55 protein-coding genes (2 of these 55 running past the window's edge) are annotated in these 57,393 nt (G+C 62.2%); 32 read left to right on the top strand and 23 right to left on the bottom strand.

Annotation, left to right across the window (positions count from 1 at the left end; translation table 11 throughout):
* The 8 genes from JQ628_RS25495 to JQ628_RS25460 form a co-directional block, all read left to right on the top strand.
* Positions 1–565: the 3' portion of a branched-chain amino acid ABC transporter permease gene (locus JQ628_RS25495; RefSeq protein WP_212226636.1), read on the top strand. Its footprint begins 410 nt before the window's first position; only the last 565 of its 975 coding nucleotides appear in the window; its start codon lies beyond the left edge, outside the window; its stop codon occupies positions 563–565.
* Positions 553–1,284 (top strand): ABC transporter ATP-binding protein, encoded by a 732-nt coding sequence (locus JQ628_RS25490; protein ID WP_212226634.1) that lies wholly within the window; start codon positions 553–555, stop codon positions 1,282–1,284. The genes JQ628_RS25495 and JQ628_RS25490 overlap by 13 nt, the downstream gene beginning before the upstream one ends.
* Positions 1,285–1,287: 3 nt before the next feature.
* Positions 1,288–1,992 (top strand): ABC transporter ATP-binding protein, encoded by a 705-nt coding sequence (locus JQ628_RS25485; protein WP_212226633.1) that lies wholly within the window; start codon positions 1,288–1,290, stop codon positions 1,990–1,992.
* Positions 1,982–2,647 (top strand): TetR/AcrR family transcriptional regulator, encoded by a 666-nt coding sequence (locus tag JQ628_RS25480; protein ID WP_212226632.1) that lies wholly within the window; start codon positions 1,982–1,984, stop codon positions 2,645–2,647. Before JQ628_RS25485 ends, JQ628_RS25480 begins: the two co-directional genes overlap by 11 nt.
* A gap of 80 nt (positions 2,648–2,727) precedes the next feature.
* Entirely contained in the window at positions 2,728–3,246 is a 519-nt protein-coding gene (locus tag JQ628_RS25475) for a cupin domain-containing protein (RefSeq protein WP_212226631.1), read from the top strand.
* On the top strand, positions 3,246–4,397 hold the full coding sequence (locus tag JQ628_RS25470; RefSeq protein ID WP_212226630.1) for an FAD-dependent oxidoreductase: 1,152 nt from the start codon (positions 3,246–3,248) through the stop codon (positions 4,395–4,397). The genes JQ628_RS25475 and JQ628_RS25470 overlap by 1 nt, the downstream gene beginning before the upstream one ends.
* Before the next feature lie 27 nt (positions 4,398–4,424).
* Positions 4,425–4,709: a hypothetical protein gene (locus JQ628_RS25465; protein ID WP_212226629.1), complete on the top strand. Its 285-nt coding sequence runs from the start codon at positions 4,425–4,427 to the stop codon at positions 4,707–4,709.
* 441 nt (positions 4,710–5,150) lie between these two features.
* Complete coding sequence (locus JQ628_RS25460) at positions 5,151–5,627, top strand: hypothetical protein (protein WP_212226628.1); 477 nt, start codon at positions 5,151–5,153, stop codon at positions 5,625–5,627.
* Between the two features lie 92 nt (positions 5,628–5,719).
* Here the strand turns inward: JQ628_RS25460 and JQ628_RS25455 are convergent, their stop codons facing one another.
* From JQ628_RS25455 to JQ628_RS25430, 6 genes are all read right to left on the bottom strand, one after another.
* Positions 5,720–6,622: a DMT family transporter gene (locus JQ628_RS25455; protein ID WP_212226627.1), complete on the bottom strand. Its 903-nt coding sequence runs from the start codon at positions 6,620–6,622 to the stop codon at positions 5,720–5,722.
* 72 nt (positions 6,623–6,694) lie between these two features.
* A complete protein-coding gene (locus JQ628_RS25450) occupies positions 6,695–7,606 on the bottom strand; it encodes an alpha/beta hydrolase (protein WP_212226625.1) in 912 nt (303 codons plus the stop codon).
* A gap of 30 nt (positions 7,607–7,636) precedes the next feature.
* Positions 7,637–9,061 (bottom strand): aldehyde dehydrogenase family protein, encoded by a 1,425-nt coding sequence (locus JQ628_RS25445; protein WP_212226624.1) that lies wholly within the window; start codon positions 9,059–9,061, stop codon positions 7,637–7,639.
* A gap of 3 nt (positions 9,062–9,064) precedes the next feature.
* Positions 9,065–9,874: an aspartate dehydrogenase gene (locus JQ628_RS25440; protein WP_212226622.1), complete on the bottom strand. Its 810-nt coding sequence runs from the start codon at positions 9,872–9,874 to the stop codon at positions 9,065–9,067.
* A gap of 19 nt (positions 9,875–9,893) precedes the next feature.
* Positions 9,894–10,364, bottom strand: coding sequence for a cupin domain-containing protein (locus tag JQ628_RS25435; protein WP_249128385.1), 471 nt, complete (start codon positions 10,362–10,364; stop codon positions 9,894–9,896).
* A 286-nt stretch (positions 10,365–10,650) separates the two neighbouring features.
* Positions 10,651–11,307, bottom strand: coding sequence for a TetR family transcriptional regulator (locus JQ628_RS25430; protein ID WP_212226618.1), 657 nt, complete (start codon positions 11,305–11,307; stop codon positions 10,651–10,653).
* 174 nt (positions 11,308–11,481) lie between these two features.
* Here JQ628_RS25430 and JQ628_RS25425 point away from each other — a divergent pair, with 174 nt between their 5' ends.
* The 7 genes from JQ628_RS25425 (at position 11,482) to JQ628_RS25395 (ending at position 19,847) form a co-directional block, all read left to right on the top strand.
* Positions 11,482–13,212 carry an FAD-dependent oxidoreductase gene (locus tag JQ628_RS25425; RefSeq protein WP_212226616.1) on the top strand — a complete coding sequence of 577 codons (1,731 nt, stop codon included), beginning with the start codon at positions 11,482–11,484 and terminating at the stop codon, positions 13,210–13,212.
* 132 nt (positions 13,213–13,344) lie between these two features.
* Positions 13,345–14,430, top strand: a complete 1,086-nt coding sequence (locus JQ628_RS25420) for an ABC transporter substrate-binding protein (RefSeq protein ID WP_212226614.1) — start codon at positions 13,345–13,347, stop codon at positions 14,428–14,430.
* A gap of 26 nt (positions 14,431–14,456) precedes the next feature.
* Positions 14,457–15,263, top strand: coding sequence for an ABC transporter ATP-binding protein (locus JQ628_RS25415; protein WP_212226612.1), 807 nt, complete (start codon positions 14,457–14,459; stop codon positions 15,261–15,263).
* 4 nt (positions 15,264–15,267) lie between these two features.
* Complete coding sequence (locus JQ628_RS25410) at positions 15,268–16,047, top strand: ABC transporter permease (protein ID WP_212226611.1); 780 nt, start codon at positions 15,268–15,270, stop codon at positions 16,045–16,047.
* A 41-nt stretch (positions 16,048–16,088) separates the two neighbouring features.
* Positions 16,089–16,958, top strand: a complete 870-nt coding sequence (locus JQ628_RS25405) for an FAD binding domain-containing protein (RefSeq protein ID WP_212226610.1) — start codon at positions 16,089–16,091, stop codon at positions 16,956–16,958.
* Positions 16,959–16,966: 8 nt separating this feature from the next.
* Positions 16,967–17,503: a (2Fe-2S)-binding protein gene (locus tag JQ628_RS25400; RefSeq protein WP_433996164.1), complete on the top strand. Its 537-nt coding sequence runs from the start codon at positions 16,967–16,969 to the stop codon at positions 17,501–17,503.
* Complete coding sequence (locus tag JQ628_RS25395) at positions 17,496–19,847, top strand: xanthine dehydrogenase family protein molybdopterin-binding subunit (RefSeq protein ID WP_212226609.1); 2,352 nt, start codon at positions 17,496–17,498, stop codon at positions 19,845–19,847. The genes JQ628_RS25400 and JQ628_RS25395 overlap by 8 nt, the downstream gene beginning before the upstream one ends.
* 100 nt (positions 19,848–19,947) lie before the next feature.
* Here JQ628_RS25395 and JQ628_RS25390 read toward each other — a convergent pair whose 3' ends face one another.
* The 5 genes from JQ628_RS25390 to JQ628_RS25370 form a co-directional block, all read right to left on the bottom strand.
* On the bottom strand, positions 19,948–20,763 hold the full coding sequence (locus JQ628_RS25390; protein WP_249128380.1) for a haloacid dehalogenase type II: 816 nt from the start codon (positions 20,761–20,763) through the stop codon (positions 19,948–19,950).
* 57 nt (positions 20,764–20,820) lie between these two features.
* Positions 20,821–21,534: an alpha/beta hydrolase gene (locus JQ628_RS25385; protein WP_249128378.1), complete on the bottom strand. Its 714-nt coding sequence runs from the start codon at positions 21,532–21,534 to the stop codon at positions 20,821–20,823.
* A 12-nt stretch (positions 21,535–21,546) separates the two neighbouring features.
* A complete protein-coding gene (locus JQ628_RS25380; RefSeq protein ID WP_212226608.1) occupies positions 21,547–22,116 on the bottom strand; it encodes a sigma-70 family RNA polymerase sigma factor in 570 nt (189 codons plus the stop codon).
* A gap of 161 nt (positions 22,117–22,277) precedes the next feature.
* The gene (locus JQ628_RS25375) at positions 22,278–22,691 is read right to left on the bottom strand and encodes a response regulator transcription factor (RefSeq protein WP_249128375.1); all 414 of its coding nucleotides are present in this window, start codon (positions 22,689–22,691) and stop codon (positions 22,278–22,280) included.
* Positions 22,692–22,949: 258 nt separating this feature from the next.
* A complete protein-coding gene (locus JQ628_RS25370) occupies positions 22,950–23,564 on the bottom strand; it encodes a response regulator transcription factor (RefSeq protein WP_212226607.1) in 615 nt (204 codons plus the stop codon).
* A 411-nt stretch (positions 23,565–23,975) separates the two neighbouring features.
* On the opposite strand from JQ628_RS25370, the gene JQ628_RS25365 reads away from it, so the two are divergent.
* From JQ628_RS25365 to JQ628_RS25345, 4 genes are all read left to right on the top strand, one after another.
* A complete protein-coding gene (locus JQ628_RS25365) occupies positions 23,976–24,887 on the top strand; it encodes an alpha/beta fold hydrolase (protein WP_349628125.1) in 912 nt (303 codons plus the stop codon).
* A gap of 272 nt (positions 24,888–25,159) precedes the next feature.
* Positions 25,160–26,020: an alpha/beta fold hydrolase gene (locus JQ628_RS25360; RefSeq protein WP_212226606.1), complete on the top strand. Its 861-nt coding sequence runs from the start codon at positions 25,160–25,162 to the stop codon at positions 26,018–26,020.
* 40 nt (positions 26,021–26,060) lie between these two features.
* Entirely contained in the window at positions 26,061–27,101 is a 1,041-nt protein-coding gene (locus JQ628_RS34890) for a YkgB family protein (RefSeq protein WP_349628124.1), read from the top strand.
* A 44-nt stretch (positions 27,102–27,145) separates the two neighbouring features.
* Positions 27,146–27,406 (top strand): hypothetical protein, encoded by a 261-nt coding sequence (locus JQ628_RS25345; protein WP_212226601.1) that lies wholly within the window; start codon positions 27,146–27,148, stop codon positions 27,404–27,406.
* Positions 27,407–27,467: 61 nt separating this feature from the next.
* Here the strand turns inward: JQ628_RS25345 and JQ628_RS25340 are convergent, their stop codons facing one another.
* The 4 genes from JQ628_RS25340 to JQ628_RS25325 all read right to left on the bottom strand — a co-directional run bounded on the left by JQ628_RS25340 (position 27,468) and on the right by JQ628_RS25325 (position 33,105).
* A complete protein-coding gene (locus tag JQ628_RS25340; protein ID WP_212226600.1) occupies positions 27,468–29,066 on the bottom strand; it encodes an MASE4 domain-containing protein in 1,599 nt (532 codons plus the stop codon).
* 261 nt (positions 29,067–29,327) lie between these two features.
* Positions 29,328–30,569: a c-type cytochrome gene (locus tag JQ628_RS25335; RefSeq protein WP_212226599.1), complete on the bottom strand. Its 1,242-nt coding sequence runs from the start codon at positions 30,567–30,569 to the stop codon at positions 29,328–29,330.
* Positions 30,562–32,340: a GMC family oxidoreductase gene (locus JQ628_RS25330; RefSeq protein ID WP_212226598.1), complete on the bottom strand. Its 1,779-nt coding sequence runs from the start codon at positions 32,338–32,340 to the stop codon at positions 30,562–30,564. Before JQ628_RS25330 ends, JQ628_RS25335 begins: the two co-directional genes overlap by 8 nt.
* 9 nt (positions 32,341–32,349) lie before the next feature.
* Positions 32,350–33,105 (bottom strand): gluconate 2-dehydrogenase subunit 3 family protein, encoded by a 756-nt coding sequence (locus JQ628_RS25325; RefSeq protein ID WP_249128374.1) that lies wholly within the window; start codon positions 33,103–33,105, stop codon positions 32,350–32,352.
* A gap of 413 nt (positions 33,106–33,518) precedes the next feature.
* On the opposite strand from JQ628_RS25325, the gene JQ628_RS25320 reads away from it, so the two are divergent.
* Positions 33,519–34,928: a mercuric reductase gene (locus JQ628_RS25320; protein ID WP_212226597.1), complete on the top strand. Its 1,410-nt coding sequence runs from the start codon at positions 33,519–33,521 to the stop codon at positions 34,926–34,928.
* Between the two features lie 18 nt (positions 34,929–34,946).
* Here the strand turns inward: JQ628_RS25320 and JQ628_RS25315 are convergent, their stop codons facing one another.
* From JQ628_RS25315 to JQ628_RS25285, 7 genes are all read right to left on the bottom strand, one after another.
* Entirely contained in the window at positions 34,947–35,297 is a 351-nt protein-coding gene (locus JQ628_RS25315) for an antibiotic biosynthesis monooxygenase family protein (RefSeq protein WP_212226595.1), read from the bottom strand.
* A gap of 105 nt (positions 35,298–35,402) precedes the next feature.
* Complete coding sequence (locus tag JQ628_RS25310) at positions 35,403–36,005, bottom strand: NADPH-dependent FMN reductase (RefSeq protein WP_212226593.1); 603 nt, start codon at positions 36,003–36,005, stop codon at positions 35,403–35,405.
* A gap of 54 nt (positions 36,006–36,059) precedes the next feature.
* Positions 36,060–37,229: a thiolase family protein gene (locus JQ628_RS25305; protein ID WP_212226591.1), complete on the bottom strand. Its 1,170-nt coding sequence runs from the start codon at positions 37,227–37,229 to the stop codon at positions 36,060–36,062.
* A gap of 10 nt (positions 37,230–37,239) precedes the next feature.
* Complete coding sequence (locus JQ628_RS25300; RefSeq protein ID WP_212226589.1) at positions 37,240–38,589, bottom strand: acetyl-CoA carboxylase biotin carboxylase subunit; 1,350 nt, start codon at positions 38,587–38,589, stop codon at positions 37,240–37,242.
* Positions 38,586–39,311 carry an enoyl-CoA hydratase/isomerase family protein gene (locus JQ628_RS25295; protein WP_212226586.1) on the bottom strand — a complete coding sequence of 242 codons (726 nt, stop codon included), beginning with the start codon at positions 39,309–39,311 and terminating at the stop codon, positions 38,586–38,588. Before JQ628_RS25295 ends, JQ628_RS25300 begins: the two co-directional genes overlap by 4 nt.
* Positions 39,304–40,878 (bottom strand): FAD-dependent oxidoreductase, encoded by a 1,575-nt coding sequence (locus JQ628_RS25290; protein WP_212226741.1) that lies wholly within the window; start codon positions 40,876–40,878, stop codon positions 39,304–39,306. The genes JQ628_RS25295 and JQ628_RS25290 overlap by 8 nt, the downstream gene beginning before the upstream one ends.
* Complete coding sequence (locus JQ628_RS25285) at positions 40,878–42,413, bottom strand: acyl-CoA carboxylase subunit beta (protein ID WP_212226584.1); 1,536 nt, start codon at positions 42,411–42,413, stop codon at positions 40,878–40,880. Before JQ628_RS25285 ends, JQ628_RS25290 begins: the two co-directional genes overlap by 1 nt.
* 133 nt (positions 42,414–42,546) lie before the next feature.
* Between JQ628_RS25285 and JQ628_RS25280 the strand changes: the two genes are divergently transcribed.
* Genes JQ628_RS25280 through JQ628_RS34885 form a run of 3 tightly spaced genes read left to right on the top strand, consistent with a single transcriptional unit; the run spans position 42,547 to position 45,469 of the window.
* On the top strand, positions 42,547–42,765 hold the full coding sequence (locus JQ628_RS25280) for an acetyl-CoA carboxylase biotin carboxyl carrier protein subunit (protein ID WP_212226581.1): 219 nt from the start codon (positions 42,547–42,549) through the stop codon (positions 42,763–42,765).
* Positions 42,766–42,768: 3 nt separating this feature from the next.
* On the top strand, positions 42,769–43,935 hold the full coding sequence (locus tag JQ628_RS25275; protein WP_212226579.1) for an acyl-CoA dehydrogenase family protein: 1,167 nt from the start codon (positions 42,769–42,771) through the stop codon (positions 43,933–43,935).
* Between the two features lie 4 nt (positions 43,936–43,939).
* Complete coding sequence (locus JQ628_RS34885) at positions 43,940–45,469, top strand: rhodanese-like domain-containing protein (RefSeq protein ID WP_212226578.1); 1,530 nt, start codon at positions 43,940–43,942, stop codon at positions 45,467–45,469.
* A 75-nt stretch (positions 45,470–45,544) separates the two neighbouring features.
* Here the strand turns inward: JQ628_RS34885 and JQ628_RS25265 are convergent, their stop codons facing one another.
* Positions 45,545–46,927: a PLP-dependent aminotransferase family protein gene (locus JQ628_RS25265; RefSeq protein WP_212226577.1), complete on the bottom strand. Its 1,383-nt coding sequence runs from the start codon at positions 46,925–46,927 to the stop codon at positions 45,545–45,547.
* 159 nt (positions 46,928–47,086) lie between these two features.
* On the opposite strand from JQ628_RS25265, the gene JQ628_RS25260 reads away from it, so the two are divergent.
* The 9 genes from JQ628_RS25260 to JQ628_RS25220 all read left to right on the top strand — a co-directional run.
* Entirely contained in the window at positions 47,087–48,733 is a 1,647-nt protein-coding gene (locus JQ628_RS25260; protein WP_212226571.1) for a class I adenylate-forming enzyme family protein, read from the top strand.
* A gap of 83 nt (positions 48,734–48,816) precedes the next feature.
* Positions 48,817–50,358, top strand: coding sequence for an ABC transporter substrate-binding protein (locus JQ628_RS25255; protein WP_212226569.1), 1,542 nt, complete (start codon positions 48,817–48,819; stop codon positions 50,356–50,358).
* Between the two features lie 97 nt (positions 50,359–50,455).
* Positions 50,456–51,235: a 3-oxoacyl-ACP reductase FabG gene (fabG, locus tag JQ628_RS25250; RefSeq protein WP_212226567.1), complete on the top strand. Its 780-nt coding sequence runs from the start codon at positions 50,456–50,458 to the stop codon at positions 51,233–51,235.
* A gap of 11 nt (positions 51,236–51,246) precedes the next feature.
* Positions 51,247–52,788, top strand: a complete 1,542-nt coding sequence (locus tag JQ628_RS25245) for an ABC transporter substrate-binding protein (protein ID WP_212226565.1) — start codon at positions 51,247–51,249, stop codon at positions 52,786–52,788.
* A 23-nt stretch (positions 52,789–52,811) separates the two neighbouring features.
* The gene (locus tag JQ628_RS25240; RefSeq protein WP_212226562.1) at positions 52,812–53,729 is read left to right on the top strand and encodes an ABC transporter permease; all 918 of its coding nucleotides are present in this window, start codon (positions 52,812–52,814) and stop codon (positions 53,727–53,729) included.
* Between the two features lie 22 nt (positions 53,730–53,751).
* Entirely contained in the window at positions 53,752–54,633 is an 882-nt protein-coding gene (locus JQ628_RS25235; RefSeq protein WP_349628123.1) for an ABC transporter permease, read from the top strand.
* A gap of 2 nt (positions 54,634–54,635) precedes the next feature.
* Positions 54,636–55,616 (top strand): ABC transporter ATP-binding protein, encoded by a 981-nt coding sequence (locus tag JQ628_RS25230; RefSeq protein WP_249128371.1) that lies wholly within the window; start codon positions 54,636–54,638, stop codon positions 55,614–55,616.
* Entirely contained in the window at positions 55,613–56,590 is a 978-nt protein-coding gene (locus JQ628_RS25225) for an ABC transporter ATP-binding protein (RefSeq protein ID WP_212226556.1), read from the top strand. Before JQ628_RS25230 ends, JQ628_RS25225 begins: the two co-directional genes overlap by 4 nt.
* Before the next feature lie 13 nt (positions 56,591–56,603).
* Positions 56,604–57,393, top strand: the 5' portion of a protein-coding gene (locus JQ628_RS25220) for an acyl-CoA dehydrogenase family protein (protein WP_249128369.1). Its footprint extends 383 nt past the window's final position; the window shows 790 of its 1,173 coding nt (coding positions 1–790); its start codon is at positions 56,604–56,606; its stop codon lies off the right edge, out of view.

Below are 57,393 nucleotides of genomic sequence, written 5' to 3'. Positions count from 1 at the left end.
CGGGGCGTCGGGCCTGGCGATACCGCTTCGGCCGAACCCGGCGAACCTGATCTTCGCCGACAAGATGGTCTACACCTACATCGCGCTGGCACTCGTGATCGTGTTCTACGTCATTACGCGCCTGATCGCCGCCAGCAAGGTCGGCTATGGGCTGGTCGCGTTCCGGGAAAACCATGACGCTGCCCGCGCGCTCGGCATTCGTACCTTGCCGCTCCGCATCGGGGTATTCGCGCTCTCCGCCGGGCTGATCAGCATCTGCGGGACGGTGCATGCGCAGTATTACCTGTATGTCGATCCCGATAGCGTGATGGGCCTGAACCTCTCGCTCAACTTTGCGCTGATGGCGATCGTCGGAGGGCTGGGCACGGCATACGGCCCGATCGTCGGCGCGCTTCTGGTGTCGATCGTGTCGGTCGTCATGCAGGTCTATCTTGGCGATCAAATCTCCGGCCTGACGCAACTTGCCTATGCCGCGATCGTCATCCTGGTGTTGATGGCCGCCCCGAACGGGCTTGGACCCTTGACGCACGCGTTCCTGAAAAGGAGAGCAGCGTGGCGGTCCTGAAGGCAAAGGATTTGACGAAGCGCTTCGGCGGCTTGACGGCGGTCAAGGATGTCAGCTTCGAGGCGCGTCCCGGCGAGATTCTCTCCATTATCGGGCCGAACGGCGCGGGCAAGACCACGGTATTCAATCTGCTGACCGGCTTTATCAAGCCGGACATCGGCTCGGTGTCGCTCGACGACCACGATTTGGGAAGCATGTCGCCGGAGAGCCGATGCCGGACCGGCCTCGCACGGACATTCCAGATCGTGCAACCGTTTCGCGGCCTGAGCGTGCTCGACAATGTCGTGATGGGAGCGATGCTTCGTGCCCGGTCGATCGACGCCGCGCGTGAGATTGCCCGGCAGGTGCTGGATGAACTCGACATGTCCGCGCTTTGCGACGTGTATGCCGGGCAATTGCCGATCGGCGACCGCAAGCGGCTGGAGATGGCCAAGGTTCTCGCGACGTCGCCTCGCGCGCTCTTGCTCGACGAGGTCATGGGCGGCCTGATCCCGATCGAAGTCAAGAAGATGATCGGCTTCATCCGGCGGCTGCGGGAACGAGGGATCGCGCTCGTGGTCATCGAGCATCACATGAGCGCGGTGATGCAGCTTTCGGATCACATTCTGGTGCTGCAAAACGGCCGGCCGATCGCGACGGGAACGCCTGCCGAGGTCACGCGCGATCCCGTCGTGCTGTCGGCGTATCTTGGTCCCAACTTCGCGGCGATCGGGAGCTAGGCGATGCTGCGCGTTCGCGACCTCAATGTGAATTTTGGTGACGTCCGGGCCGTCGAGCAGCTCTCGCTCGATGTCGGGGCGGGGCAGATCGTCGGCCTGGTCGGCGGCAACGGGGCAGGGAAGACGACCACTCTTTCCGCGATCTCGGCGCTGGTCAAAAACCGGGACGGCAGCATCGAGTTCGACGGCAAGGACATTTCGCGGCTGGCGCCGCACCAGATCGTCGAGCAGGGCCTGATCCACGTCCCGGAGGGACGCCGGCTGTTTCCATTCATGAGCGTGCTGGAAAACCTGGAAATCGGCGCGTACGGCAAGGCCGCGCGCGGCCGGCGCAAGCAGCAGCTCGAGTTCATCTTCGACCTGTTGCCGCGCCTGGCGGAACGGCGCGACCAACTGGCCGGCACCTTGTCCGGAGGCGAGCAGCAGATGTGCGCCATCGGGCGCGGGCTGATGTCGTGTCCGCGCCTGTTGATGCTGGATGAGCCGACGCTCGGGCTGGCGCCGATGCTGGTCGAAGAAGTATTCAAGCTGGTGAAGACGATTCGGGACCAGGGCGTGCCGATCCTGCTCGTCGAGCAGCAGGTCGTGCACGCGCTCGAAACGGCCGATTACGCGTATGTGCTGGAAAGCGGACGGAGCGCCATGCAGGGTCTCGGCGCTACTCTTCTTCAGGACGATGGATTGAGGCGTGCCTATCTTGGAATCTGATCGCAAGCGAAATCCGGAGGCGACGAGAGAACGCCGCCGCTCGAAGCGGATCGTGCGCCGGCGCGCGGAGATACTGGATGCTGCGAAGCAGATCTTTCTCGCGGGCGAATATGCTTCGGTCACGATGGACGACATCGCGGATACCGCCGGCATCTCGCGGGCGACGATCTATCTGTATTTCAAGAGCAAGCAGGAGGTGTACACGGAGCTGCTGCTGCGCGACCTCGATGCGATGATCACGATGCTGACGACATCGTTCGACCGCAACGACTCGGTGCGCAACAACCTGTTCCGGATGTCGACGTCCTACATGAATTTCTTCCGCGTCCATCCCGAGTACTTCACGACGCTGTCGTTCTTCTTCATGCCCGGCCGCAAGGAGACCTTGCCGCCCGATGCCGCCGCCAAGATCAGCGAGCGGCTCAACGACGGCATCCTGACGATCGAGGAGGCGATCAAGCTGGGAATTGCGCGGGGGGAGGCCCGGCCGATCGACGCGCGCGCCGCCACGCTCTCCCTGTGGGGGCAATGGATGGGCAACGCGTACCTCGCGGTGGCGGGCCGGACGACGATCTACGAGCGGACGATCGAGCAGGTTTATGCAGACGGCATCGACATCTTTCTCGACGGTCTCACGATGCGCAGTTCCGGCTGAGCTGATAGGGCCGGCCACCGCGCGGTAACGCCGTCGCGCTTCCGCTCCGGCGGAGGCAGATGCTTTGGGAGGAGCTTTTGATGGACATCGAAACCTACGTGCTGAAAGGCAATGGACGGATTCCGAATTCGCGTCTGCCGGTCCTGATCTACCGGCAGGCCTTCGAGATGCGGCCGCTCGAGCTGGAAGACCATTTTCGGCAGAACGAGTGGCCGACGGACTGGCACAGCTCCTTTGGAATGTATCCGCGCCACCATTTCCACAGCGATACGCACGAATTGATCGCGGTCACGCGCGGCACGCTGGTAGGGCGGTTCGGCGGTCCCGAGGGCGTGCAGATCACCATGACAATGGGGGACTTCGTGGTGATCCCCGCCGGCGTCGGACATTTCGGCGAATCCATCACCGAAGATTTGCGCCTGACCGGCGCATTCCCGCTTGGCCACGCCATCCACGACTTCCGGCTGGGCTATGTCGAGGAGTACGGCCGGATGGTCGAACGCTCCCGGCGCGTGCCCATTCCGGTGTTCGATCCCGTCGAAGGCGCGGCCGGATCTCTTCCGCAAATATGGCACGATGCGCTCGGAGGCGTGCAATAATGCCTGCTGCGGAAATCGTCGGCGGCGGCGTTGCGGGCCTTGTCGCAAGCATTCAACTCGCCAAACGTGGATGGTCGGTCAGGCTGCACGAGCGAAGCGACGCGCTGCGGGCGGGTGGCAACGGACTGCCGATATTCGAGAATGGACTGCGCATCCTTGAAGCGCTCGGGCTCGGGGACGCCATCCAGAAGCGCGGACACCAGCTCAACAAATGGATCATTAGGCTGAGCTCCGGCCAGCAGACGCACGAATACGAGCCCTTTACGGCAACCGGTGGCCGCATCGTGATGTTCCAGCGTCAGGCGCTGGTCGATCCGCTGGCGGAGGCGGCGGCCAAGGCCGGCGTGAAAATCGAAACCGGCTCCAGGGCTGTCGGCGCCGAGCGTGAAGGCGTTCTGCATCTCGAGGGCGGGCGCCGGCTTGAAGCCGACCTCATCGTTGCCGCCGACGGCATCCATTCGGTCGTCAGGAAGTCGGTCGCGGGCTCGCTTCCACTGGGCAAGCATCGCAAGGGTGCGATCAGGTTGCTCATTCCAATCCATCCCGGCGACTTCCCCGATGGAAATGACCGCGTCGCGACGGAGTACAACGATCCAAGCGGACGCCGTATCGGGCTTCTGCCCTGCTCGTCGCATACGATGTACATGATCCTGGTAGCGTTGTTGTCGGATCCGGAAGCGCTGCAAATGCCGATCGATCCGGCGCTGTGGAAAGCTACGTTTCCGACACTCGGGCGGTATATCGACCGGGTCGGTTCGAGCGGGCATTATGACGAGTATCACTCGATCTTTCCGCCTGCCTGGCATTACGGAAAATGCGTCCTGATCGGCGATGCCGCGCATGGCATGACCCCGGCGCTGGGCCAGGGGGCGAACTCGGCGATGATGACGGCCTATTCGCTGGGCGCCACCGATCTGTTGAGCGGTCCGCTATCGGACGCGCTCACGGCCTGGGAAACCAAAATCCGGCCGCTGGTTCATTTCACCCAGAAGTTCGCCGAAGGGATCACCGAGGGGCGGCTGGATCCCAAGAACGATATCTTCTTCAGCGATCCGGCGCTGCGCCCCCTGCTGAGCGCCGACATTCCCAACATGCACTTCGACATGCCCGATTTCAGGGCGCTGAAGCTTCCACTTTCCAATGCCGTGTGACGGCATCCACCTGAGAAAGGTCAAATCATGTTCCAGAAGCCACCGGCGCCCGAGCAATATGACACATTGGCGGATACATCCGGTTACGCGCGGCCGACCGACGATTTCGGCGAGGCGACGTTCGGCGATCCGATCGAGAACCTCGAGAAGCTGCGCCAGATGTTAATCGACAAGCGTCGATACCTGGCGCAGGACGTGATGACCTATCCCGTGGTGTTTCTCGGGCGCGCGCAGGACATTGCGGACGTTCAAAGCCTGCTGAATTCCCTGGAGCAGGCGATCGCGCATGAGAAGGCATTGCGAGGTTTTTGAGCGACGGTAATTTTTCGAGACGCATACGAATCAAGCACCGGATCGCTATCTTTGGACCTGCTGAATCTTGATCAGCGGGTCCCGGGTTCGAAGCCTGGTGCGCTGACCGGGCCATTCATGCGTTCAAGCAGCTAAGGGTGAGAGGCCCTCGCAGCAATCACAGAAGGGGCATGTCGGTACGGCCAGTCGCGGTGCGAGGCCTTAAGCGCCGCCCCTGAAACTCTGCGCCACAATCTTTTCCAGCGCCAGCATCATCCCCGTACATCGTCCACGGCCGGTGCAGCTCCTTCGCATCCAGACATCGCGCTTCGCCGGTGGTCGGACGACCGGCATGGTCGTGAGATGGATCGCTGCCCCGTGGCTTTATTTCGCATCCGCTCAGATTGACGCGATCTGGCATTCCGATTGGAATGTACCTCTACTTTAACAATGGAGCCCGAAATGAACTTTACACGTTTTCTTCCATTCGCTGCCGTTGCAATCGGCCTTGTCGCCGGAAGCCAGGCGCACTCGGTGGCGCTCCAGTATGGCAAGTACTACGACGAAACGGTTGTGCAGGATGCCCTCGCATGCAACCCAACCTTCTGCCGAATGTATTTCTCCCAGTTGCCGGCAAACAAGCTCGTTATGATCCGCAAGGTGCATTGCACATTTATCAGTGCAAAGCCGATGCTAAGAGCGGCCCTCAATATTGCAGCGACATCCGGTGGTGGTTCCGCGATCAGCCGCCATCTTCCATTGACCATGATCAAAGATCCGGCCGTCTCCCCGAATACATTTTTTCACGCGACCGTGGATGTCGAGACCCAATGGCTGGTGGGTCAGGGAAGGTTTCCATTCGTCGAACTTGAAAAATCCGACACGGGTGCTTCCTTCAGTGATTGCACCTTGATCGGAGAGATGGTCGATCCGATTTAGGAAATTTCAAAAGCCGTCGCTTCGGGTAGCTGGCTGAGTGAAAACGCCATACTGGCCGCTACCTGCTGCGATGGCCGCTCCGCTCAAAATGGTCATGATGAACTGGATCGTGCCGCACTGAACACACCGGTAGCTATTCCGCCCAGGATCATCGTCATGGCCACTATGAGCGATGGTGTAACGGCTTCGTCAAAGAGCACGTTTGAACAAACGACGCCCACGACGGGTGTCGCCAGCAAGACCAGCGAGGTGGTCACCGCCGGCAGGCTGCGATTTGCTACAGCCATTGCCCAGTAGGCGAAAGCCGTTCCGAAAATCCCCGCGAAGGCGAATGCGCCGATCAATAGCGGTGTCCACTCTATTGTGGGCACGCCCTCGACGCCCAAAGCGATGATCGACGAGATGATGGCGGCCAGCAGCGTCTGCCAGAACGTGAGCTGGAACGGTGTCGAAATCCATCGGTGTGCCCGGACATAGATGATATTTGCGGCCCAGGAGATAGCGGCCAGCAACAGGCACCCGTTGCCGAGAAGCGCGTTCTTGTCGTGCCAATCGAACGATGACGGATTGAACATCACGCCAAGGCCCGCAAGACCCAGCGCGACACCGATGCTCTGTCCCCTGGACATGCGCTCGCCGAGAAAAAGTGCGGCGCCAGGCGCCACCCATAGCGGAACGGTATAGCCCAGCACGATGGACCGGCCGAGCGGCACGAGCTGTAGTCCAAAGTTGACGAGTGTCGAAAATCCGACGAGGTGCAGCAGCGTGATACTAAGGATGACGGAAATGTCGCCCCGTCGCGGCAGGACAAGTTGCCGGCTAAAGACGAGCATTCCGAGAAGCACGACGCTCGCAAGGGCGCAGCGGATTCCCGTGACCCAGAACGGCGCGACGTGTTGCACGATGAGCTTGGTCGCAACCCAGGTCAGCCCCCACATGAGAACGACGGAGACAAGCACCAGGACCGCAGCGCGATGTGATACGGGGCGGTTCATGCATTATCCGGTTCTGACCATTCGATCCTCAGACACGGGCCTTGCCACAAGATATCGGCGGTCAGCGCGGCATCACCGGGGATGGTCGATAAAATCCAGCATCGCAAGCCCCAGCAATTCGTCGGCCGTGCCGATATGCGCCATTGTCGAGGTGTGGTTGTGGCCGCGTAGCCAGACCGTTGGAGGGCTGCGCCGCTTGGCCTGCGAGAGGCGAAAGACAAGTTCTGCGCAGTGCAGGTCGAGGAGCGGGTTTTCATATTCGCCCCATGCCACGAGCGTGGGAACGCTGTCGGCATCGACATGCGTAACGGGTGAGAAATCATCCAACTGCCGTGCATCACTCGTCCCGTAGTACCGCACGACTTTTTCGCCGTTCGGATTTTCGGGCAGGTTTTCCGCGCGCACCCGGCCGCTCAGCACGATATGGCCGGCGAGGCCAGGGCCGTTTGCGGGCTGCCGCCTCTTGTCGTAAGCGTAGCTCCCCGTGTGGGCGGCGCCGGCGGAATGGCCCATCAGAAAGATGCGGTTGAGATCTATGCTCAGCTCGTCGGCATGTGCTTGCGTCCAGCGAAGCGCGCTTGCAACGTCCTCCGTTGCGCCGGGATATCCGACCTCATCACCCAGCCGGTAGCCGACATTGATGCCGACGAGACCGTGACGCGCGAAAAATACCGGCACGTTCGAATAGACCATGTCGGTCCGGTTGCGGTGTCCATCCATGAACGCTCCACCATGGACGAACAGGACGGCGGCATGCTTCCCGGTTGTTCGGCCGGATCGATAGACGTCGAGCTCCTGCCGCGGATGAGGTCCATAGGGCAAGTTGCGCTTCGCTTCGATATCGTCGCGCGGGGACAGCTTCAACACGTCGCTGAACCGCTCGATCATGGTCTCGATGTTCTGCGGGCGATTGACGCTCCAGCGCGGACCGATCTCCGACATGAGGCTGCGCAGTTCGGGCGGGATCTCCGGAGGTCGGACCATGTTCGCGCACTCGCTTTTGGGCCGCTGTCTTCACGGCCTCACGCCGATGAATTTGATCTGGGACAGCTCGTCAATAGCATAGCGGATTCCTTCCCGGCCGACTCCGCTTTGCTTCACGCCGCCAAAGGGATAGAGATCGAGGCGGAAGCGGCTGGCTTCATTGATCCACAGCGCGCCGACGTCGAAGTCATCCGCGAAACGGAAAGCCGCGCCGAGATCGCGGGTGAAGACCGATCCTTGCAGGCCAAAGGGGGAATCGTTGGCGAGGCGAAGGGCTTCGTCGATCGTATCGAATGGCGCGACCAGCGCGATCGGGCCAAAGACCTCTTCCTTCCAGAGACGCGCGGTCGTCGCCACGTGGCAAACGATGCCAGGGGTGACAAGCGCGTTGTCCTGGGTGGGCGGCAGCGCATAGCGGGCGCCGTGTTCGATTGCGTCTGCGCACATGGCCATCACTCGGTCCGCCGAGGATTTACTCACCATGGGTCCGACATCGGTTGCGGGATCATCGGGCTGGCCGCACTTCATGTTTTTGGCCGCCGCCACGAATTGTTCGAGGAACTGTTCAAGGACCGAGCTCTGGACCAGGATACGCTGGGCGGAGATGCATTGTTGCCCGCTGGCTTCGAATGCCGCCGCTGCAATCCGCTTCGCGGCATCGACTATATCGGCGTCGGCCATAACGATATTGGCGGCGTTCGATCCGAGTTCGGCCACGAATTTCTTGGCGCCCGCAGCACGGGCGAGCGCGTCGCCGCCGGCCGTGCCGCCGGTGAACGACACCGCGCTAACGAGCGGATGAGCGACCAGTGCGCCCGCGGTCGCGCGATCTCCAGTCAGGACTGTGAAGAGGCCCGCGGGCCAACCGGCTTCCTCAAAGAGCTGGGCGAGCTTGAGCGCGGTGCGCGTTCCGGCGGGAGCGGGCTTGACGATGACGGCATTTCCGGCCGCGATTGCCGGGCCGACCTTCTGCACCAGAAGATTGACCGGCGCATTGAACGGCGTGATGCCGGCGACCACGCCGTAGGGAATGCGCCGTGTAAAGCCGAAACGTCCTTCGCCCGTCGCAGTGCTGTCGAGCGGCAGGACATCGCCGTTCAACTGAGGCAGCGCGGATGCGCATCCCTGAAGAAATTCCGCGCCGCGCCGGACCTCGAACCGGCAATTGCGGATCGGCTTGCCGACGTCCTCAGAGATCAGTCCGGCAATTTCCTCGGCGTTCGCGGCAAGCGCGGTTGCGGCGGCCTGTAGCCAGGCGACACGTTGATGGACCGGCGTCTTGCGATTGGCCTGAAACACCGAGAAAGCAAGCTTCGCCGCGGCCTCGACGCCCTCCACGCCGGCTTCGAAGATGTGTCCGATCACCTTGCCGTCGACGGGGCGGACATGGTCGAACATGACGGACCCGATCCGGGAACGTCCCCCGATGTAGGAACGAATTTCGGCAATCGACATCGGTTACTCCATGCCCTTTCGTGGACGAATGACGTCGAGCCGTTCCTTGACGGCTTGAACGATACTGAGTGCAGTTACCGCGGAGGTCTTCGGGTTCGCGGCGGAAGGCGTATTCTCGAAGACAAAGCTGGCGCGCCCGGCGGAGCTTTCGATCTCGATTTCGTGGGAATTGCGTTTGACGCGTGGATCCGCAACGACCCGGACTTGCAACGCGTTCATGCCGCCGACCGCCAGCGCAATCGTCAGGGCTACGTTCAAATTTTGGGGAAAGAGAAGGGCAGCCTTGCGCGCGCTTCCCTCGAACAACACGATCTCCGAGGTTGCGGCATCGGGGTCGAGGCCAAGCGCGGCAATCTCCTGTCGCCACGCTGCTACAGGCTTTCGCGAACAGTATCGCGCGGCAACATCAGGCAGTTGCGCAACAGAACGGAGATAATCAATTCCGCCGATCGCGCCGCCGGGCAGAATAAGACCGGACTGTCCGCGTTTCTCTGCGTGCCTTACGCTTGCTTCCAGGGCGTCGTCGGCGAGAGCGCCGACCGAGGTCAGCACGACCGGTATCCCGTCCTCGAGCAGGGGAGGCACGCACTCCCTGACGGCGGCGTGGCCGGCCGCTTCAATCACGATGTCCGGCGCCTTGTCGATCAGGTCGAACACGCTGCCGACCCAGTCGATACCGGCTGTTGCCGGTATCGGCTTGCGCGTCAGGATGGTCAGGTGCGGCGGGTCGGACGCCGACAGCAGCCTCGTCGCAACGTCCTTTCCGATTGCTCCAAAGCCGACAAGCCCTATTCGGCGCGCGCCCGTGGACATCCTTCGCGCCGCAAGCCGGTCAAACGGCTTTTAGATGCGCGTCGCGACGCTTGTAGAGCTCGTCGTCCGCATATCCCATGGTCTCGGGCTGGCCGCGACCCAGCATGACCTGGAAATACACCGGCTCAAGACTGTCATTTTGGTAGCCATGGATGACGCCGGCGGGACAGGAAATGCATTCCCAGGGGCCGAGGCGCTTGGTGACGCGGTTGCCCTTCTCGTCTTCGACGAACACGTCGAGGTGTCCCTGGAGGACGAAGAAAACTTCTTCGACCTCGTGAGTATGGGCGGCGTTGCCCTGGCCCGGGGGCACGAACATGATGGAGAGCGTGAAGTTCTTTGCCGGAATCACGCTGGTGTCGCCGTGCTTGCCGGAACCGCCCGCGCCGATGAAGCGATGTTGCGCCCGCTTGAAGCCTTCGATCTTGGCATCTTCGAACGCGGCCCAGTCGGCCTTCCGGTCCGCGAAGCGCGCGGTGTAGCGCTTCATGATGTCTTCCAGGGAAACTCCGACAAGTTCAGCCGGTAGCGGATGTCTGGCGACGCCCATCGCATTGCTCCTTCACGTCTCGATGGCCACGATCATATCTATCTTGACCATCTAGTCAAGAGGACGGCATGGCGTCGTCTCGGGGACGCGACATAGCGGAAGCAAGAGCAGGGCAGCTCATTTGCGCGTTATGTCGAACATCCACAGCGCATGCTGATTGATTGCATAATCAAGGTTCGTGCAGGTCTCGCCGGCAAAGAAGTCGGTCGGGCCTGCGGGCAGGGAATTATGCACTCTTGCGCAGCGAAGTGCGCTCGGTATCCGAGCAGCATTCGCGCATGATGGTCTCGACGGCGTGCGCCAGCCATTCACTGTGCGCAGCTTCAGACGACATGTCGCGACCGAGCGCAATCTCCAGCGTGAACTGGTTCGACAGATAATGGTAGCAGAGCGAGCAAAAGGTCAGGTAGATCAGCGCGGCATCAAGACCCTTGCGGAAAACGCCATCCTTGCTGCCGCGCTCCAGGATGAAGGCAATCGTCTCGAGCAGGGGATCGTAGAGTTCGCGAACACGCTGCGACTTCTTCAAATACCTTCCTTTGTGCTTGTTTTCCTCGTTCATCAACCTGATGATCGTCGGGTCCCCGCGCAGCGCCGCAAAGGTATGCCGGACCAGTTGTTCCAGCGCGACGACGGGATCGCTCGTCCTGAGGGCAAGGTCCTTCTGCTGGTCGCGCATGCGTTCGTACATCCGCTCGAGCACCGCGACGAACAGCCGTTCCTTGGATTGGAAATAATAATACAGCATGTTCTTGCTGAGATTGCATCGCGCCGCAATCCGGTCGACCCGACCGCCCTCGAAGCCCAAGCGGGCAAATTCTTCGGTTGCCCTGATAAGTATTTGCTCGCGGGTTCGGGCAGGATCGTTGTGGCGGCGTGCCAAGGATATCTCCAGGAAAATCTGACGAACCGATTCTGGGCTCATCATATCAATCTTGCTGCGCGACTTACAATTTTACCGTGCTGCCGCCGCCAAAGTCGAGATTGTATTCGATAATAAACTGATGTTGAATGAACGTTCAACTGGATTAATTCGAGATTGGTAGGTCGGAAACTCATGATACCCGTCAGGCTGACCGATATCCCCGACGGTCAATCCTTCGACGTCATCGTCGTCGGAGCCGGCGCCGCCGGCATGTCGGCCGCGTTGTTCGCAGCGATATCAGGCCTGAAGCCGCTGCTCGTCGAGCACACAGATCGCGTCGGCGGCACCAGCGCCTATTCAGCCGGAAGCGCCTGGATTCCCAACACCCGCCACGCGGCGCTCGTCGATGCGGACGACAGCCTCGAAAAGGCGGCGCTCTATTTGCGGCATTCGGTCGGCAACGAGTCGCCGGAAACGATGCGAATGGCGTTCCTGTCCAGCGGCCCGGACGCAGTCGCCGAACTCGAGCAGAAATCCCAGGTTCAGTTCAGGGCCCGTCGGCTGCACCCTGACTACAACAGCAGCCTGCCGGGTTCGACGCTCAAGGGACGAGTCCTGGAGGCTGCGCCGTTCGATGGGCGGGCATTGGGATCGATGTTCGGGCTGGTGCGCGAGCCGATCCCGGAATTCACCGTCCTCGGCGGCATGATGGTCAATCAGGAGGATGTGCTGAACTTCCTCTCGGCTGGCCGCTCATGGCGGGCGTTTCGCCACTCGGCGGGATTGCTGGCGCGGCATGCGGCCGACCGGTTGTCGCACCCTCGCGGCACCCGCTTGATGATGGGGAATGCGCTGGCCGCGCGGCTGTTGATCTCGCTGCGCGATCGAAACGTGCCGGTCCTGCTGAAGGCGACGGTTACGGCGATAGAAGCCGACAACGGCAGTCCTTCATCGGTTTCGATTGTGCAGGATGGCGTCACCCGCCGGTTTTCCTGCCGTGGCGGCTTCGTTTCAGCGACCGGCGGCTTCAACCGGCATCCGCAATTGCGGTCCAGGATGTTGCGCCAGCCGGTGGCCGAATATTGCCCCGGCGCGCCGGGCCACACCGGCGGGCTTCACGAACTGCTGTCCGGATTGGGCGCGCGTTATGGCGATGACGGCCGCGACAGCGCGTTTTGGGCTCCGGTCTCGGTGCGCAAGCGGTCCAATGGAGAGACCGCTGTATTTCCGCATTTCATTTTCGATCGCGGCCGTCCGGGAACGATCACGGTCAACCAGCGCGGGCAGCGCTTCGTCAACGAAGCGCTTTCATATCATCCCTTTACGCAGGCCATGTTCGAAGCCGATGCGAAATCACCGTCGATCCCGGCTTACTTGATCGCGGACGAAACGGCGCTCCGGAAATACGGGCTCGGAATGGTGAGGCCGGGCCGGTGGGGACGCACGCCATTTCTCAAGGACGGCTATCTGACGCAGGCTGAAAGCCTTGCCGGGCTTGCGACCAAGCTCGGCATCGATCAGTCCAATCTTGCGGCGACGGTGACGCGCTTCAATCAGTTCGCGAAAACAGGAATCGATGAGGACTTCGCCCGCGGCTCGACCGACTACCAGCGTATTACGGCGGGCGACATGAATCATGCGCCAAACCCGTGTCTTGGCCCGCTCGAGACGCCGCCGTTCTACGCCGTCCGGCTTTTTCCCGGCGATATCGGCGCTGCCACGGGATTTGTCACGGATGAATCCGCCTGCGCGCTGCGTCGGGACGGCAGCCGGATCGAGAAGCTCTATGCCTGCGGCAACGACATGCATTCGATCATGGGAGGGAACTATCCCGGACCGGGCATCACCCTGGGGCCTGCGATTGTTTTTGCGTATATCGCAGTCCGTGACATCGCGAGCCGCATCACATCGGGGCGAGTGTGATGAGCGCCGAGGCGGCTTCAATTGGACCGGACATGCCGGCGCCCATGGCATGGTTGTTGCTTGAAAACGCCGCGGGTCGGTCAGTTGACTGACTAGACAGTTAACGCATAGGATAGATGCAAGGGTGATCTGATGTCGAGATCGACAAATTCGCCGACAAGAAATTTCCTTGAGGAGGGAGCCGTGCCTGTCATTTCCGGTAAGAACGCATCAGGCCTGACACGCCGCACGATTCTCGGAGGCGCTATAGCTGCTCCGTTCGTGCTCCGCAGCGGACGCGCCCTCGCGGATGAAGCGCTTTCGGTTCGTGTCGACTTTGCGCCTTGGGGCGTTCAATCGGCCCTGCATTTGTCCATGGCAAAAGGGTGGTTCAAGGAAGACGGGTTGAGAATAGACCTGCAAGATGGCACCGGAACTCTCAATACGATCAATCTGGTCGCTGCCGGCAACGTCGATGTCGGGCTCGTCCAGCTCGGCATGCTGGCGATCGCCCGGTCGCAGGGGCTTCCGGTTACCTCGTTCGCCGGCTTCCTGCGCAAGGGCGATCTGGCGACATTGGTCGACGCCAAGACCGGTCCGAAGACGCCGAAGGAACTTGCCGGCAAGAAGATCGTCTGCTTCGCCAACAGTCCCTGGGCGCCGTTCGTCGACGTGTATCTGAAACGCATCGGTTTTTCGCGCGGCGAAGGACCCGACAAGGTCAACGTGGTGATGGTCTCGCCGGCGGCAATGGTGCCGACCTATGCTTCCGGCGGCGCGGATGGCTTCATGTCGCTGAAGGAATTCGGCGAGCCTTATGTGGCGAAGGAGCGGCCGGCTCGTTCGATCCTGGCCGCCGATGTCGGGATTGCCTTCCCAAGCTATGGACTGATCGCGACGGACGAGACGTTGAAGAAGCGCAAGGATCTGCTGGCGAAGCTGGTCGCCAATCAAAGCCGCGCCTGGCAATACATCTTCGCCGATCCGGCTCACATCGACGAGGGCGCGAAAGCCATCATGGCGAACCGCCCGGACAAGCAGCTCAATTTCGACATCCTCAGGGGGCAGACTGCGCTCTGCAAGGAGTTCTTCGATACGGAAAACACCAAGGGCAAGCCGCTGGGCTGGCAGTCCCCGGATGACTGGAAGAAAACGCTCGCCATGATGGTGGAGGCGGGCCAAGCCAAGGCCGATGCCAACATCAATGACTTCTTCACCAACGACCTCGTTAAATCATGACGTTGCAGCTCGTCAGGAGCCGGCCAATGGAGTCTGAGTCGGTCGTCCGATCCAGCGATCCTGCCTATATTTCGATCAACGATGTCGAAAAAACGTACGCGGCCGATGAGAGTCCGATTCCTGCGCTGAAGGGCATCAACCTGGACATCGCGGCCGGAGAATTCGTCAGCATCGTCGGACCGTCCGGTTGCGGCAAAAGCACGCTGCTCAAGTGTGTGGCGGGCCTTCAGGGCGTCAGCTCCGGATCGATTTCGATCCGGCAGCAGCAAGTCAAGGCGCCGCCGGACAACATGGCGATCGTTTTTCAGCGCGATGTCCTGTTTGACTGGAGAACGGTCCTCGACAATGTGCTGATCCTGGTCGAGTTCAGGGGACTGCGTCGCCAGGACTATGAACAGCGCGCGCTCGAGCTGCTCAAGGATTACGGGCTGGACGGTTACGCGCACCGCTTCCCGTGGGAATTGTCAGGCGGCATGCGCCAGCGTGTCGCAATCTGCCGCGCGTTGATCGTCGACCCCGATCTTCTCCTGATGGACGAGCCGTTCGGTGCGCTCGATGCCATGACCCGTGACGACCTCAACGCGGAGCTGGAGCGGCTGTGGTACGAGACGCGCAAGACGGTCATCTTCATCACCCACGGCATCGATGAGGCCGTCTATCTGGCCGACCGGGTCGTGGTGATGGCGCGCAATCCCGGCCGGATTGCCGAGATCGTTCCGATCGACATTCCAAGGCCTCGTCCGCTCAGCATTCGTCAAACTGAGGAATTCGGAAAATATGTCCAGCACATCCGTCATCTCTTCGCGTCGATGGGGCTTCTCAAAGCAGAATGACCTCATGAGCTACTGGCGCAAGACGGAGCAGGCCCGCACAATCCTCGTTGTCCTGGCGGTTCTCGTCGTCGTCTGGGAAATGTCCGTTCGCATCTTCGGCATCCGGAGCTTCCTGCTGCCGGCGCCGACGATCGTGATCTCGGACATCATCGATCATCCGGCGTTCTTCGCCAGGCAATCGCTCTATACGGTGTACGTCACGAGCGTCGGCTTTTTTATCGCACTGGTCGGCGGCGTGCTTGCGGCCATCGCCATCGTGTCCTCGAGCTTCATCGATCGGACCTTCTACACCCTGTTGGTGGCGACCAACTCCATACCGAAGGTTGCTCTGGCGCCGCTGTTCGTGATCTGGCTCGGAACCGGCGGCGCGCCGAAGATTGCGATTGCCGCCATCATCGCCATTTTCCCGATCGTGATCAACACGACGGTCGGCCTGCGGGCGATCGACAACGACATGATCGACCTCGCGCGTTCGGCGCGGGCGCCGCGCTGGGACGTCATGATGAAGGTTCGCTTCCCGAACGCCTTGCCGAGTGTGTTCGCGGGTGCAAAGATCGGCATCTCGTTTGCCCTGATCGGCGCGATCGTCGGAGAGTTCGTCGCCGGCGAGCAGGGGCTTGGTTATGTCATCCTGACCAGCCAGGCGACCTTCAACAGCACGCGCGCGTTTGCGGCGATCCTGGTGCTCGGCGTTCTCGGCACCATCATGTTCTTCATGATCGAGGCGGTTGAACGCTGGATGCTGCCCTGGCATGTCTCGCAGCGCTCTCAGAAGGGGCGGTGATTGATGTTGAGCAGCCGATGCCCGCTGCTGCGGGAGCCGACATGAAGCCCGCCGCATTCGATTACTACGCGCCAGCCACGATCGAAGACGTAATGGCGCTCCTGAAGCGTTACGGGAGCGACGCCCGGCTGTTGGCGGGTGGTCAGACTTTGGTTCCCATGATGAACTTCCGCCTCGCAGCGCCCGACGTCATCATCGATCTGAACCAAATTCCGGAACTGGCGTACATCAAGCGCGTCCATAGTAAAGTGCATATCGGCGCAATGACGAGACAACGTGCGCTTGAATTTTCGCCTGTCGTCGCCAAAGACCTGCCTCTCCTGCATGAAGCCATCAAGATGGTGGGACATCTGCCGACGCGCTCCCGCGGAACGATCGGCGGCTCGCTCGCGAACGCCGATTCCGCCGCCGAAATCCCGATGATCCTCCAGGTGCTGGAGGGCGAGGTGCTGGTGCGGAGCCCGAATGGCGAGCGCACCATCCCCGCGGCGGAGCTTGTTCTCGACGCGATGACGACCAGCCTGGCGGAAGATGAAGTGCTCACGGAGGTACGCTTTCCCGTGATGCCTCAAGGAGCGTTGTTCGCCATCGAGGAATTTTCCCGCCGGCACGGGGACTTTGCCATCGCGGCGGTCGCGGCGATGCTGGTGATGAAAGATGGCGTTTGCGAAACGGCGAGGATTGCGACAGCCGGCGTTTCGCCGTTCTCGAGCCGCTTGATGGCGGCGGAGGAGGCGCTTGCAGGTCGTCCCGTCGATGCTGACGCAATCAAGGAAGCCGCCGAGGCGGCGGCCGCTGCCGTCGAACCGCTATCCGACCGCAATGCGAGCGAGGAGTATCGGCGTCACCTGACGAGGGTACTTACCACGCGTGTTCTGAAACGAGCCGCAGAATCCGCAAAGCCGCGCTGAGCGGCTGCGTGAGAAAAAGCAAGCCGAAAAAGCAAGCGATGGCAAAATCAGTCGAGATTCATCTCAAAGTGAATGGCAAGGACCATGTGGGGCATTGCGAGGCCCGCACCTTGCTGGCCGACTTCCTGCGCGATCATCTGAATTTGACGGGGACGCACACCGGATGTGAGCACGGTGTGTGTGGCGTCTGCACCATCTTCGTCAACGGTGAAGCGGTAAGGTCGTGCATCATGCTGGCCGTGCAGGCGAACGGCGCCGAGATCGTGACAATCGAAGGGTTGTCGGCGGCAGGACAATATCATCCCGTCCAGAAAGCATTTCACGAAAATCATGCGCTGCAGTGCGGATTCTGTACGCCTGGAATGCTGGCGACCGTCATCGACTTCCTGAAGACCAACTCGTCGCCGACCGAGCCCGAGGTGAAGGAAGCGCTTTCGGCGGTGTTATGCCGCTGCACCGGTTATCAGAATATCGTCAAGGCGGTCATGGAAGCGGCGGCGGATATGCGCGGCGAGAGGAAGGTCGGAGCGCTGGCGAATGTCTGAAGCGAACGGATACATCGGCAAGTCGGTTCCGAGGAAAGAAGATCGACGTCTGCTGACCGGGAAGGGCGAGTTCATCGCCGATCTCAAGCTGCCGGGCATGTTGCACGCGGCGTTCGTACGCAGCCAGGTTGCTCATGGGCGGATCAAATCCGTCGACCTTTCGCGGTCTCTGGCGAGTCCGGGTGTGGTCTATGCGATTGCCGGGCCGGACCTTGCAAAATTGCTTCCGCCCGTTCCGGACACGCAATTGTCGCTGCCCCGGAAATGGACAACGCGCGTTCAGCACAAGTTTCTCAATCCGCAGCAGCCGCTGCTGGCCCACGACAAGGTCCGGCATGTCGGCGAGGCCGTCGCCGTCGTTCTCGCGGAGAGCCGGTACCTGGCGGAAGATGCGGCCGAACTGGTGACGGTGGATATCGAGCCGTTACCCGCCGTGGTCGATCCGGAGTTGGGATTGAGCCGTGACTCCGGCATTTTGCATGAACAATACGACACGAACGTGATCGGCGATTTTGAGGTGGCGAAGGGCGACGTGGAGGCGTCGCTTGCGAAAGCGCCGCACCGCCTGAAGCGCCGGTTCTACCATCACCGCTATGCAGCGATTCCAATGGAGTGTCGTGGCGTTGCGGCCGCGCATGACGAGAGAACGGATACGGTCACCGTCTGGTCAGCCTGCCAGGTCATTCATTGGCTTCGTCGCGAAGCATCGACCGTCCTCAAGATGCCGGAGGCCCGCATTCGCTGCGTTGCGCTCGACGTCGGCGGCGGCTTCGGGGTCAAGGGACATGTTTATCCCGAGGATCTCTTGATCCCGTTCCTGGCGCGGGAGATTGGACGTCCGGTCAAATGGGTCGAAGACAGGCACGAGCATTTCATGAGCGCCTGTCATTCGCGCGACCAGACCCATGACGTCGAGTTCGGATTCGACGATGAGGGCCATCTGCTGGCCTTCCGGGACGAGTTCATCGTGGACTGCGGCGCATGGAATCCGATCGGCTCCGGCATCGCCTACAATACCGCGGTGCATCTGCCCGGGCCCTACAAGTTCGATCACTTCGCGGTACGATCGCGGATCGTGGTGACGAACAAGGTGCCGAATGCGCCCTATCGCGGCGCCGGACGCCCGGAAGCCACGTTCGCGATGGAGCGCGTGATGGATCTGATCGCCGGCGAGTTAGGCCTCGATCCGGCGGTCGTCCGGATGAGAAACATGATCCCGCACTCGGAAATGCCCTATCATCTGGGCATTCCTTATCGCGACGGCGAGCCGATCGTCTATGACAGCGGCGATTATCCGGAATCGCTGCGGCAAGCCCTGGCGGCGCTCGGCGGACTTGAAGCGTTCCGTGAAAGGCAACGCGCCGCCCGCGCGCAAGGCCGCTTTCTCGGTCTTGGGCTCGGCTGCTACGTGGAAGGCACGGGCGTCGGGCCGTTCGAAAGCGCGACGGTCCGCATCGATCCAAGCGGAAAGATCTATCTCGCCGGCGGGGCATGTCCGCAGGGGCAAGGCATGGAAACGATCTTCTCGCAGATCGTAGCGGATGCCTGGAAAGTCGATCCGAAAGACGTCGTCGTTGCGCTCGCGGACACGAGCGCGATCTCGATCGGCTTCGGCACGATCGCGAGCCGCAGCACCGTCAACCTTTCGGGCGCGATCTACAATGCAAGCCAGACATTGCAAAAGAAGGTGTTTGCGATTGCCGCGAACTTGTTCGAGTGCTCACCGGGCGATCTTGAGCTGCGCAACGGCACGGTCGGACTGATCGGCGTGCCCGGAAAGGAGTTGCCTCTGGCCCGGATCGCCAAGGCGGCGATGCCTGGCTGGGAAAACATGCGACCCGAGGGGGTCTCTGCCGGTCTCGAAGAGACGGCCTATTTCCAGCCGCCGACGGTGACCTGGGCTTATGCGACCCATGCAGCAATCCTCGAAGTCGATGTCGAGCTGGGACGTATCGAGATCGAGAGATACGTGATCGTGCACGATTGCGGCGTGGTCGTTAATCCGATGCTGGTTGACGGGCAAATTCACGGCGGCGCCGTGCAGGGGCTGGGCGGTGCTTTGCTCGAGGAACTGAGCTACGATTCGGAGGGACAACTGCTCGTTGGATCTTTCATGGACTATTTGGTGCCCGGTGCGAGCGACGTTCCGCATCTGGAGCTGAAGCATATGCATTATCCATCTCCTTTGAACCCGTTCGGCGTAAAAGGTGTCGGAGAAGGAAGCGCGATTGCTCCGCCGGTTGTTATTGCCAATGCCGTGTGCGACGCGCTGTCCCACCTCAAGGTCGAGTTCAACTCGACGCCAATCAAGCCTGAACAGATTGCGCGAACAATTTGGGCCTGAAGGCACCGCGGGTACGCGGCGGTAAAGACGGCAAACCTTTATAGCGGCAGTAACGCAACCTGCCCGGCGACGGCTCCCGCGGGAGCGCGGCCGTAGCCGGTCAGCGCCAAAGCCGTGTCATCTGGCTGGCGACTCCCGGTAGATCCGCAGCGACGACCTGAGGCTGGGGCAGCCCATGCACAGGCAGGGGAGCATTGCCGGGTCTTGCAATCAACGCGCCCGAGCAGCCGGCGCTTTGCGCACCGATCGTGTCCCACACGTGCGCCGCTACCATGCAGATCGCGGACGGCGGTACATCCAGCTCCTCGGCGACCATATGATACACTTGCAGGGCAGGTTTGAAGCGACGAACGCGATCGACGCTGAACGATCGTTCGAACCAGCCATCAATGCCGGCGTGCTTGAGCGGGCTGGCGTGCGGATCGGGCGGCGAATTGGTGCATGTCACGAGACGGAACCTCGCGTCCTTTAGCTGCTTCAACCCTGCCGGGACATCGGGGTGCGCCGGCATCGTTAGCATTCGCGTTCTGAGCTCGTCAGCGTCCGCTTCGCTGATCGAGACTTTGTGGATCGTGCCCAGCATCTTCAGAACGCCCTGTCCCAACGTGAAGAATGTCGTGTAGGGCCCCGACAAGCTTATTGCGTTCGAATAGAGGACGAGCTGTCCAAACCATTCGCGCAAGGTGTTCGGATCGCCAAACAGCCGCTGAAACAGCGGCGCGATGAATTCGATATCGAGCAGCGTCTCATTGACGTCGAAGACGCATATCGATGGAGCCCGAGTGTCCATTTTGGTCCTGTCCTCATCTGCCAGCGCAGCGCGTCTAACCGGGGTTGCCGCGGCGCCGATCGCGGCAATACCAAGGCCTGCAAGCAGTTTGCGGCGACCCTCAACGTCCAGACCTTCATCACTCATGTCGGCCTTCCTCCTGTTCGTCGGCCACGCATCTTCCGCCTGGCGGCAGCCTTTCGCCTAACTGTTCGGATGGCGGGCCAAATCGGTTACAGCCTGGAGGATGAATTCGACGACCAATCCCGGTGCGCTAACCAGGGGTGTATGGTCTATTCGTTCCGATCTGGTCCGGGCACCCATGCGTCGCGCCAGGAATTGCTGCGTGGCCGGGTTGATCATCCGATCCTCCAGCGCAACGAGATACCAGGAAGGTCTTACCCGCCACGCCGGCCTCGGCGCCTTTTCCTGAATACATGCGAGGGCGATCGGACGCTGCGTCGCCGCAAGGAGCGCGGCCTGCTCGGGTGAAGCGTTCTGACAGAAGGCGGCCGCAAATCGATCGTCGGGCATCCAGAGGAGGCCATGCTTGTCGGGAGCCAGGTGAGGTGCCTCCGGATGCGGCTTTTCGCGATAGAAGACCTCGCCGACGGTTTCGCCTTCGTCCGGTGTCAGGGCTGTAATGAAGACTAGCGATCGGATTCTTTCGTTTGTGCTCGCGGCTATCGCAGCTCCGGCGTAGGCATGCGCCGCGAGAATGACGGGCCCTTCGGTCCGCTCCAGCGTACGTTCAAGCGCCGCGACATCATCGGAGAGTGACGTGAGCGGAATCGGAGCGGCAAGGACCCTTAGTCCCCTTGACTGCAACGGCTCGATCACGCGTGCCCAGCTCGAGCCGTCCGCCCACGCGCCGTGAACCAGAACGACGCTCGCCATTGTCCCGGAAGCGCTCATCATCACGCCCTTTCTTCACCGACTGGATTTCGACTGTTGAGCGACTTGCGTCGCGGAGGCGGGAAGGGCCGGCGAACGTTCGTTGCGGGAAAGGACATCGCAGGCCACCAGCGCAGCCAGCTTCTTCAGGCCTCGATGGATGTTGACCTTGACGAGCGCTACCGATTGGCCGGTTGCGCCGGATGCGCGAGCGACGCTGAGACCCTTTAGTTTCACCAGGCGGATCACGCTGGCTTGCGCCGGATTGAGCTGGCCAAGGAGTTCGTCCACCGCTGCGGCGTTGATCGCAGGTTCTCCGTGATCTTCGACCGCTATCTCGTCATCGAGCGCGAGTGCGGCGTTTCGCGATGCGTTTCGAATGTGGTCGATCCATTTGTAGCGCGCGATCGCCATGACCCATGCCCCGAATGCACGTGAGGGTGCGTAGGTGTGCCGTTTGGCATGAACCGCAAGAAGCGCGTCTTGCCTTGCATCATCGGCTGCGGCATTCGGAAGCCGGCGCGCATAGAAGCGGCGCAGCCATGCGTCCAGTTCCCGGAGCAATTGCTCATAGGCCTGGCTGTTGCCAGCTTGCGCCGCGGCCATGAGACAGCCCCATCGATCGGAACGAGTCTCCCAATTCTCGGATCGGCCCCTTTGTCGTCGATGAGCTGCGAGGTCGGACGAGGATGGGCCTGGGGCGGTATCGCCGGCCCGTGGGGGTGAGCCGAATGCCGAGGAATTGGCGATGTCGTGGTGCAGGGCGCTCATTGGAGACTCCTCCGGACGCACTCGAGCAGGCAATTTGCCTTGAATGGCTTTCTGAGAAGGTATCGCGCGCCGTGCGCGATCGCTTCATTATCCAGATGTTTATCGGGCAGGGCCGTGATGAGGATTACTGGCGTCGCGACGCCGCGTTCGCGAAGCGTTTGGAGCAGATCAAGTCCGCTCATGCCGGGCATATGAATGTCGGAGAGGATGCAGTCCAGGCTGAGCAGGTTGGACGACGCCAGGAACGCCTCGGCCGAGCCATACTGCTCGACGCGATAGCCGACGGAGTGCAACAGATCCACAAGGGAAAGGCACAGCGCTTCGTCGTCGTCGATGATTGAGACCAGCGGACTTGTCACAGAACCTGGCTTTGCAAGGCAAGCGAGCTGGAAAGACCATGAGAGGAACATGCTCTCGCCGACGAGGCCGGGTGTTCAAAGCGAGGAGTGCCGTGGTTCAACCGGGAAGGTTTTTGCATGGCATTATCTCCTGGGAGGTTGGACTGCCTGGTGCCGGTGGCAGCACAATACAGTCGAACCTTGCGTTCGACGGCGCACGGTCACAATCTCTCGGTTGTGCGGTCTCGGCCCATACCTTCGTATGGGTTTCCCGGATACGGCAATCGCCGGTCGTGTTCTCGACCCAAGCTTACATTATGGACGGCAGCATCATTGCTGGATGTCGAGGGCCTCGGCTATGCGAGCGAGCATGGCAACGGATTTTACTCGCATCTTTCGCATGACACTGCCGCGATGCATCTTCACGGTGACTTCGCTGATCGATAGTTCGTTCGCAACCTGCTTGTTCATGAGTCCGGATGCCACGAGCGCCATCACTTGCCGTTCACGGGATGTCAAAAGCGCGTACAGCTCCCGTAATTGGGCAATTTGTATGCTGTCCCGACGGCGGTCCCTGTCAATTCGAATCGCCGTGGCAACAGCATCGATCAGATCCTGCTCCCGTATCGGTTTGGTGAGGAAGTCGACCGCGCCGGCCTTCATGCCTTTCACGGACATGGGAATGTCGCCGTGGCCACTCATCAAAATGACAGGCAACCGGACGTCGATGCCTGTCAGGTATTCCTGAAGCTCCAGGCCACTCGTGCCCGGCAGCCGAACGTCCAGCACCAGACATCCCGGAACATCGGGCAGCTCAACCCTGAGAAACTCCAGGGCGGATCCATAGAGAGTGACTTCATAATCCATGGAGCGGAGCAGGTCTCCGAGCGACTCACGAATCGCCCCATCATCGTCCACGATGTGAACAAAACCCGACGACGACATTCTCAATTACTCCCGGACATCCGTACGGATTGGCGGAGCCGTGCTTCCGGGCCGAGGATGCGGATGCCTCTGCATCGCATCCGCATTTCCCTCAGCGAATCCGCGATGGGGTCGCGGACACTTCCTGACGGGGCAGCGCGGCCTGTAACCAAACCAGTCCTGCCCACGAAAGTAGTCTCGTGAAATCACGCTGGATGATCCGAAGCCGCATCGAAGGCGAGCGTAACCTGTCTGGTTCGGCGCCGCAAGTTACTGCGCCCCGGGTCCAGGTGTTACGTCGTGCGTTTTGATAACCGGGCAATCGCGTGAAAGGGTGAACCCCGCAGCGGCGACCACCGGCTATTGGAGCGCAAACGTCGACGGCTTCAAAAGGCATTCTGCCGCGGCGTCGTCTTAAAGGAGGTTCAGCAAATGACAGACAATACGGACGTCGAACGCCGCATCCTGCTCCGCGCAATTGGCGCAGTTTCCGGCACCGCTCTGTCATCGGCGCTGCTCGCGCAGCAGGTCGGCGCTCAGCCCGCGGGGAAAGCCACATCGGCTGCTTCCGATCACTTCGAGACGAGGGAGATCAAGGTTGATGACAATACGATTTTCATCAGACGCTACGGAAACGGATCGCCGCTGCTCATGGTGCATGGATTTCCACGCACCAGCCTGATGTGGCGTCACATGGCGCCGCAGTTCGCGAACGACCACACCGTGATTTGCGTCGACCTCCGCGGCTATGGTCGCAGCGGCGTCGTCGCTTCCGCCGAAGATCACTACCCCTATTCAAAACGGGCGATGGCGAACGAACTCGTGGCGGTGATGGACCGGCTCGGGTTTCCCAGGTTCGATCTCGTGGGACACGATCGCGGCGGCCGCGTTTCTTACCGCCTTGCGCTCGATCATCCCGAGCGAGTGCGTCGCCTCGCAGTTTTTGATGTCATTCCGATCTCGGAGGGGTGGGGCCACGCCGACGCAAAGTTCGCCATGACATACTGGCCGTGGATCCTTCTCTCGCAGAAGACGCCGCTCCCGGAAAAATACCTCCTGGGTGCTCCGGGCGCGGTATTCGACAACCCGTTTGGCGAAGGCTCGTTCGGCCCCGAGGTGAGAACTGAATACACGGAAAACGTATCGCGATCCCGCCCGGGTACACGCGATCTGCGAGGAGTACCGCGCGGCGGCGAGCGTGGATATCGAGCACGACAGGAAAGATCGGGAAGCATCCCGGCGTATTGGCTGCCCGATGCTCCATCTTTGGTCTGCCGGAGGACCACTCGATACCTTCTACGAACAGTACGGCGGTGCATTGGGAATCTGGCGGAACTGGGCTGACAACGTGCAAGGACAGGCCACGAAGGGAGGTCACTTTTTTCCCGAGGAGAATCCCACCGACACGACGAGGATTCTCAAGACCTTCCTGTCGGCCTGATGCAGGAGCAGCGCATCGCATCGGCGTGTGCCGTGTAACCAGGCCGCGCGAGTCCGCGAATGAAAAACGGTCACTTGAAATCGAGCTGGACGCGATGGGAAGAGCCGCAACGGCGCAGTAACCGGTATGACATCACTTCAAAAGTTACAGGGCTTCGAACAAGGCAGGAGCGCTCATGACCAGCATTTGCTACCGCAAGGCCGACGTCGACGGGCTCAGAGTATTCTACCGCGAGGCAGGGCCGGTCGGTGCGACGGCACTGCTGCTGCTTCACGGCTTTCCAAGCGCCGGCCACATGTTTCGCGAATTGATCCCGGCCTTGTCGGACCGCTTTCGCGTCGTAGCGCCGGACCTGCCTGGCTTCGGCCAGTCCGACATGCCGCCTCGCGACAGGTTTTCCTACACTTTCGCCAGGCTGGCCGGCGTGATCGAACGCTTCACCGAGGTGATCGGGCTCGCTCGCTTCGCGATCTACGCCTTTGACTATGGTGCGCCGACCGGCTTTCGGCTGGCGGTGCGCCATCCCGAGCGCATCGTCGCAATCATTTCTCAAAATGGAAACGCCTATGAGGACGGGTTGAGCGATGGCTGGAATCCGGTCCGTGCGTATTGGCAGGATCCATCGCAGGCCAATCGTAACGCGCTGCGGTCCTTCCTCGCGCCCGCAACGACGATTTGGCAATACACCCACGGCGTTTCTGACACGAGCCACGTATCTCCGGACGGCTATTCGCTCGACAACTTCTATCTGGCCCGGACAGGCGCCGATGAGGTCCAGCTTGACCTGTTCGGCGACTACAAGAGCAACGTCGCGATGTATCCCGACTTTCAAGCCTATTTCCGCCAGTGGAAGCCGCCGCTTTTGGCGGTTTGGGGCAAGCACGATCCCTTCTTCCTGCCTGCGGGCGCAGAGGCGTTCAAGCGCGACATTCCAGGCGCGGAAGTCCGTTTTCTCGATACCGGCCATTTTGCGCTCGAAACCCATTGCGGGGAAATCGCCGCGATGATCCGCGGATTCCTGCCGAAGTGCGGATGAGAATCCGTTGATGGTCCCGTAGCAGACAAGCGAGGCGACAATGAACTATCTCACGGCCGCATTGAACAAATCCGGTTTTCTCAAGGGAGACCTGGACTATCACCTGATCCGGGCATCGATGGTGATCGTGTTTCTGTTGTTCGGGTATCAGAAATGGTTCGAGTACGAAGCTCAGGTTTTGATTCCCTACATCAGCAACGGACCTCTGATTTCCTGGATGTACCCGGCTTTCGGCATTCGCGGCGCCAGTTGGTTCCTGGGTGTTATGGAATGGTTGATTGGCCTGCTTCTGGTCGGCGGGTTTTGGAGCAGGAAAGCCGGTATTCTTGGCGCTCTCGGCTCGTGCGGCACATTCGTGGCGACCGTTACCATCATCCCGTTCATGCCGGGCGGATGGGACGAGGTCGCCGGCGGCTTTCCGGCGATGACCGGCAACATTCCTTTTCTTATAAAGGATGTCGCGCTTCTTGCTGCGTCGTTCTACCTGCTCAGGCAGGATGTGGTCAGAGCGATGCGCAGCGGCACAGCGGATTACCTGACCAGGGGTCTTGCGAAGATCATGGCGGGCCTCGGCCTCCTCAGCGAGGAGGTCGAATACCACCTGCTGCGCGCCTCCATGGTGATCATCTTCGCGTTCTTTGGATACACGAAATGGCACCAATATGCGGCGCCGCTCATGATGCCCTTCATCAGCAACGGCCCGTTCATCTCCTGGCTGTACCCGGCCTTCGGCCTGCGCGGAGCCACCCGGTTCCTGGGCGCGTCGGACTGGACGATGTTCGCGCTTCTGTATGCCGGCTTCTGGGACAAGCGGTTCGGAGTTCTCGGGGCCCTCGGCGCAACCGGTACATTCCTAACGACCATCACGATCATCCCGTTCGTACCGGATGGCTGGGATCCGGCAGCCGGCTTTCCAGCAATGGCCGGCGTGGTGCCATTCCTGCTGAAGGACGTCGTCCTTCTCGCGGTATCGATCTATCTGCTGAAGCAGGACCTTGTGAGACTGTTGGCTGCCAACAAGCAAGGCGAAATGGCGTCCGGGATGCGCTCGGCGGGCGTCCAGGCATCCCAGCCCGTTTGACGCGCACCGGCCGTGGGACACCGATGCCGCTCCAGGAGGTCACCATGAGATCATTCCTTCCAGGCGCGCCGCTATTCGTCTTCGTACTGGCGACAGGTGCTGCGATCGCCCAAGACTTGCGAACGCCGTCCGAAGATCGAAGCGAAGCGGCCGCTGCCGTGCGTGTGCAGCCGCGGGGACGGAGCTTCGTGCCAGGCTCGGCCGAGGATGCCGATGTCCAGCGAAAGATCGAGAGCTTCAATGCAGCGCAACAGAAGCTGGACAAGATGCTCGACGAGAAGCTGACGATTTGCCGCCGCTGCTAGCGTGCTGCTGGCCTGCCGGTATTCGAAATTCCCGTTGGAGGGCAGCGATGGACCGGCACGATCAGGATGAAACGCCGGAATCGACGGGCACCGTGAAGTGAAAAATGGCGCCGCGATCCCTGGCGGTCGCCCACAATCGCCCTTCATGCGCCTCGATGATCGTCCGGCAGATCGATAACCCCATGCCCATACCGTCCGTTTTGGTCGTGAACATTGGGCTGAATATGCGGTCCGCGGCACCGGCCTCGAGGCCGCTCCCTGTGTCTTCCACCGACACCATCACGTATCCGGAGGTATGGACTTCAGATTTTATGGACAGCATCCGTTTCCCGCTCGTTGCGGCCATGGACTCAATTGCGTTCGTGATCAAATTGACCAGCACCTGCTGGAGCTGGATTCGTTCACCCATTATCCGCGGGAGCCGTTCGCCAAGCTGGAGTTGAACGATGATTCCGGATGTCTGGAGCTTGTCGCGAACGACGGCCAGCGCTTCCAGGATGATATTGTCGATATCAAGCGAAATGCGCGTCCGCGCATCGGCCTTGAAGTGCGCCCGGATATCCTCGATCATGGCGCTTGTGCGGTGTCCGATAGACACGACGCGTCGCAACGCATTCCTGGCGTTATCGAGCTCGGGCTCGACACGATCGAGCCAGTTCAACCCTGCGTTCGCGCTGGCTATGATCCCCGTCAACGGCTGTTTGACTTCGTGGACGATAGAGGCTGACACGGCATCGCCGGTCATCAGCCGCGCCTCACGCTCGCGACGCTGCGCCAGGACCGCGCTGAGCAGCCGTGCATAAAGCGTTGCTATCTCATGCAACAGGACAAAAAGCACGAGAATACTGGATACGAATCCGAAGGTCCGGCCGGCGTACCAGCCGGCGCTGAACCGGGCCAGACCGGGAAACGAGACCAGATAGATCTCAATGGCATACGAGCAAACAACCACCATCAGCCACAGATCGAGCACCGAACGCTGGCGCATCCAGAGCAGAATGAGCGCAACTGCGTTCCACAGGATCAGACAACCGGCCAAATAAAGCCACAGAGAAGAAAAATGGACCGGATCGATCGAGATACGGGGCAGATACGCGTCGCCTGCGGTAACAAGAATTGTGACGGCACACACAATGACAGCGGATATCGCGACACTCGAAAGGATGGTCGTGCCAACGGCGCTTTCCCACAATCGCTTGGGCCGATCGGCGTCCTTCAAGAGGGTGTATGCAATGACGAACGTGGGAAAAGCGGCGTATCGCAGAACGTAGAGCCAGTTCGTGCTTTGCAGCCCTGCGCCAAGCAGGCCACCCGGTGAGAACACTCCCGGAAAGGTAAGTACCCATGGAATGACCATGAACGCTGTGAAGAGATATCCGGTCGAGATGGCAAGAAGGGCACGCGAACGAAAAATCGCGAACTGGTTGAACAGCAGGACTGCGGTGATCAAGTCATTCACGATGATCGCGGTGGCATAGGCCGGAACAAAGGCGTCGACCCGTCCGAGCTGGACGTTCGAGAATTCTCCGGCCGAAACGAGCAAGACACCCAGGAAGGCGAGGGCGACCGCAAGGGCAAGCCGCTTCTGTGGCCGGCCGGGTGGCAAGTTGGCAAGGGTTAAAGGCTGATCCTCTGGGACAATGACGGCAGGTTTCACCATCGGGGCTACTCTTCGCAGCGGCGGGAACGCGCGGCTCGAGGCTCGAGCAGCTTCGCCATTCTCGTCACAGGCTGCCGTTGTTGTTGATCGCATTTTGGCCACCGAGGCCGGCGACGGCGATTAGGAAAGCATAGCCGCCTCTGAAATTGCCGTACCGGCAGGAGCGACTGTGCCTGCGTGCAGGCCAATGACGAATGCTCGATACGCTGGGTCAGTATGTCTTATCTGAATGGGGCGATCGATGTTTGGCGCGAGTACCATTCAATCCGGCCGTAATGCCGTATCCGAACGCACGCGCGCGACGTCAGCCGGCCTGACTGGTACGGCTGCGGCGCCCCAGCTATTGCGCATGTAGGTGAGCACGGCCGCGATCTGCGCATCGTCGAGTTGGCGATAGGATGGCATGCCGGGCGCGGTCGGCTCGGCCTGGGTACCGACGCTTCGGGCGCCCCGCAGCACGATCCGTATCGACGTCGTGGGATCGTCGGACCTCACCATCGAGGAGTCTGCGATGGACGGAAAAAGCTTGGCGATGCCCTTGCCTTCGATGCCGTGGCAGGCCGAACACTGGTCGCGGTAGATCGCGGCCCCGGCGACCATTGCGGGCTCCTCCTTTGGCAGCGTTTGCGGATGGTCTTGTTTGCCAGGAAGGGATTTCAGGTAAGTCGCAATGGCATTCAGATCGGAATGGGTCATCTGCTCCGTCGAGAGCGACACGACTTCGGCCATCGGTCCGGTAGCGGCCGACACACGGTTGTGACCTGTTTTCAGGTAGGCGACGAGGTCTTCTGTCGACCAGGCGCCCACGCCGACGCGGGTATCGCCGGTGATATCCGGAGCCGACCATCCTTGCAGGAAGCTCCCGCGCAGGTATTGGTCGGTTCTGTCGCCTCCGAGAAAGGTCTTGGGCGTGTGGCAGGCGCCGCAGTGGCCGGGACCGTCCACGAGGTACGCGCCGCGATTCCATTCGGCGGATTTCGCCGGATCTGGCTTGAAGTCGCCGTGGTTGAAGTACAGCGCATTCCACACCCGCATCGATGCGCGGATGTTGAACGGAAACGGCAAGGTGTTCGCGTCGACGGCGTTCCTGACCGGCGTTACCGTGTTGAGGTAAGCGCGAATCGCCAGCACATCGTCGCGCGACATTTTCGTGTATGCGGTGTAGGGCATCGCCGGATAGAGCCGCGAACCATTCCGTCGCAAACCCTTGCGAACCGCGGCGTCGAACGCCTCGTCGCTCCAGCTTCCGATTCCCGTCTCCAGATCAGGCGTGATGTTCGGCGCCACGATGTTGCCGAACGGCGTCTCGATCGCGCGTCCGCCGGCAAACGGCTGGTTGCTGCCGGGCACGGTATGGCAACTTGCGCAATCGGACAGGACCGCAAGATACCGCCCGCGCTCGATCTGGCTGAACTCCTGCGGATCCGAATCGCCGGCATGGGCCGATCCGGCCAAGAGCACCGCCAGGCCGATGCCCGCAAGCGTGGATCGATTGCTAGGCATCCACCAGCCTCCCGGGGTTCTTCAGATATTTGTCGCGGATCGCCGCGGCCGCCCAGTATGCGAGCGCGCCCACCGTCAGCGTCGGGTTGTAGCCGGCGTTCTGCGGGAACGCGCTGGCGCCCAGCACGAACAGGTTGGAGACGTCCCAGCTCTGGAGATATCGGTTGAGCGCGCTGGTCGTGGGGTCGGTCCCCATGATCGCCCCGCCGTTGAGATGCGTCGTCTGATAGGTCGAGATGTCGTACGGCGCCGTCCGATACTGAATGGCGAGCTTGTCCGCACCCATCGTCTTGATGATCTCGGCGAACTTGTCTGTCAGAAACTTGTTCTGTTTGACCTCGTTTTCCTTCAGGTCCATTGTGATCCGCATCAAGGGCCGGCCGAAGCGATCCGAGTAGGTGGGATCGAGATCGAGATAGATGTCACGGTAGGCATAGAAGCTGCCGTGGACTCCGGTACCGGGCTTTACCGTGCTGAGGTAATTCTCCTTCACGGCAGTCTTCCAGGCCGCTCCCCACTTCGGCGTGCCGGGTGGGACGAGCGTGCTTTCGATGGGGCGGGCGCCGGTTTGCACCTGGCCCATGTAACCTCCGCCGACAAAGCCGTGTGGTCCGTGATCGAAGTTATCGCCGTTGAACTCATCGATGCACATGCCGATCGAGCCCGACCCGATGAACGGGTTGAAGTTGTACTTCTTGTTATCGAAGAAGCCATTCACGCTCGAAATGGTTTGATGCGTGTAGTTGCGGCCGACGACACCCGTATTGGCGATCGGATCGTACGGTTTGCCGATCTGCGAGTGCAGCAGAAGATGCACGTTGAACATTGTATAGGCCGCAAGGATGACGAGGTCGGCGGGCTGCTCCCATTCGACGTTGCTCGAGTCGACGAAAGTCACGCCGGTTGCTCGCCTTCCGGATTTGTCGACGTTGATCCTGGTTACTTCCGAGTGGTCGCGCGCCGAGAAATTTGGCTTGCGAACGAGATAGGGAAGGATCGTGGTTTGCGGACTGGCCTTGGAATAATTGCTGCATCCGAACCATTCGCAAAATCCGCAGTAGGTGCAGGGCCCCATCCGCAGTCCGTGCGGATTCGTGTAGGCTTGCGAGAGGTTGCCGGAAGGTTGGGGAAAGGGCTTGTAGCCGAGCTCCCGCGCGGCCTTGCCGAACAGTGTGTGACTGAACGGCTGCGCTTGCGCCGGGGTCGGATAGGGCCGGGAGCGCGAACCTTCGAAAGGATTGCCGCCTTCCATGATCCGGCCACGCAGATTACCGGCCGTTCCTGACGTGCCGCAGAGGTACTCGAATCGATCATAGAAAGGTTCGAGTTCGTCATAGGTGATGCCCCAGTCCTGGATCGTCATGTCTTCGGGCAGGAAGGCGGCGCCGTACCGTTCGGTAAGATGAGTTTTCAGGACGAAGTCCGACGGCAGGAATCGCCACATCTCGCCGTTCCAGTGCACACCGCCGCCACCAACGCCGTTTGGCGGCATGAAGGCGCCCCAGCTTCGGATCGGCAGCGCGGTCTGATCAATCCTGTTGCGGAAGCTGAAGGTGAGCTGGTCCGGCCTCAGGAAAAGTTCGTGACGTACGCGGTAGCGCAGCTCGTCCTGCATGTAGTCGGGTGGAAAATCCGTCGGCGCGTCGCGCCACGGTCCACGCTCGATCGCCATCACTTCGAGGCCTTCGTCCGTGAGCTCGTTGGCCATGATGGACCCGGTCCATCCAAGCCCGATGATCACCACGTCCTTCTTCGGAAGTATCTTCGCCATCAGCGGTCCTCAGCGCGTTTGCGGTGTCCATTCTGCCCGGCCCGTCATGCTGACAGGCGGCAGCGGGAAGCGCTCGTTGTGCCGGTTCACCCAATCCAGGTAGTTGTAGCGGGATCCCGGATATCCGATCATTTTCCAGCCGGCCATGTCGCGATTGCCGCCGTAGATCGGATCGGCGAAGAAACCCATCTGGACGTCCCTGATAACCATGGCGAAGAACGCCTTGCCATCGGCTCCGTCGAGCGTGAACTCGCCGCACTCCAGTCCCTTCAGCACTGCATCCTTGTCCGAGTCCGACAGCATGGCGAACGCCTTGCCTTCGAATCTCGCCTTGCAGGAGCGATCCAGAGCCGCGAGGCCTTCGCGATACTCCTGTGCCGGTCCCTGCTCGGATTGATGACCCTGGCTCCTTGTACCCTTCATGAAGGGAGGGCGGACATAGAGGCCCTCCTGCCGGCCGTAGGGCCCGGCCAGTTGGCGATCGATGAAAATCGCCGATCCGGAATCCTTGCCGCCGGGCGTCTGCGGATCGGGTGGAATGATGCAATCGGCCAGCGCTTCGATCGCTCTGCCTTCTTCGCCGGTAAAGAACATCCAGGGTCCGGGCAGGGCGGCCGTCGGCGGATTACCTGCGTTTGGCGTCCATGGCAGGTGGCCCACGATCATGGTCGCGTGGGCTTTCGACATGCCCAGCGTCAGATAGGCGGCGCCGACCAGCAGCTCGCGTCGGTGAAAGCGCAGACGATCGTCGCGGTTCTTATCCATCGGATTCTCGCCGTCCTGACAGGCGAAGTTCGTCAACATTCGATGATGGCCACATGCAGGCCCGCCTTTCGATCGAGAACCGGTCGATTTCGAATGAGTTCCGGCATGGGCTCACTCCTGCGTGCTTTTACGAAAAGCCAGGCCGCGCGCGGGACCATTCAACAGCTAGTTCGGAATAATGAGGGCCTTGGTTACAAGATCGCTCGGAGAAAATTCCCGCAGCAAGCGCGCGGGATTCAAACCAGCGATCTTCAGGCAGAGGAGCGATGAATTTTCCTTGCGTCGTTCGACTGCCTGTAACCAAAGCTGGATCAGCCACGAAAACAAGCTGCGTGCCATCCGCCCGCGTGCCAGTCGGAAAATTCCGTGCGAGTGCGAAAAACTCAACGATGAACTGATGAGACTGAATAGTCATGCCACAGACTGAAAATGTCGATGTCATCATCCTCGGCAGCGGCCAGGGTGGAAAGCTGCTCGCATGGCATCTGGGGCGTTCCGGCAAGAAGGTAGCCGTCGTCGAACGCCGCTGGGTCGGCGGCTCGTGTCCCGCCGTCGCCTGCCTGCCGTCCAAGAATGAAATCTGGAGCGCGCGGGTCGCCCATCTTGTCCGGAACGCCGCGCGGTTTGGCACGCTGGCGGGCGCCGTCAAGGTCGACATGCGCAAGGTGCGCAGCCGCAAGCAGGACATGATCGACCGCGAGGTCGAATTCCACCTGGGCGCCTACAAGAGCAGCGGTGCTGAACTCATCATGGGCCACGGCCGTTTCGTGGGCCCGAAGACGATCGAGGTCGTCCTGAACGGTGGCGGCACCCGTTTGCTTACCGGCAATGAGGCCGTCGTCAATGTCGGCACGCACGCTGCGATCCCGGACATTCCAGGCCTTGAAGCGGCCCGTGCACTCACGCACATCGAGGCGTTGGAACTCGACTATCTACCGTCGCACCTGATCGTGCTGGGTGGCGGCTATGTCGGCATCGAAATGGCGCAGGCCTATCGCCGCTTCGGCAGCCGGGTGACGATCGTCGAGCCCGGCCGGCAATTGATGGGCCGCGAGGATGCCGATGTCGCAAAAGAGATGCTGGGCATCCTGACCGCCGAGGGCATTGAGGTCCTGCTCGATTCCCAGCCGGTCAGCGTTCACGGCCTCTCCGGAGACGAGATCGCGGTTACGCTGCGGACGGCGACGGGTGAGCGGAAGGTCGAGGGCAGCGATCTGCTCGTGGCCGTGGGACGCATCGCAAACACCGCAGATATCGGTCTCGACATTGCCGGGATTGCGCTCGATGCTCGCGGATTCGTCCGGGTCAACGAACGTCTGGAGACGACGGTGCCCGGCGTGTGGGCCATCGGCGAATGCGCCGGCAGCCCGCAGTTTACGCACGTTTCCGTGGACGACTTCAGGATCGTCAGGGACAACATGGCCGGCGGCAATCGCAGAACCGACGATCGGCTGGTTCCCTACGTCATGTTCACCGATCCGCCCCTCGCGCGCGTGGGCCTTTCGGAGGACGAAGCGCAGCGCAAGGGGATCCCGGTGCGCGTTGCCAGGCTTCCGATGAGCAATGTCTTACGCACCGAGGCGACCGACGAGACTCAAGGCTTCATGAAGGCGGTAGTCAACGCCAACGACGATCGTATCGTTGGCTTCACCATGATCGGTTCCGAGGCGGGCGAGGTCATGGCCGCGATACAGACCGCGATGCTCGCCGAGCTTCCGTACACGAGGCTGCGTGACGCCGTGATCGCGCACCTCACGATCGCCGAAGGTTTGGGCCCTCTGTTCGGCAATTTGCCGGAGCGATCGCGTCACGATTGCAGATAGCCACCATGGTTACCGCCTTCACGCCGGCGAAAGGGGAAATCGTTCGGCGGCTTGCTGTAGGGCCTGGAGCAGGCCGGACGGATATTCCAGCTTCACTTCGCAAAGCGATACGGTCTGCGACCCCAGAAGATGCGGGCGGATCGCGACGATCGAGCGCGCGTATTGCTCGGAGGATTCCCAGGCCTGGATCGCGGCCTGGTCCTCCCACAGCGTCACCGTGATGATGCAGTCGGGATCGTTGGTGTCCTGCGTGACCCAACGGCCGAGACGGCCCGGGACGTTCGTCCTGCTGAAGTCGCGCCGGTAGAGATCGTGCACGGCCTCCCAGGCGCCCGGTTGCAGGCGGCTCCAGTATAGACGAAGGAACATGGCTCTCTCCTCTCAGTCCGCATCGGGCAAGCCGATGATTGACGAATATCATGGCTTGGCCGATCGAGCATCGTGCGATCGAAAAATCGACGTTCCGCCCACGCCCTATCGGACGATTTCTTGCTCGAGGCGGAGCACCGCCTCGCTCATCCGCGAAAAACGCACGACCTGCTGGCCTACCGTTTCGAGCTGGAAGCGCGAGGACAAATCGGTGCACTGGCCGGCATCGTCGAAAAGTTTCGTCGCGGTGTTGAGTGCCGCGCCCATCGGTGTGGGCCAGCCCCGCAGCGCATGTGCGATGGATCGCAGGGCCGCGAGCGTCTGTCCGGTCGCCTGCCATCCGGCCGCGGTGGCGATCAGCCCGATCGCGACGCCGTCGAAATAGACGCGCTCGGACGAGCGCAATTCCTCCGCGTAATCGAGTGCGTTCTTCACGAGGCCGGACAGCGAACCATGATAGGCGGGAGACGCGATCACGATGCCGTCGCAACGGCGATAGAGGTCGATCAGCCGTTCCGCCGCGGGCGTATTCGGCGCCTGACCGGGATTGTACATCGGCAGCATCAAGTCGGGGCCGCTGATCATGACGGTGTCGGCGCCTTCCGCGGCAGCGGCCGCCAGACATACGGCGAGCGCGCGTTCCGTCGACGACCCGTTGCGCGGTGTGCCGCCGACCCCGAGGATAAGCGGTCGCTTGTTGTTACCCATGCCGTCCTCCAATCCCCGTTGACGTCATCACGGCCACGCTGTGGCCGACCCCGCTCACTGCAACGCCTCAACAATGGTCGCGGTGCCGAGACCGCCGCCGCAGCACATCGATTGCAGCCCGTAGCGGCCGCCGCGGCGTTCCAGTTCGTCGATCATGATCGTCATCAACCTCGCGCCGGTCGATCCGAGCGGGTGGCCGATCGCCATCGAGCCGCCATTCACGTTGACACGCTCGATATCCGGCTCGATCTCCTTGAGCCAGGAGCCGAGGATAGGCGCGAAGGCTTCGTTGATCTCGAACAGGTCGATGTCGGACAGCAGGAGGCCTGAACGCTTCAGGATCTCCTGCGTCGCCGGAATCGGGCCGGTCAGCATCAGTTCGGGATCGACCCCGACGACCACCTGCGCCTTGAGCCTGGCGCGGGGCCGGAGCGAGAACTCACGCGCCGCTCTCGCGCTCATGACGAGAATTGCCGATGCCCCGTCCGAAACCTGGCTTGCATTTCCGGCCGTGACGCGGCCGTTCTCGCGAAAGGCCGTCTTCAGGGAGGCGAGCTTTTCGCGCGAGGCATCGGCCCGGATGCCCTCATCCCGCGTGAGGGTGGATCCGTCGGCCGCGGCGACGGGAACGATCTGCCGGTCGAAACGACCCTCTCGCGTCGCCTCGGCCGCGAGCGCGTGACTGCGCAGCGCCAGATCGTCCAGGTAGGCCCGATCAAGCTGCCAGCGGTCAGCGATCCGCTCGGCTGCCTCGCCCATGGAGGGCATCGAGAAGCGGCGCACCAGCTCTTCGGGATGACGGCGACCATATTTGGTGTCTTCGTTCCCGCCTTGCGTCTTCGACATCAACTCGACGCCGCAGGCGATCACGATTTCCGCGACGCCGCTCCGGATCATGTTGTCGGCGACATGCACGGCTTGTTGAGAGGAGCCGCAGGCGCGCTGCACGGTCATGCCCGGCACGGTGACCGGAAAGCCGGCCATGAGAAGCGCCGTGCGCCCGACATTTCCGGCTTGCTCACCGACCTGCGTCGCGCAACCTGCCACGACATCGTCGATCCGCGTGGCCGGCACTCCGCTACGGGCCACGATCGCTTTCAGGGTCTCCGCAAGCAGGGCAGCCGCATGCCATTCCCGCAATGCTCCGCCGCGCCGTCCGACCGCCGTCCTGACGGCCTCCACGATAACGGGCTCGCGATCCTCCAATTGGCTTTCTCTCGTCATCGGTGCCTCCTCAGTTGGCGATTTCGGCCGCAAGACCGGTATGAACCGCGCCCGCGCGGAAAGGACTGTGGCGAAGCGCGCGCAGGATGAACGGGATATTGGTCTTCACGCCCTGGACCTCGAAATCCGCAAGAGCCTTCGCGAGAGTGTCGAGCGCCTCGTCGCGGGTGGCGCCATGCGCGATGACCTTGGCCAGCATCGGGTCGTAGAAGGGCGTAACCTCGCAGCCCGTCGCATAGCCGGTCTCGATCCTCAATCCTGATTTCGGCGAGCAGGGCCGGAAATGCTCGAGCCGCCCGGGCGAGGGCATGAAGCTTTGCGGATCTTCGGCGTAGATGCGTGCCTCGACGGCATGGCCGTCGAGGGCGATCTCCCTCGGCAGGACATCGGAGATCGCCGTGCCGGCAGCGAGGCGGATCTGCGCCTTCACGATGTCGATGCCGGTGACCATCTCGGTGACGGCATGCTCGACCTGAAGACGGGTATTCATCTCGAGGAAGGAGAAGCTGCCGTCATCGGCCCGCAGCATCTCGACCGTGCCGATATTGTCGTAGCCGAGCCGAGCCAGGATGCCCGTCGCGACATCGGCGACGGCGCGGAGCGGATTGCGGGGAAGCGCCGGAGCGGGTGCCTCCTCGACGACCTTCTGATGCCGGCGCTGGAGCGAGCAATCTCGCTCGAAGAGATGACGCGCGGTCCCGTATTTATCGGCCAGGAGCTGGAACTCGATGTGACGCGGCCGCGCGAGATAGCGCTCGAGATAAACCTGGCCGTTGCCGAAGCTGCGGGTGGCGAGCGAGCGCGCACGTTCGACGCCGCGGGACAGACTGGCCTCGTCCTCGGCGACGATCATCCCGATGCCGCCACCGCCGAGGGCGGGCTTGACGAGGACGGGATAACCGATCTGTCGAGCGGCGGCGGCGATGTCGCCTCCCTCACGCAGCAGCTCCGAGCCGGCGGCCACGGGCATCCCGTGGTGGCGCATCAGATCGCGAGCCTCGGTCTTGTGGCCCATCGCCTCGATCCATCGCGGCGACGGACCGATGAAAGTCATTCCGGCGGCCGTGACCGCATGGGCGAAGGCGGCGTTCTCTGACAGGAAGCCATAGCCGGGATGGATGGCATCCGCTCCCCTTTCGCGGGCGATGGCGATGATCTTGTCGGCCCGCAAATAGCTTTCGCGCGCGGGTGCAGCGCCGATGCAGAAAGCCTCGGTCGCCGCCTCCAGATACGGCGCTTTCGCGTCGGCTTCCGAGAATATCGCGACGGATGCAATGTCGAACTCGCCGAGCGCGCGAATGATCCGGGATGCGGCGGCGCCGCGATTGGCGACCAGTACCTTGTGGAATGGTCGTTTCATGCTGTCTCTTCCGCAAGACGCCGTAGCTTTCCGGTGACGTTGGCGTCCTTCGCGATCGCGGCCGCGGCGAGCATGTCGGCGTCCGAGATGGCACGCAGTAGCTCCTTCAGTGACCGCAGGACCGTCCCGGAGGCGGCGAGCGTATCGGCCAAGGCAGTCGTCTCGGCGCGGAGCGTGGCCTGCGGCACTGCCTTCACGAGGCCGAGCCTCATCGCGGCTTCTGCCGAGACCGGCTTGGCCGTGGCGAGGATCTCGAAGGCGCGCGCGTAACCGACGCGGCGCAGCAGAGGAGGAGCTACGAGAGCCGGCAGCATGCCGTGGCGGATTTCGGGGAAGGACAGGATCGCGTCGTCCGAGCACAATGCCATGTCGCAAGAGAGCGTCAGGCCGAAGCCTGCCCCGAACGCGAAACCATGGACTTCGGCGATGACGGGCTTGCTGAGTTGCCAGGGCGCAAGCAGAAGGCGCGACATCAACTCCGCATGATGGGCGATCGCCCTCGCATCCTTGAGACCGCTCGCTTCGCGCAAGTCGGCTCCGGCCGAGAAGCCGGCACCCGAGCCTGCAAGCACGACAACGTTGACCGTCTCGTCCCTTTCAGCTTGCTCGAATTCGGAAAGCAGGGCTTCGATCGTACGGTGATCCAGCGCGTTCCGTTTGTCCGGCCGGTTCAGCACCAATCGGCGCACCGCGCCGCTATCATCGACGAGGACCTCAGGCACGGATCGGCTCCCGCTTTGCGGCCTCGCGGCCGGCAATGCGTCCGCCGATCATGCACTCGGCCAGGTTGCCGCCGCTGAGATAGAGATGGCCGAACACCGATCCCAATTCACCGGCGGCATAGAGGCCGGGGATCGCCTCGCCGAAGGGGTTGAGGACTTCCTGCCGGACATTGTGGACCGGGCCGCCTTGCGTGTTGATGACCAGCGGCCAGACCTGTCCGACATAGAAGGGCGGCGTATCGAGCGGGACCATTGTGTCGGAGCGCCGGCCGAAGGCCTCATCGTCGCCGGCTGCGCAGGCACGGTTCCAGGTCGCGATCTCTTCCTTCAGGATGCCGGGATCGACTCCGATTCCTTGTGCGAGGGCATCCCAACTATCGAACCGCCGGAAGAAGCCGAGTTCGATTTCCCGGTAATTGTCGGCGCTCCATTCGTACCAGCCGTCGCGCCCGTTGATCGCACAGCGCCCTAGTGGATACATCCGGCGGCCGTTCTCGTCGAAGACAATATGCGCAGGGATGCGGGGAAAGTCCTGGGCTTTCGAATCGTAGAGATCGAGCGGACGAACGCCGAAATCGCCGGGATAGGGCGGATATTCGTCCATGAAGCGGCGCCCGGTCTTGTCGAGGAGAATCCAGGCGAGCCGCGGGAGTTGCTTGCCCCCGGCGGGACGTCCCTGCTGGTCGACGACCCCGAGATCCGAAGTGCTCTCCGGATGTCCCGGATGCCACATCGGTATCGCCTTGAGATACAGACCGTACGGATAGGAAGGGTCCGGATGACGGAAGCCGTAGGGTCCGTGATAGTGCCACATATGCCAGAGCGCGGCCCCGACCTCCTGAGCCATGGCGATGCCGTCACCCGTATTCCCGAGGAACGAAGCGGGGATCACGGGATCGGCCTGAAAGAAGTTCCGCTTCATTTCGGAATTCGCCTCGAAGCCGCCACAGGCGAGAATGACGCCGCGTCGCGCGCGAACACGACGCTCCTGTCCGTCCGCCTCGACCACGACCCCACTGACCGTGGATCCCTCGCGAATCAAGCGCCGGACCGGATGTCCCAGGCGGACGGCAATGTGGCGAGCCCGTAGATTGTCTTCCAAGACCTTGAACAGCCGGCATCCCGGCCGAATCCCACGCACCGCGTGGAAGGAAGCGGCACCTTCGATCGCCGGGACTTCCGCCACCTCGCAGTAACCGAGCGCCTCGGAACCTGGCAGCGGATAATTCCCTCTTGCCGGCGTGACCTTCACGGTGGCTCTGCTCACGTCGGCGAGAGCGCGCACCCAGTCGGAGACCTGCGTCATGCCGTCGGCAAGCACGCGCAGAAGGTCATGCGGAGTCCGTCCGCCGCAGGTCGCCTTGAGATAGTCGAAGGCGGCATCGGCATCGAAGGCGATACGAATCCCGCCTGCCGATACGATTGAGAGGCCGCCCGGATCGGGCATCTTCTCGAAGACGGCGACTTGGGCTCCGGCATCGTGCGCCGCGATGGCCGCGGCGGCTCCCGCGGCACCGAGGCCGACCACGACGACATCGACTTCCAGCGCGTCCTTTGCCCTGTCCATCACGGCATGATCCGCCGCTTGAAGCCGGGCACGACGCGATCGGCTGTGCAGTCCAGGGCATGAATGATGACTTGGCGCGTTTCGGTCGGATGGATGACGTCGTCGATCAGTGCCATCTCGGCAGCGAGATAAGCAGAGGATTCCGCTTCGACCTTCTTGAGGATCTCCGCCCGCTTCGCCACCGGATCGGACGCCTTGGCAATTTCCTTGCCGTGGACGAGTTCGACGCCGGCTGCGGTGCCCATCACGTCGAACCGCGCCGTCGGCCAGGCCACGATACGGTCCGGCTTGGTCGACTTGCCGCCGAGCGCGATATAGGCAAGCCCGATCGCCTTACGCAGGATGATGGTGACTTTTGGGACGGTTGCGCTGACGATCGAATTCAGCAATTGCGAAGCCAGCACGACCATGCGCCGATCCTCGATATCCGGGCCAACCAGGAAGCCGGGACAGTCGATCAACGAAACAATCGGGATGTGGAAGGCGTCGCAGACGTCGATGAACCGCCGCGCCTTGACGGCCGCCTTCTCGTCGAGCGCGCCGGCGAGCTGCATCGGCTGGTTCGCTACGAGGCCGACCGCACGCCCCCCGATCCGCGCCCACGCTGTGATCAGATTCGGGCCATAGCTCTCCTTGTACGGCGTGAGCTTGCCGTCATCGACGATGAGGCGCAGCAGCTTGCGCATGTCATAGGCGCGCCGATGATTGTCGGACACGAGGGCCGTGATCTCGCGCTGCCCCTCTTCGGTGTCGCCGGGCGCGGGGCTCGGCGGGCGGACCGGCGGATACTCGTCGCTGCTCGACGGAAAATAGGACAGCACCTCGCGGATCGCGGCGATGCTGTCGGCATCCGTCTCGCCGAGATGGTCGGCGAGGCCGCGCTCTGTCGCCACCTTGTCGGCGCCGCCGATCTCCTCGGCGCTGACGTCGAGGCCAATGCCGACCCGCACCACGGCCGGGCCCGACATCCCCATGAAGCCGGTTCGTGTGATGGTGACGAAATCGGATTGCGCGGCCGTGAAGGACGGTCCTCCGAAACAGGCGCCCATCAGGCCCGCCACCTGTGGCACCACCCCCGAGAGCAGAAAGTGCTCGCGAAAGCGCACGCCCATACCCGCGGCGACCGCACCGTTGCTCTCCTGGAAACGCCCGGCGCCAGCCTCCTGCAAGGCGATGAAGGGTTTGCGATGCGCAAGGGCGAGCTCGCGAATTCGCGCGATCTTTGCCTCCGCTACCCGCCCGCGGGTGCCGGCGAGAACCGTCGCATCTTCGGACACCACGTAGACGATGCGCCCGTCGATCCGCCCCGACCCCGCCACAAGACCGTCCGCCGGGGTCCGATCGCGCAGGCCGGGATGCTGGCTGCGGCCCTGGATTCCGATCTCCTGGAAACTCCCTTCGTCGAGCAGCAGGTCTATACGTTCGCGCGCGCTCCGCTTTCCCGCGGCGTGCAGACGCTCAAGAGCCTCCGGGCCGCCCATGAGCCGGGCAACCCGTCGCCTCTCCGCAAGCTCCTCCTCGGTCGCTTTATCCATGCGATCCTCTCATTGTGGGTGCAATACAACGACATTGTATGTATATCAAGGGGAACAATATGGGGAATATGATCTAGACAAAGATCAAAATTGTCAGCTACTGATGCAGACAGTGTTACCCCCGGGGGAAATTGTGTCGATAGAGATCAAGACGGAGATCGCCGGTGTTGTGTTCGAGATTCTGGTCGAGCAGGGGGCTCGGGTCTCGGCTGGCGAGACGATCCTGGTGATCGAATCGATGAAGATGGAAATCCCGGTTGATAGCACGGGTGAGGGAGTGCTCGCCGAGCTTTGCGTCTCCGCCGGCGATGTTATCGCCGTCGGCCAGGTTCTGGCGAGGATCAAGGAGTGATCCATGGACTTTCAACTGACCGATCGGCAGCGCGAGCTCATCGATCACGCTGGCGAGCATTATCAACGATCGCTCAGGCAACTGGCTTCTGATCACAGCCGCGAAGGCATTGCGCGGTTGCGGAGGAAGATGGCCGAGGCGGGACTCCTCGGCCTCAACATGCCGGAGGAGTATGGCGGAGCCGGCCTGCCCCTGCTCGACACGCTTCTCGTCATCCAGAAGCTGCAATCCTGCGCCTCCATCGTCGGCGCGCTGGCGCATCGCAGCTCGACCGGCGCCATTGGGGCCATCCTCGAACTCGGGACACCGCAGCAAAAGTCGTTCTTCGTCGGTGGCGTCTGTCGCGGCGAGTTCGGAGTGAGCATCGGCATCACGGAGCCGGAGGCCGGATCGGCTGCGACGGCGATGAAAACCGCTGCCCGTCACGACGGTAAAGACGCCGTCGTGTTGAACGGCAAGAAGCAGTTTGTCAGTTTCGTCGACCACAACAGCTACACGCTCACCTATTGCCGCTTCGGCAGCACGGGAAAGCCTTCCGATATCGGAGCAGTGATCGTGCCGCATGACGCGCCGGGTTTCTCTCACAGCAAGGGTGGAACCAACATGGCAGATGAGAGGCTGTTCGAGCTCTTCTTCGACGACTGCCGCGTGCCTGCGCAGAATGTGCTGCTGGACGGCAACGCATTCGGGCGGCTCATCAGCGTCTATAACGCTGAACGGCTTGGGAGCATCGCCCGTATGCTCGGATCGGCGCAGGCTTCGTTCGAACTCGCGGTAGCTTACGCGAAGGAAAGGCGTCAGTTCGGCCGCGAGATCGCGGAGTTCCAGGGCCTGCAATGGATGCTGGCCGACATGAAGGTGAAGCTCGAGGCCGCCCAGCTCCTGACCTACAGGGCGGCATCGAATGCCGGCCATGGCCTGCCGAGCCGCAGCGAGGTATCCGTCGCCAAGGTCTATACCGCGCAGGCGGCGCGCGAGATCTGCGACGATGCGCTCCAGATCCATGGCGCCAATGGCTACATGAAGGAATTCCCGCTCGCCCAACGCTACGCCGAAGTTCGCGGAGGATCGATCTATGGCGGCACGATCCAGATCCACAAGAACATGATCGCCGGCGATCTGCTGGGGCGTTCAAACAATCAATGGAAGCGCGCCGAGAAGGCGGGCTGACGCCGTGGCTGGCGATATCGATGCCGATGCGCTCGCGGAGCTGATGGCGCAGCGACCGCGCTCGCTCGCCCTTTTCGACATACGTGAAGCAGGCGAAGCGGAGCAGGGACACCTGCCGTATGCGACCTTCCTGCCCCGCAGGCTGATCGAATTGCGGATCGGAGAACTCGTTCCGTCCATCGCACAGGACATCGTCGTCTATGATGAGGGCGCGGGGGACGGACGAGCGGCGTTGGCCGCCGCAACGCTCGCGGAATTCGGCTATCGGGCTGTCCGTATCCTGACGGGCGGCCTCGGCGCCTGGAGAGCTACAGGCCGTCCCGTCGCGACCGGCGTGAACGTTCCCAGCAAGCGCTTCGGGGAAGAGGTTCTCGAACATGATGGCGTGAGGTCGATCGATGCCGATCGGCTCGCGCAGATGCAAGCTGCCGGCGAGACCTTCGAGCAATGGGATGTGCGCACACCGGCCGAGTTCGGCCGCGCCACTCTGCCCGGCAGCAGCAACGTTCCCGGCGTCGAGATCGCCGGCCGGGCGGCGGAGGCGGCGCGCGAGGGCCGGCTGGTCGTGGTTCACTGCGCCGGGCGGACACGCAGCATCATCGCCGCACGCACCCTTGCGTTGCTTGGAGTTGAACGGGTCGTCGCGCTGGAGAACGGCACGATGGGCTGGCGCCTTTCAGGCCGCACGCTCGTCCCGGGAGATCGGGTCGAGGTGTCGTCAGGCGATGGAGCGGGCGCCGATGTCCTGGCGGATGTGAGTGGTGTCTTGCGCCTGACGCCGGCGGAGGTCGATCGTCGGGTCAGCCGGCGAGCGTCGGAACCTGTCATCCTCGTGGATGTACGAAGCGAGGAAGCCTATTTGGCAGGGCATGTCACGTCCTCCTGCTCGCGGCCTGGCGGGCAGCTCATTCAGTGCACGGACGAAGTTCTCGCCGTCGAGGCGGTACCTGTCATCCTCATTGACGACGGCAATGGGCGCGCGGCCATGGCCGCCTATTGGTTGCGTCGGATGAGGTTTCCGGAGGTCGCGCTACTTGATGGGGGTATTCCGGCCTGGCGCGCTGCGGGCCTCCCGCTCGCGAGCGGCCCGGCCGCGGTCCCGGCATGGCTCGCCAAGCTGCGTGATACCATCCCTTCGATTGCGCCGAGCCGCTTGGATGCGTTGTCCCACACCGTGCTGGATGTCGGCACGAGCCGCGACTTCAAAAGGGGCCACGTTCCCGGCGCGCGCTGGTTGCCGCGTGGATGGCTTGAGGCGCGGCTGGGCGAGCTCAGCCAGGAGATAGTCGTGACGGCCGCGGACGAAGAGCAAGCTATCTTGGCGACCGCGACGCTGCTCCGGCTCGGACACCGCGCCAAGTGGCTCGCGGGCGGAAATGCCGGTTGGGTCGCGCAGGGTGGAAAGCTCGAGTCGACCGAAAATCTTCCTCTCGATCTGCCGCAGGATGTCGTCGATCCACCCTACCTCAAGGGAGAGGCAGGGATGCGGGCCTATATCGCCTGGGAGATCGCTCTGACGGAGTCGGGAGCATAGTCCGATCCGGATCAGAGGAGCAGTACGTTACCCGGACCTCCGACTCGCAATCATGCCCCTGCGATAAGCTCGAACTCAGATGATGGTTGCCGACAGGATCGGCCGGCTATCGAGCATGCCCTTCAGTGTGACCAGGCCCCGATGAAGCAGGTTATCCCCGGCTCCCGGACTAAGGGAGAGCCGCACGGCGCCGGGTGGGCGTACGCCGTCGGTGGCGAAATTGTCGGCGGCGACGACCGCCACTCCCTTGCGGCGCGCGGCCGCCTCGAAATCCAGCGGCCGCCATTCCGGCGGCAGACTCAGCCACATATGGACCGAAGCCGGATGAGAGCGGACGCGATCGGGTCCGAGAAGGTCGACCGCGAAGGCGACACGTTCAGCTATGATCTTGCGCATCCGCTCGATTACCTGGTCAAGGTCGGGATGGCTGAGGATACTCGATACCATCTCGCCAACGAACGGGGAGGGGCCGAGTGTCATCGCATGAAGCGTGTTCGACAGGGCCTCGTTGAGAGAGGGCGGGCAGACGACAAACCCGGTGCGGAAAACCGGGCTCAGCCCCTTGGCGAGGCCGGTCGAATAAACCGTTCGGTCGGGCGCGAGAGCAGCAAGGGGCACCGGGCGCTCCGCCAGGATCGCTGCCTGGGCGTCGTCTTCGAATAGCGTGAGCCTGAGCTCTTCCGCGATAGCCGCGATCGCCTTGCGCCGGTCGAGGCTCATCGTTGCGATCGTGGGGTTGTGCAGGGTTGTCTGGAGTGCGACGACGCTGGCACCGGTTCGCGCGACGGCTTCGCGCAATGCCTCAGGACGCATGCCTTCCTCGTCCATTCCGACGCCGACGAGGCGTAGTCCCTGGATCCCGGCAAGAGCCTTCAGACCCGGATAGGTCAGCTCATCCGTCAGGATGACGTCGCCGGGCCCGGCGAGTGTCGCGAGGGCGAGGTGGATCGCCTGCTGTACTCCGGCGCAGATCAAGACGTCTTCCGCGCGCGCCGAAAGTCCGATCCGGCCAAGCCATTCGGCCGCGATGGCGCGATGGGCGGGGAGTCCGGCCGCGGGCGGATATTTTTGGAGCGGCAGAAGGGCAGCGCGCTGGGCCAGGGTCGCCAACGACGCCGAGACGAGATCGCCAAGGCCCGCGATCGGCGCGCGATAACAGGAAAAATCGACCGTGCGCTCCGGCGCGGTAGGCCGGAATTCCAACCGCTGCCCGACATTCCGTCCCGCTCTAACGAAGGTGCCGCGGCCGACCTCGCCCGTGACGAGGTTCTTCTCGCTGGCCAGCGCATAGGCGCGCGTCACCGTTCCGACCGTGACACCAAGACTTTCGGCGAGGTCTCGTTGAGGGGGCAACTGCGTGCCGGGAGGTAATTCGCCACTGTCGATCGCCTGTGCGATCGCCGTTGCGATCACGATGTAGCGGGGGCCTTCGAGACCGCGGATGTCAGGTGTCCACATAGGTTATGTCCGTCGCCGTGCTTCTTGGAGAAAGGTATGGCGCAATAGGAATGCATCTTAGTATATAATGACATTGACGTCGATTGTATCGATGACCTAATCTTCGATGTATCGATCCAGCCAAGGGAGGGCTGGGAGGGACAGTACGGCGGATTGAGGATGGCGGCACCAGGAAATCCTTTCGTCGGCGCGACCTATGGCTCGGCCTTGAGGTGGCTCGCGGATGAATACGGCTCGAGGGAGGCGCTGGTCTTCGGAGGCGAGCGATATACGTTCGCCGACGTGAAGCGCCGGGTCGATGAAGCCTCCCGCCGGTTTGAAGCGCTTGGCTTGCGGCCCGGCGATCGCGTGGCGTTGTGGCTGCCCAATCGGCCGGAATTCCTCTGGTGCTGGCTAGGCGCATCGCAAATCGGCTTGATCACCGTCGTCCTCAACACGCGGCTTAAGCTGCCGGAAGTCCGCTATCAGCTCGCGCAATCCGATAGTATTGCGCTGATCATTCCGGGTCGCGGTTCATTTCGCGATTTCCCCGCGGAAATTGCGCAATTGTGCCCGGAGGTGCGGGTGCAACCGGCGGGCGAGCTTACGACGGCCGAATTGCCCGGACTGCGGCACATCGTGACGCTTGATGCCGGGCCCGATTGGCCAGGACTGACCGAATGGCCGCCATTCGGCCGCGAGGCGGATGCGGCGGCGTCCCCTGCCTATGCGAGCGATCCCGACGAGCCCGCCCTGATTTCCTACAGCTCCGGGACCACGGCGCTTCCAAAGGGGGCATTGATCACGCACTGCGTCTGGCGCAAGGCCTTCGACATCGGTGAGCGCGTCGATCTGACCTGTGAAGATCGGCTTTATCTCTGCATCCCGCTGTTCGGCTCGATGGCGATGATGAACGGCGTCCTGCCGTTCTGGGCGCGCGGCGCGTCGGTTATCCTCGCGGAACGGTTCGAGGTGCGCGAATTCCTGCGCGACATTTCGAGCGAGCGCTGCACGGCAACGCATTTCCTGCCGCCCATGGTCGAGTCGCTCGTCGCCTCGTCCGAGCGGGCCGAGTTCGATCTGTCACGCCTGCGAATTGGCTGGGTGCTCAGCAATGAGCGCCGAATTCTCGAAATGGTCGCGCATGATCTCGCCGTTCCCGGCATGATGACCGGATATGGCCTCACGGAAACGACGACCGTGCTGACGCGCAACCGGTGGGACGATCCGCTCGAGACACGGATCACCACGCAGGGTTATGCGCTGCCGGACGTCGAACTGCGAGTCGTCGATCCCGAAACGGCCCGCGACGTCGCGACGGGCGAGACCGGGGAGATCTGGGCCCGCGGCTATTGCATCACGCCCGGCTATTTCAGGAAGCCGGAAGAGAGCAGCAAGGCGCTGACGCCGGATGGATGGTTCAGGACGGGAGATGGCGGCTCGCTGGATAAGACGGGGCGCCTGACGTTTAGTGGACGCATTGGCGACGGCTACAAGAGCCGGGGTTTCAACGTCTCGCCGGCCGAAATCGAGGCCGCCCTGATGGCGCACCCCGACGTCGAAGCGGCTGCCGTTGTGGGCGTCGCGCATCCGCGTTGGGGGCAGGTGGGCATCGCATTTGTGGTTCCGGCCGAAGGCCGCGCGGCGAATCCGGCGGAACTGGCCAAGTATCTGAAGCCGCGTCTGTCGTCGTTCAAACTGCCCGAATTGATCGAGCGCGTTTCCGAGTTGCCGCTGACGGCCGGGACCGGAAAGGTCCAGAAATTCGTGTTGCGTGCCGAGGGAGAGCGTCTGCTCGCCGGCCGGCTGGCCGCGGCGTCTGGATAGCAAGAGAAGGCCGAATTCAACTGAATCGACCGCAGCGTCGAGAAAATCAAACGGGAGCCGTAACGCTCGCAAGGAGGAAAAGAATGTTCAGTCGACGTGATTTCGGAGCTGCGATCGGTGCGGCCGCCGTTCTTGGAACGATCGGGAAAGCCAACGCGCAATCCAGCCCCAAGCCTGCCGTCGACAAGGACACTCTTGTCATCGCGCTGGAGAAGGAGATTCAGAGCCTCGACGCTCTCGTTACCGCCAGCGGCGATTCACAGCGCTATGCGCTCCAGTTGTTCGATTCGCTCTACGGATTTGATTTCAAGGGCCGGATGGTCCCCCGCATGGCGACGGAGGTGAAGGTCTCCGACGACGGGCTCAGCTATACCTACAAGCTTCGTCCCGGCATTCGCTTTCACAATGGCGATCCGCTGACCTCCGAAGACGTCAAGTTCACGATGGAGCGGGTGATCGATCCCGCCGCCAAGAGCACGCGCCGGCCCTTCTTCGCGCCGATCATCGCCGGAGTCGAGACGCCCGACCCGTTGACTGTTGTCTTCAAGCTCAAGCAGTCCGACGGTGCCTTCCTCAACAAGATCGCGGGCTTTCTGTTCATCGTCCCCAAGGCCTATACGAGCGGGCTGCCCAGTTCGGAAGCCTTCGCCTCGGCTCCCATCGGCTCGGGTCCCTACAGGTTGAAGCGCCACGATATCGGTCAAACGCTGGAGCTGGAGCGGTTCGAGGATTTCTATGGCGAGAAGCCCGGCGTCAAAACCCTCATCATGAAGATGATCCCCGAGGGATCGACACGCGTGAACGCGCTGTTGACGGGGGAGGTCGATCTCGTCGTGCAGGCGCCACTCAACGAAAAGCAACGGCTCGACAAGACGCCGAGCTTGAAGACGCTGACCAACCCCGTCTCCGCCCCCATGCATGTCAGGCTCTATTCCGACGATGCTTCCCTGCCGATCTCCAAGCGAGACGTGCGCCTCGCCCTGAATCACGCCCTCGACAGCAAGGCGATCATCCGGTCGGTCTATTACGGGGTCGGTCAGCCGATGGGAACGTTCATCTCGGCATTTTACCCTTATGGGGCAGATCCCGACATCAAGCCCTTCGCCTATGATCCCAAGAAGGCCCGCGAGCTTCTCAAGAAGGCGGGCTACCCGGATGGATTTGCGCTCAAGCTCTACAGCGCCAACGACCATCCCAAGGAATTGGCGGAAGCTATCGCCGCCTATTGGAGCCAGGTCGGCGTGAAGACCGAAATTCTGCGCATCGACTACGCCGCCTGGAGCCGGCTCAACAACACCCACAAGAGCGGCCCGGCAACGATCACGCAATTCACCAACGCCATCTACGACCCGATCCACCCGGTGGCCGGTTCGTTCTCGAAGAACGGGACCTGGTCCAACTATTTCAATCCGGATGTCGAAGCGCTGATCGCGAAGCTTGATTCCACCGTTGGCGCCGAGAACCGCGGAGCCGTTTTCCGCCAGATCGGACGGCTTCTTCATGACGATGCCGCCGCGGTCTTTATCACCGAACTGTTTCACCTGTTCAGCCACAAGAACGGGCTGCGGTGGAGCATGCAGGAGGGGTCCGGATTCCTGAACCTCCGGCAAGTGTCCTGGTCGTGATACATTTTGCGCCAAATTGTCACTAGTATTGTGACAACAATATAGATACAATTAACACAATCAGGGAGCCGCAATGGCTCTCCAATGGATGAAAACAATGTCAGGGCGGAAACAGGGGCGCGTTGCGCTCATCACCGGCGGCGCGGGGGGCATCGGTTTCGCGACAGCCGAGCGGCTCGCGCGCGACGGCGCCGCAATCGCGATTTGTGATCTCGACGGCGCAGCGGCGCAGGATGCCGCCGCCCGGATCAATGCAGGCCATGGTGTGCCGGCGCGGGGCTATCAGACAAATGTCGGCGATCCCGATGCGGTCGAGCAACTCATGGCGGAAGTGGTGCGGGAGCTCGGCTCGCTCGACATCCTCGTGAACAATGCGGGGGTCACCCGCGACAACCTCGTTCACAAGATGAGTCTGGAGAACTGGGACGACATCATGTTCGTCCATCTGCGCGGCGCATTCCTGTGCAGCCGCACCGCGCAGCGGGTCATGGTCGAACGCGGCTGGGGGCGGATCGTCAATTTGTCGTCGACATCCGCGCTCGGCAATCGCGGCCAGGTTAACTATTCGACGGCCAAGGCAGGCTTGCAGGGCTTTACGCGGTCGCTCGCGCTTGAACTGGGCCGCTTCGGCGTCACAGTGAACTGTGTCGCGCCGGGTTTCATCGATACCGAAATGACGCGCAAAACCGCTGTCAGGATCGGGAAGGATCCGGAGGCCTACAAGGCGGAGCGCGCAAAGGGTATCGCGGTCGGACGTGTTGGGGTTCCGGCCGACGTCGCCGCCGTAGTCGCTTTCCTCGCCGACGACGAGGCCTCCTACGTTTCCGGCCAGGTCATCTATGTCAGCGGCGGGCCGGAAACCCGCCGGGGCGGCTGAGGGAGGGCACCATGAAAACTGGCATTGCGCCGCATCTTCGGATGCTCTCCTGCCTGACGGTGCTTCTCGCGCCTGTTCCGGCCGCCGCGATCGGCGGCAAGCCGGCCGTCGACCGCGACACGGTCGTCATGGCGGTGAGCAAGGAGATATTCAATCTGGACGGGCAGGTCACCGCGAGCGGCGATTCCCAGCGCTACGGCTGGCAACTCTACGACACGCTCTACGCGCTCGACCGCAAGGGCGACATCGTGCCGAGCCTGGCGACCGGCATGACCCGATCCGCGGACGGTCTCAGCTACACGTTCACGCTGCGGACCGACGTGAAGTTTCACAACGGACAGCTCATGACGGCCGAAGACGTGGCCTATTCGATGGACCGCATTCTCGATCCGGCCGTGAAGAGCACGCGCCGTCCGGCCTTCGCACCCGTCGTCGCCAAATCCGAGGCCAAGGATGCGAAGACGGTCGTCTTCACGCTCAAGGAACCGGACGGCGCGTTCCTCAACAAGATCGCCGGCTATCTCTTCATCGTGCCCAAGGCCTATGCGCAATCGCTCGGAAGCCCCGAGGCCTTTGCGCGCGCCCCCATCGGAACCGGGCCGTATCGCTTCGTCGAACAGAAGATCGGCCAGTCCGTCACCTTCGAGCGCTTTGACGACTATTTCGGTCCGAAACCCGGCATCAAGCGTCTTATCATGCGTCTGATCGAAGAGCCCTCGAGCCGGGTGAACGCGCTCCTGACAGGCGAGGTCGATCTGAGCGACGGCATTCCCTCCGCCGAGATCGAACGCCTCAAGAAGACGCCCGGGCTCAAGGTTCACTCCGTCCCGATCGGAAGCCCGCTCGGGGTTCGGCTCTACGCCAACGATGAGTCGTCGCCGATTTCGAAAGCGAAAGTGCGGCTTGCCCTCAACTACGCCATCGACGTCAACGCATTGATCAAGAACGTGCTGCACGGCGCCGGGGCGCCGCTCACGAGCTACATCTCGTCCTACTATTCTTACGGCGTGAACCGCGATCTCAAGCCCTACGGCTACAATCCCGCCAAGGCGAAACAACTTCTGAAAGAGGCCGGCTATCCCAACGGCTTCGAGATATCGATCTATTCGTCGAGCGATTGGCCAAAGGAGATCGCCGAGACACTGGCCGCCTATTGGTCGCAGGTCGGCATCAAGGCGAAGATTCAAAGGATCGACTACGCGGCCTGGAGCCGGCTCAACAACACCCACAAGAGCGGGCCGATGACCTTGATGCAGATGTCGAACGCCATCTTCGATCCGATCCATCCGGTGACGGGGGCGGCGAGCAAGACCGGCACCTGGTCCGACTACTCGAATCCCGAGATCGAAGATCTGATCCTCGAGGCGAACAAGAACGCCGATCGGTCCGAACGCGATCGCATCTTCAAGCGGATCGGCTCGATCCTGCACGATGATGCGCAGGCCGTGCTGATCACCGAGATCTTCTACGTCTACGGCGCCGACAGCGAGTTGGATTGGACGCCACAGCCGGGCATCGCCTGGTACGACCTGCGCACGATCCGCTGGAAATAACGGGCACGAGGCAAGATGCGGCAATGCTCCGCTACCTGACCATCCGGATCGCGCAGTCGATCGTGACGGTGCTGCTCGTCACCATGATCATCTTCGTGATCATCCGCCTGATCGGCGATCCGACCCACCTGATGCTGCCTCCCGAGGCAACGGAGGCGGATCGCGAGTTGCTGCGCCAGCAGATGGGTCTGTCGGATCCGGTCGTGGTCCAGTACTGGCGCTATCTGCTGCAATTGCTCCATGGCGATATGGGGATGTCATATCGCTTCAGCTTGCCGGCTCTCGATGTCGTGCTGGGGCGGATAGGTCCGACGCTTCTGCTCACATGCACCTCGCTCGCGATCGGAATCCTTGTCGGAGTGCCGCTGGGTGTTGCCTCGGCCGTTCGCCCGGACGGCTGGATCGACTTTCTGGCCAAGGGCATCGCCCTGTTCGGTCAGGCGGCGCCGCCCTTCTTCTTCGGGCTGATATTCGTGCTTGTCTTCTCCGTCCAGCTCGGCTGGTTGCCGACGAGCGGCTATGGCGGCCCGCAATATCTCATTATGCCGTCCATCGCCCTCGGATGGTACTCCGCCGCCGGTCTGATGCGGCTGACGCGCTCCAACATGATGGAGGTTCTGACCTCCGAATACGTCAAGATGGCGCGGATCAAGGGGGTGCCCGAGCGGGCCGTCGTCTACAAGCACGCGCTCAAGAACGCAGCGCTTCCGGTTCTCACCTTTGCCTCGCTCCAGTTCGGCATTCTGATGGGCGGCGCGGTATCGATCGAGTCGGTTTTCGCCTGGCCCGGAATGGGCAAGCTCATCCTCGATTCGATCGCGAACCTCGACTACGCGGTCGTTCAGGCCGCCGTGACCCTTTCCGCCCTGATGTTCACCGCGATCAATCTCACGGTTGACCTCCTCTACGCCTATATCGACCCGCGCATCCGCTATGCTTGAGGCTCCCTCGCCAGATGGACCCGTGCTGCGACGGACGGGCGCAAAGGATCGCACGCTTGCGACCAGCGCGGCGCAGCGCTCCTCGCGCTGGCTCACTTCGTTGCAGGTCTGGGTCGCCGTCATTCTGCTTGTCATCGTCTTCGGCTCGGCGCTGCTGGCCGCCTTCGTGGCGCCTTACGATCCAAACGAGATTGGCCTCGACAAGGCTCTTCAAGCTCCCTCCGTGCAGCATTGGTTCGGGACCGACCAACTCGGGCGCGATGTGCTGTCGCGCGTGATCTGGGGTGGGCAGGTCTCGCTGCTCATTGCCGCCTGCGCCGTGGCGCTGGCGGGCGCCTTCGGCACGCTTCTTGGCCTCGTCGCGGGTTATTTCGGCGGCGCCGTCGACAGAGCGGTAATGTGGATCGCCGACGTGCAGTTTTCACTGCCGGCCGTCATTCTTGCGCTCGTCCTGGTCGGTGCCGTCGGTCCGAGTTTCGCAAACATCGTTATCGTTCTTACGCTCGCCAACTGGGCGCGGTTCGCACGCGTCATTCGCTCGGAAGCACTGTCGCTCAAGAGCCGGGATTTCGTGCTGTTGGCGAAGCTTGGAGGGGCATCGCCGCTCAGAATCATCGCCCATCACATCCTGCCGAACGTGCTCGGTACCTTCATCGTCCTCGCGACGCTCGATGTCGGCTTGATCATCATCCTGGAAGCCACGCTGTCTTTCCTCGGGCTTGGCGTGCAGCCTCCCGATCCTTCCTGGGGCACGATGATCGCAGACGGTCGCGGCTATCTCGAAAGAGCCTGGTGGATTTCCGTCTGCCCCGGCCTCGCGCTCATGGCGACCGTGCTGTCCGGCAATCTGCTCGGCGATACGCTGCGTGACAGGCTCAATCCCATTCAAAGGCGGAGATGGTAGGAATGAGCGATCTCCTCCGCGTCGAGAATCTGACCACCTGGCTAGCCACGGAATCCGGCATCGTCACCGCCGTCGACGATGTGAGCTTCTCCGTTCGGGCCGGCCGCACGCTCGCCCTCGTCGGCGAATCCGGCTCCGGCAAGAGCATGACGTGCTCTTCCATCATGCGTCTTCTGCCCGGCAATGGGCGTATCGCGGGCGGCCGGGTGCTGTTCGAGGGAGAGGATCTCCTGGCCAAGAGCCCGGCCGGAATGGAGGCCATTCGCGGCCGCAAGATAGGCATGATCGTGCAGGATCCGATGACCTCTCTCAACCCGCTCCTCGATGTCGAGGATCAGGTTGGAGAGGTCTTCAAATATCACCTCGGTGACCGCTCGCGCCGCCTGCGACGGCCGAAGGTCGTGGACGTCCTGTCCCGCGTACACATTCCGGCCGCGGAGAAGCGCCTCGGCTCCTATCCGCACGAGTTTTCGGGTGGCATGCGCCAGCGCGTCGCGATCGCGCTCAACATCGCCTGTGCACCGAAGCTCCTGATCGCGGACGAGCCGACGACGGCGCTCGACGTGACGGTGCAGCAGCAGATCCTCGCCCTGCTCCGCGAACTCCAGCGCGGGACCGGGATGGCGATCATTCTCGTCACGCACGATCTGCACACGGTCCAGCGCTTCTGCGACGAGGTCGCGATCATGTATGCGGGTCGGATCGTCGAGCAGGGGCCGGTGTCCGAAATCTTCGCCCGGCCGGCGCACCCCTATACGCAAGGGCTGCTGCGAGCGCTGCCGCAGCTCGGGAGCCAGGAAGAACGTCTTCCGCTCATCCCCGGCCAGCCTCCGTCCCTTTCGTCGCTTCCTCCCGGATGCAGGTTCGCACCTCGCTGTCCGCGCGCGACCGATTTGTGCAGGACAGAGTACCCCGACTGGATGGCAACGAGCGGCGAGACACGCCGCTCGGCCTGCTGGTACGCCGACGAGGTGCTCGGATGAGCGCTTTCCTCTCGGTCCGCGATTTGCGAAAGACGTTTCCGGTCTCCCGCGGCCTGTTGCAGAAGGCGGAGCTTCTGCACGCCGTTGCCGGGATTTCCTTCGACGTGCCCGCCGGAACGACCTTCGGCCTCGTCGGAGAATCAGGCTCCGGCAAGACCACGACCGCGAAGATGGTCATGGGAGCCGACGAGCCGACATCGGGCGAGATCGTCATCGACGGGCGTGACATCGCCAGGCACGACAAGACCGAACGTTTCGCCTTCCGGCGTCTGTTGCAGCCCGTGCTCCAGGATCCCTACAGCGCTCTCAGTCCGCGCATGCGGGTCGATCGCATCATCGACGAGCCGCTTCGAATCCATCGCATCTATCCGAGCACGAAGGCACGGGCGGAGCGGGTGGCCTACCTTCTCGACGCAGTCGGCCTGCCGCCGAGCGCCGCGCAGCGCTATCCGAACGAGATGTCGGGCGGGCAGCGCCAGCGCGTTGCGATCGCGCGTGCTCTTGCGCTCGAGCCGCGCCTCCTCGTCCTGGACGAGCCGGTTTCGGCGCTCGACGTGTCGATTCAGGCTCAGATCCTGAACCTGCTTCGCGACTTGCAGGATCGGCTCGGTCTGACCTATCTCCTGATCTCGCACGATCTCGCCGTCATCGGCTTCATGAGCACGCAGGTTGGCGTGCTCTATCTGGGACGCTTCGTCGAGGTGGGATCGAAAGAGACAATCCTCTCCGACGCGCGGCATCCCTACAGCCTGGCCCTGATCGCCTCCGCCTCGCCCGACGTCAACGCGGCTCCGGTTTCCGGGGAGATACCTTCGCCTCTGTCCCCGCCATCGGGCTGCGTCTTCCACACCCGCTGTCCCTTCGCCCGCGACCGCTGTCGCCAGGAGCCACCATCCCTGCGCCAGCTGAAGCCCAACCACCTCGTTGCCTGCCATTTCGCGGAAACGATTCGCTTGGAGACCAATAATGCTTGAAAGGAATCGACTAATGGAACGCCCGCTTGATCCGGAGGCAGCGCTGCATACCGCAGAGATGAAGGCGCTGCGCGAACTCGCGATCACCAGGTTTCGCGAGCGCGGGCGCGGCTACGACGCCAATTGCGACATGCCGGTCGAGAACATCGAGGAGCTTCACCGGGCCGGTTGGCTGCGCACCACGCTGTCAAAGGAACTCGGCGGTCGCGGCAGCAATCTCGATACGGATGATCCGGCGACCTATCTTCAGGCCCAGCGCACCATTGCGCAGGGCTGCCCCGGCACCGCACATTGCGTCCAGGTGACCAATCACACCGCCTGGTGTCTGGAGGCGATCGGCACCAAGGACCAGAAAGAGCGTTATCTCGAGCCGATGCGCAAGCGCTCGTTCCTTGGTTCGTTCGTCGGCAGCGAAGCCAAGCGCAAGCACATGTATATGATGAATACCACCGCCAGGAAGGTCGATGGCGGATGGGTCGTCAACGGCGAGAAGAACTACGCCACCAATGCGCCGACGATGGGCTTCGCAATCATCTTCGTCGCCCTCGAAGGCGCCGAGGATTACAACCAGAATCACCAGATGATCATCATCGAGCCCGGCATGAAGGGCGTCTCGATGGATCACACCTGGTATCGGCCGAATGGAATGCGGGCTACTCCGTCCTCGATCATCACGCTCGACAACGTATTCGTGACGGAAGACCAACTCCTCGGCGAGCCGGGTGCGTATCCGCGCCAGCGCTGGCAGGGAAAATTCCACCTCGGATTCGCGGCTACCTATCTTGGCGCGACCGAGGGCATGT

The sequence above is a fragment of the Bradyrhizobium lablabi genome (assembly GCF_018129385.1).
GTDB lineage: Bacteria > Pseudomonadota > Alphaproteobacteria > Rhizobiales > Xanthobacteraceae > Bradyrhizobium > Bradyrhizobium lablabi_C.
This window is presented reverse-complemented; position numbering and strand designations above follow the sequence as displayed.

Coding starts and splice junctions, on each gene's coding strand:
- JQ628_RS25485 (WP_212226633.1), top strand. CDS start 1,288: ATGCTGCGCGTTCGCGACCTCAATGTGAATTTTGGTGACGTCCGGGCC.
- JQ628_RS25475 (WP_212226631.1), top strand. CDS start 2,728: ATGGACATCGAAACCTACGTGCTGAAAGGCAATGGACGGATTCCGAAT.
- JQ628_RS25470 (WP_212226630.1), top strand. CDS start 3,246: ATGCCTGCTGCGGAAATCGTCGGCGGCGGCGTTGCGGGCCTTGTCGCA.
- JQ628_RS25465 (WP_212226629.1), top strand. CDS start 4,425: ATGTTCCAGAAGCCACCGGCGCCCGAGCAATATGACACATTGGCGGAT.
- JQ628_RS25460 (WP_212226628.1), top strand. CDS start 5,151: ATGAACTTTACACGTTTTCTTCCATTCGCTGCCGTTGCAATCGGCCTT.
- JQ628_RS25455 (WP_212226627.1), bottom strand. CDS start 6,622: ATGAACCGCCCCGTATCACATCGCGCTGCGGTCCTGGTGCTTGTCTCC.
- JQ628_RS25450 (WP_212226625.1), bottom strand. CDS start 7,606: ATGGTCCGACCTCCGGAGATCCCGCCCGAACTGCGCAGCCTCATGTCG.
- JQ628_RS25445 (WP_212226624.1), bottom strand. CDS start 9,061: ATGTCGATTGCCGAAATTCGTTCCTACATCGGGGGACGTTCCCGGATC.
- JQ628_RS25440 (WP_212226622.1), bottom strand. CDS start 9,874: ATGTCCACGGGCGCGCGCCGAATAGGGCTTGTCGGCTTTGGAGCAATC.
- JQ628_RS25435 (WP_249128385.1), bottom strand. CDS start 10,364: ATGAAGCGCTACACCGCGCGCTTCGCGGACCGGAAGGCCGACTGGGCC.
- JQ628_RS25425 (WP_212226616.1), top strand. CDS start 11,482: ATGATACCCGTCAGGCTGACCGATATCCCCGACGGTCAATCCTTCGAC.
- JQ628_RS25420 (WP_212226614.1), top strand. CDS start 13,345: ATGTCGAGATCGACAAATTCGCCGACAAGAAATTTCCTTGAGGAGGGA.
- JQ628_RS25415 (WP_212226612.1), top strand. CDS start 14,457: ATGGAGTCTGAGTCGGTCGTCCGATCCAGCGATCCTGCCTATATTTCG.
- JQ628_RS25410 (WP_212226611.1), top strand. CDS start 15,268: ATGAGCTACTGGCGCAAGACGGAGCAGGCCCGCACAATCCTCGTTGTC.
- JQ628_RS25405 (WP_212226610.1), top strand. CDS start 16,089: ATGAAGCCCGCCGCATTCGATTACTACGCGCCAGCCACGATCGAAGAC.
- JQ628_RS25395 (WP_212226609.1), top strand. CDS start 17,496: ATGTCTGAAGCGAACGGATACATCGGCAAGTCGGTTCCGAGGAAAGAA.
- JQ628_RS25390 (WP_249128380.1), bottom strand. CDS start 20,763: ATGAGTGATGAAGGTCTGGACGTTGAGGGTCGCCGCAAACTGCTTGCA.
- JQ628_RS25385 (WP_249128378.1), bottom strand. CDS start 21,534: ATGATGAGCGCTTCCGGGACAATGGCGAGCGTCGTTCTGGTTCACGGC.
- JQ628_RS25380 (WP_212226608.1), bottom strand. CDS start 22,116: ATGGCCGCGGCGCAAGCTGGCAACAGCCAGGCCTATGAGCAATTGCTC.
- JQ628_RS25375 (WP_249128375.1), bottom strand. CDS start 22,691: ATGTTCCTCTCATGGTCTTTCCAGCTCGCTTGCCTTGCAAAGCCAGGT.
- JQ628_RS25370 (WP_212226607.1), bottom strand. CDS start 23,564: ATGTCGTCGTCGGGTTTTGTTCACATCGTGGACGATGATGGGGCGATT.
- JQ628_RS25365 (WP_349628125.1), top strand. CDS start 23,976: ATGACAGACAATACGGACGTCGAACGCCGCATCCTGCTCCGCGCAATT.
- JQ628_RS25360 (WP_212226606.1), top strand. CDS start 25,160: ATGACCAGCATTTGCTACCGCAAGGCCGACGTCGACGGGCTCAGAGTA.
- JQ628_RS34890 (WP_349628124.1), top strand. CDS start 26,061: ATGAACTATCTCACGGCCGCATTGAACAAATCCGGTTTTCTCAAGGGA.
- JQ628_RS25345 (WP_212226601.1), top strand. CDS start 27,146: ATGAGATCATTCCTTCCAGGCGCGCCGCTATTCGTCTTCGTACTGGCG.
- JQ628_RS25340 (WP_212226600.1), bottom strand. CDS start 29,066: ATGGTGAAACCTGCCGTCATTGTCCCAGAGGATCAGCCTTTAACCCTT.
- JQ628_RS25335 (WP_212226599.1), bottom strand. CDS start 30,569: ATGCCTAGCAATCGATCCACGCTTGCGGGCATCGGCCTGGCGGTGCTC.
- JQ628_RS25330 (WP_212226598.1), bottom strand. CDS start 32,340: ATGGCGAAGATACTTCCGAAGAAGGACGTGGTGATCATCGGGCTTGGA.
- JQ628_RS25325 (WP_249128374.1), bottom strand. CDS start 33,105: ATGGATAAGAACCGCGACGATCGTCTGCGCTTTCACCGACGCGAGCTG.
- JQ628_RS25320 (WP_212226597.1), top strand. CDS start 33,519: ATGCCACAGACTGAAAATGTCGATGTCATCATCCTCGGCAGCGGCCAG.
- JQ628_RS25315 (WP_212226595.1), bottom strand. CDS start 35,297: ATGTTCCTTCGTCTATACTGGAGCCGCCTGCAACCGGGCGCCTGGGAG.
- JQ628_RS25310 (WP_212226593.1), bottom strand. CDS start 36,005: ATGGGTAACAACAAGCGACCGCTTATCCTCGGGGTCGGCGGCACACCG.
- JQ628_RS25305 (WP_212226591.1), bottom strand. CDS start 37,229: ATGACGAGAGAAAGCCAATTGGAGGATCGCGAGCCCGTTATCGTGGAG.
- JQ628_RS25300 (WP_212226589.1), bottom strand. CDS start 38,589: ATGAAACGACCATTCCACAAGGTACTGGTCGCCAATCGCGGCGCCGCC.
- JQ628_RS25290 (WP_212226741.1), bottom strand. CDS start 40,878: ATGGACAGGGCAAAGGACGCGCTGGAAGTCGATGTCGTCGTGGTCGGC.
- JQ628_RS25285 (WP_212226584.1), bottom strand. CDS start 42,413: ATGGATAAAGCGACCGAGGAGGAGCTTGCGGAGAGGCGACGGGTTGCC.
- JQ628_RS25275 (WP_212226579.1), top strand. CDS start 42,769: ATGGACTTTCAACTGACCGATCGGCAGCGCGAGCTCATCGATCACGCT.
- JQ628_RS25265 (WP_212226577.1), bottom strand. CDS start 46,927: ATGTGGACACCTGACATCCGCGGTCTCGAAGGCCCCCGCTACATCGTG.
- JQ628_RS25260 (WP_212226571.1), top strand. CDS start 47,087: ATGGCGGCACCAGGAAATCCTTTCGTCGGCGCGACCTATGGCTCGGCC.
- JQ628_RS25255 (WP_212226569.1), top strand. CDS start 48,817: ATGTTCAGTCGACGTGATTTCGGAGCTGCGATCGGTGCGGCCGCCGTT.
- fabG (WP_212226567.1), top strand. CDS start 50,456: ATGTCAGGGCGGAAACAGGGGCGCGTTGCGCTCATCACCGGCGGCGCG.
- JQ628_RS25245 (WP_212226565.1), top strand. CDS start 51,247: ATGAAAACTGGCATTGCGCCGCATCTTCGGATGCTCTCCTGCCTGACG.
- JQ628_RS25240 (WP_212226562.1), top strand. CDS start 52,812: ATGCTCCGCTACCTGACCATCCGGATCGCGCAGTCGATCGTGACGGTG.
- JQ628_RS25230 (WP_249128371.1), top strand. CDS start 54,636: ATGAGCGATCTCCTCCGCGTCGAGAATCTGACCACCTGGCTAGCCACG.
- JQ628_RS25225 (WP_212226556.1), top strand. CDS start 55,613: ATGAGCGCTTTCCTCTCGGTCCGCGATTTGCGAAAGACGTTTCCGGTC.